The organism is Leifsonia sp. Leaf264 (genome assembly GCF_001422325.1).
In the GTDB taxonomy this organism is placed as follows: Bacteria; Actinomycetota; Actinomycetes; order Actinomycetales; family Microbacteriaceae; genus Orlajensenia.
Window position 1 is genome coordinate 230,193 of record NZ_LMMR01000004.1, and the last position, 57,671, is coordinate 287,863.

General features: G+C 69.1%; 51 protein-coding genes and 1 tRNA gene (2 of these 52 cut by a window edge). 36 read left to right on the plus strand and 16 right to left on the minus strand.

Features of this window, described 5'->3' with window-relative positions; genetic code table 11:
- The 5 genes from ASF30_RS06500 to ASF30_RS06520 all read right to left on the minus strand — a co-directional run.
- Positions 1-128: the 5' portion of a hypothetical protein gene (locus tag ASF30_RS06500; protein WP_055903561.1), read on the minus strand. Its footprint begins 232 nt before the window's first position; only the first 128 of its 360 coding nucleotides appear in the window; the start codon lies at positions 126-128; its stop codon lies beyond the left edge, outside the window.
- Positions 129-168: 40 nt separating this feature from the next.
- On the minus strand, positions 169-1,623 hold the full coding sequence (locus tag ASF30_RS06505) for a dihydrolipoyl dehydrogenase family protein (RefSeq protein WP_055903564.1): 1,455 nt from the start codon (positions 1,621-1,623) through the stop codon (positions 169-171).
- A gap of 51 nt (positions 1,624-1,674) precedes the next feature.
- Positions 1,675-2,508 carry an arginase family protein gene (locus tag ASF30_RS06510; protein ID WP_235480290.1) on the minus strand — a complete coding sequence of 278 codons (834 nt, stop codon included), beginning with the start codon at positions 2,506-2,508 and terminating at the stop codon, positions 1,675-1,677.
- 96 nt (positions 2,509-2,604) lie between these two features.
- Positions 2,605-2,677 (minus strand) — tRNA-Arg (locus tag ASF30_RS06515).
- 102 nt (positions 2,678-2,779) lie between these two features.
- Complete coding sequence (locus tag ASF30_RS06520; protein ID WP_055903569.1) at positions 2,780-3,412, minus strand: hypothetical protein; 633 nt, start codon at positions 3,410-3,412, stop codon at positions 2,780-2,782.
- A gap of 71 nt (positions 3,413-3,483) precedes the next feature.
- Here ASF30_RS06520 and ASF30_RS06525 point away from each other — a divergent pair, with 71 nt between their 5' ends.
- Together ASF30_RS06525 and ASF30_RS06530 are read left to right on the plus strand one after the other, a co-directional pair.
- A complete protein-coding gene (locus tag ASF30_RS06525) occupies positions 3,484-5,157 on the plus strand; it encodes an arginine--tRNA ligase (protein ID WP_055904738.1) in 1,674 nt (557 codons plus the stop codon).
- Between the two features lie 26 nt (positions 5,158-5,183).
- Positions 5,184-5,960 (plus strand): LmeA family phospholipid-binding protein, encoded by a 777-nt coding sequence (locus ASF30_RS06530; protein WP_055903571.1) that lies wholly within the window; start codon positions 5,184-5,186, stop codon positions 5,958-5,960.
- Between the two features lie 28 nt (positions 5,961-5,988).
- Here ASF30_RS06530 and ASF30_RS06535 read toward each other — a convergent pair whose 3' ends face one another.
- Positions 5,989-6,285, minus strand: coding sequence for an excalibur calcium-binding domain-containing protein (locus ASF30_RS06535; RefSeq protein WP_055903574.1), 297 nt, complete (start codon positions 6,283-6,285; stop codon positions 5,989-5,991).
- 352 nt (positions 6,286-6,637) lie between these two features.
- On the opposite strand from ASF30_RS06535, the gene lysA reads away from it, so the two are divergent.
- The 6 genes from lysA (at position 6,638) to prfA (ending at position 14,995) form a co-directional block, all read left to right on the plus strand.
- On the plus strand, positions 6,638-8,062 hold the full coding sequence (gene lysA / locus ASF30_RS06540; RefSeq protein WP_055903577.1) for a diaminopimelate decarboxylase: 1,425 nt from the start codon (positions 6,638-6,640) through the stop codon (positions 8,060-8,062).
- A complete protein-coding gene (locus ASF30_RS06545) occupies positions 8,059-9,378 on the plus strand; it encodes a homoserine dehydrogenase (protein ID WP_055903580.1) in 1,320 nt (439 codons plus the stop codon). Before lysA ends, ASF30_RS06545 begins: the two co-directional genes overlap by 4 nt.
- Positions 9,379-9,384: 6 nt before the next feature.
- Positions 9,385-10,485, plus strand: a complete 1,101-nt coding sequence (thrC, locus tag ASF30_RS06550; RefSeq protein WP_055903583.1) for a threonine synthase — start codon at positions 9,385-9,387, stop codon at positions 10,483-10,485.
- Positions 10,482-11,432, plus strand: coding sequence for a homoserine kinase (thrB, locus tag ASF30_RS06555; RefSeq protein WP_055903586.1), 951 nt, complete (start codon positions 10,482-10,484; stop codon positions 11,430-11,432). The genes thrC and thrB overlap by 4 nt, the downstream gene beginning before the upstream one ends.
- A gap of 241 nt (positions 11,433-11,673) precedes the next feature.
- Entirely contained in the window at positions 11,674-13,809 is a 2,136-nt protein-coding gene (rho, locus tag ASF30_RS06560) for a transcription termination factor Rho (RefSeq protein ID WP_055903588.1), read from the plus strand.
- 106 nt (positions 13,810-13,915) lie between these two features.
- Positions 13,916-14,995 (plus strand): peptide chain release factor 1, encoded by a 1,080-nt coding sequence (gene prfA / locus ASF30_RS06565; RefSeq protein WP_055903591.1) that lies wholly within the window; start codon positions 13,916-13,918, stop codon positions 14,993-14,995.
- Positions 14,996-15,130: 135 nt separating this feature from the next.
- Here the strand turns inward: prfA and epsC are convergent, their stop codons facing one another.
- Complete coding sequence (epsC, locus tag ASF30_RS06570; RefSeq protein WP_055903594.1) at positions 15,131-15,703, minus strand: serine O-acetyltransferase EpsC; 573 nt, start codon at positions 15,701-15,703, stop codon at positions 15,131-15,133.
- Positions 15,704-15,747: 44 nt separating this feature from the next.
- Positions 15,748-16,683: a cysteine synthase A gene (cysK, locus tag ASF30_RS06575; protein ID WP_055903597.1), complete on the minus strand. Its 936-nt coding sequence runs from the start codon at positions 16,681-16,683 to the stop codon at positions 15,748-15,750.
- A 109-nt stretch (positions 16,684-16,792) separates the two neighbouring features.
- Here cysK and prmC point away from each other — a divergent pair, with 109 nt between their 5' ends.
- A complete protein-coding gene (prmC, locus tag ASF30_RS06580; RefSeq protein ID WP_055903600.1) occupies positions 16,793-17,668 on the plus strand; it encodes a peptide chain release factor N(5)-glutamine methyltransferase in 876 nt (291 codons plus the stop codon).
- A 71-nt stretch (positions 17,669-17,739) separates the two neighbouring features.
- Complete coding sequence (locus ASF30_RS23120; RefSeq protein WP_055903603.1) at positions 17,740-18,240, plus strand: hypothetical protein; 501 nt, start codon at positions 17,740-17,742, stop codon at positions 18,238-18,240.
- A gap of 6 nt (positions 18,241-18,246) precedes the next feature.
- Here the strand turns inward: ASF30_RS23120 and helR are convergent, their stop codons facing one another.
- Both helR and ASF30_RS06595 read right to left on the minus strand, forming a co-directional pair.
- Positions 18,247-20,436, minus strand: coding sequence for an RNA polymerase recycling motor ATPase HelR (gene helR / locus ASF30_RS06590; protein WP_055904741.1), 2,190 nt, complete (start codon positions 20,434-20,436; stop codon positions 18,247-18,249).
- A gap of 197 nt (positions 20,437-20,633) precedes the next feature.
- Positions 20,634-21,563 carry a TetR/AcrR family transcriptional regulator gene (locus ASF30_RS06595; RefSeq protein WP_235480291.1) on the minus strand — a complete coding sequence of 310 codons (930 nt, stop codon included), beginning with the start codon at positions 21,561-21,563 and terminating at the stop codon, positions 20,634-20,636.
- Positions 21,564-21,696: 133 nt separating this feature from the next.
- On the opposite strand from ASF30_RS06595, the gene ASF30_RS06600 reads away from it, so the two are divergent.
- Both ASF30_RS06600 and ASF30_RS06605 read left to right on the plus strand, forming a co-directional pair.
- Positions 21,697-22,623 (plus strand): ATP-binding cassette domain-containing protein, encoded by a 927-nt coding sequence (locus tag ASF30_RS06600; RefSeq protein ID WP_055903608.1) that lies wholly within the window; start codon positions 21,697-21,699, stop codon positions 22,621-22,623.
- Positions 22,620-23,450, plus strand: coding sequence for an ABC transporter permease (locus ASF30_RS06605; protein WP_055903613.1), 831 nt, complete (start codon positions 22,620-22,622; stop codon positions 23,448-23,450). Before ASF30_RS06600 ends, ASF30_RS06605 begins: the two co-directional genes overlap by 4 nt.
- 27 nt (positions 23,451-23,477) lie before the next feature.
- Here ASF30_RS06605 and ASF30_RS06610 read toward each other — a convergent pair whose 3' ends face one another.
- Entirely contained in the window at positions 23,478-24,113 is a 636-nt protein-coding gene (locus ASF30_RS06610; RefSeq protein ID WP_055903616.1) for an HAD-IA family hydrolase, read from the minus strand.
- Between the two features lie 81 nt (positions 24,114-24,194).
- Here ASF30_RS06610 and ASF30_RS06615 point away from each other — a divergent pair, with 81 nt between their 5' ends.
- The 13 genes from ASF30_RS06615 to ASF30_RS06675 all read left to right on the plus strand — a co-directional run bounded on the left by ASF30_RS06615 (position 24,195) and on the right by ASF30_RS06675 (position 35,191).
- Entirely contained in the window at positions 24,195-24,917 is a 723-nt protein-coding gene (locus tag ASF30_RS06615; protein ID WP_055903619.1) for an L-threonylcarbamoyladenylate synthase, read from the plus strand.
- A 3-nt stretch (positions 24,918-24,920) separates the two neighbouring features.
- Positions 24,921-26,189, plus strand: coding sequence for an MraY family glycosyltransferase (locus ASF30_RS06620; RefSeq protein WP_055903621.1), 1,269 nt, complete (start codon positions 24,921-24,923; stop codon positions 26,187-26,189).
- A 78-nt stretch (positions 26,190-26,267) separates the two neighbouring features.
- Positions 26,268-26,732 carry a hypothetical protein gene (locus ASF30_RS06625; protein WP_055903623.1) on the plus strand — a complete coding sequence of 155 codons (465 nt, stop codon included), beginning with the start codon at positions 26,268-26,270 and terminating at the stop codon, positions 26,730-26,732.
- 190 nt (positions 26,733-26,922) lie between these two features.
- Entirely contained in the window at positions 26,923-27,720 is a 798-nt protein-coding gene (atpB, locus tag ASF30_RS06630; RefSeq protein ID WP_055903625.1) for a F0F1 ATP synthase subunit A, read from the plus strand.
- A 50-nt stretch (positions 27,721-27,770) separates the two neighbouring features.
- Complete coding sequence (atpE, locus tag ASF30_RS06635) at positions 27,771-28,010, plus strand: F0F1 ATP synthase subunit C (RefSeq protein ID WP_055903633.1); 240 nt, start codon at positions 27,771-27,773, stop codon at positions 28,008-28,010.
- Positions 28,011-28,037: 27 nt separating this feature from the next.
- Positions 28,038-28,598, plus strand: a complete 561-nt coding sequence (locus tag ASF30_RS06640) for a F0F1 ATP synthase subunit B (protein ID WP_055903635.1) — start codon at positions 28,038-28,040, stop codon at positions 28,596-28,598.
- A 4-nt stretch (positions 28,599-28,602) separates the two neighbouring features.
- On the plus strand, positions 28,603-29,400 hold the full coding sequence (locus ASF30_RS06645) for a F0F1 ATP synthase subunit delta (RefSeq protein WP_055903638.1): 798 nt from the start codon (positions 28,603-28,605) through the stop codon (positions 29,398-29,400).
- 98 nt (positions 29,401-29,498) lie between these two features.
- Complete coding sequence (gene atpA / locus ASF30_RS06650; RefSeq protein ID WP_055903640.1) at positions 29,499-31,130, plus strand: F0F1 ATP synthase subunit alpha; 1,632 nt, start codon at positions 29,499-29,501, stop codon at positions 31,128-31,130.
- Between the two features lie 49 nt (positions 31,131-31,179).
- On the plus strand, positions 31,180-32,076 hold the full coding sequence (locus ASF30_RS06655; RefSeq protein ID WP_055903642.1) for a F0F1 ATP synthase subunit gamma: 897 nt from the start codon (positions 31,180-31,182) through the stop codon (positions 32,074-32,076).
- A gap of 48 nt (positions 32,077-32,124) precedes the next feature.
- A complete protein-coding gene (gene atpD / locus ASF30_RS06660) occupies positions 32,125-33,588 on the plus strand; it encodes a F0F1 ATP synthase subunit beta (RefSeq protein ID WP_055903644.1) in 1,464 nt (487 codons plus the stop codon).
- A gap of 2 nt (positions 33,589-33,590) precedes the next feature.
- Positions 33,591-33,851, plus strand: a complete 261-nt coding sequence (locus ASF30_RS06665; RefSeq protein ID WP_055903647.1) for a F0F1 ATP synthase subunit epsilon — start codon at positions 33,591-33,593, stop codon at positions 33,849-33,851.
- Between the two features lie 26 nt (positions 33,852-33,877).
- Positions 33,878-34,435: an AAA family ATPase gene (locus ASF30_RS06670; RefSeq protein WP_235480292.1), complete on the plus strand. Its 558-nt coding sequence runs from the start codon at positions 33,878-33,880 to the stop codon at positions 34,433-34,435.
- A 6-nt stretch (positions 34,436-34,441) separates the two neighbouring features.
- A complete protein-coding gene (locus tag ASF30_RS06675) occupies positions 34,442-35,191 on the plus strand; it encodes a YaaA family protein (protein WP_055903650.1) in 750 nt (249 codons plus the stop codon).
- A 24-nt stretch (positions 35,192-35,215) separates the two neighbouring features.
- Here ASF30_RS06675 and ASF30_RS06680 read toward each other — a convergent pair whose 3' ends face one another.
- On the minus strand, positions 35,216-35,821 hold the full coding sequence (locus ASF30_RS06680; protein ID WP_327063133.1) for a DNA-3-methyladenine glycosylase I: 606 nt from the start codon (positions 35,819-35,821) through the stop codon (positions 35,216-35,218).
- Positions 35,818-36,360, minus strand: coding sequence for a methylated-DNA--[protein]-cysteine S-methyltransferase (locus ASF30_RS06685; RefSeq protein ID WP_055903652.1), 543 nt, complete (start codon positions 36,358-36,360; stop codon positions 35,818-35,820). The genes ASF30_RS06680 and ASF30_RS06685 overlap by 4 nt, the downstream gene beginning before the upstream one ends.
- A 148-nt stretch (positions 36,361-36,508) precedes the next feature.
- Here ASF30_RS06685 and ASF30_RS06690 point away from each other — a divergent pair, with 148 nt between their 5' ends.
- The 6 genes from ASF30_RS06690 to ASF30_RS06715 all read left to right on the plus strand — a co-directional run bounded on the left by ASF30_RS06690 (position 36,509) and on the right by ASF30_RS06715 (position 44,525).
- Entirely contained in the window at positions 36,509-37,336 is an 828-nt protein-coding gene (locus ASF30_RS06690) for an MBL fold metallo-hydrolase (protein WP_055903655.1), read from the plus strand.
- 81 nt (positions 37,337-37,417) lie between these two features.
- Positions 37,418-38,401, plus strand: coding sequence for an aldo/keto reductase (locus ASF30_RS06695; protein WP_055903658.1), 984 nt, complete (start codon positions 37,418-37,420; stop codon positions 38,399-38,401).
- Between the two features lie 189 nt (positions 38,402-38,590).
- Entirely contained in the window at positions 38,591-39,235 is a 645-nt protein-coding gene (locus ASF30_RS23125; protein WP_082467547.1) for a TetR/AcrR family transcriptional regulator, read from the plus strand.
- A gap of 11 nt (positions 39,236-39,246) precedes the next feature.
- Positions 39,247-40,983, plus strand: a complete 1,737-nt coding sequence (locus ASF30_RS06705) for an ABC transporter ATP-binding protein (RefSeq protein WP_055903664.1) — start codon at positions 39,247-39,249, stop codon at positions 40,981-40,983.
- Positions 40,980-43,052: an ABC transporter ATP-binding protein gene (locus ASF30_RS06710; protein WP_082467548.1), complete on the plus strand. Its 2,073-nt coding sequence runs from the start codon at positions 40,980-40,982 to the stop codon at positions 43,050-43,052. The genes ASF30_RS06705 and ASF30_RS06710 overlap by 4 nt, the downstream gene beginning before the upstream one ends.
- Before the next feature lie 228 nt (positions 43,053-43,280).
- Positions 43,281-44,525 (plus strand): DUF4192 domain-containing protein, encoded by a 1,245-nt coding sequence (locus tag ASF30_RS06715; protein WP_162240729.1) that lies wholly within the window; start codon positions 43,281-43,283, stop codon positions 44,523-44,525.
- Here ASF30_RS06715 and ASF30_RS06720 read toward each other — a convergent pair.
- Genes ASF30_RS06720 through ASF30_RS06730 form a run of 3 tightly spaced genes read right to left on the minus strand, consistent with a single transcriptional unit; the run spans position 44,512 to position 47,866 of the window.
- Entirely contained in the window at positions 44,512-45,957 is a 1,446-nt protein-coding gene (locus tag ASF30_RS06720; protein WP_055903670.1) for an NAD(P)/FAD-dependent oxidoreductase, read from the minus strand. The two genes, ASF30_RS06715 and ASF30_RS06720, sit on opposite strands and share 14 nt — an antisense overlap.
- A 5-nt stretch (positions 45,958-45,962) precedes the next feature.
- On the minus strand, positions 45,963-47,387 hold the full coding sequence (locus ASF30_RS06725; protein WP_055903673.1) for an aspartate aminotransferase family protein: 1,425 nt from the start codon (positions 47,385-47,387) through the stop codon (positions 45,963-45,965).
- Positions 47,384-47,866 carry an Lrp/AsnC family transcriptional regulator gene (locus tag ASF30_RS06730; RefSeq protein ID WP_055903676.1) on the minus strand — a complete coding sequence of 161 codons (483 nt, stop codon included), beginning with the start codon at positions 47,864-47,866 and terminating at the stop codon, positions 47,384-47,386. Before ASF30_RS06730 ends, ASF30_RS06725 begins: the two co-directional genes overlap by 4 nt.
- 179 nt (positions 47,867-48,045) lie before the next feature.
- Here ASF30_RS06730 and ASF30_RS06735 point away from each other — a divergent pair, with 179 nt between their 5' ends.
- From ASF30_RS06735 to ASF30_RS06755, 5 genes are all read left to right on the plus strand, one after another.
- Positions 48,046-49,227, plus strand: a complete 1,182-nt coding sequence (locus ASF30_RS06735; RefSeq protein WP_055903680.1) for an FHA domain-containing protein — start codon at positions 48,046-48,048, stop codon at positions 49,225-49,227.
- Positions 49,224-50,036 carry a PP2C family protein-serine/threonine phosphatase gene (locus tag ASF30_RS06740; RefSeq protein WP_082467550.1) on the plus strand — a complete coding sequence of 271 codons (813 nt, stop codon included), beginning with the start codon at positions 49,224-49,226 and terminating at the stop codon, positions 50,034-50,036. Before ASF30_RS06735 ends, ASF30_RS06740 begins: the two co-directional genes overlap by 4 nt.
- Before the next feature lie 141 nt (positions 50,037-50,177).
- Positions 50,178-51,611 carry a serine/threonine-protein kinase gene (locus tag ASF30_RS06745; RefSeq protein WP_055903683.1) on the plus strand — a complete coding sequence of 478 codons (1,434 nt, stop codon included), beginning with the start codon at positions 50,178-50,180 and terminating at the stop codon, positions 51,609-51,611.
- A complete protein-coding gene (locus ASF30_RS06750; protein WP_157497052.1) occupies positions 51,611-57,508 on the plus strand; it encodes an Ig-like domain-containing protein in 5,898 nt (1,965 codons plus the stop codon). The genes ASF30_RS06745 and ASF30_RS06750 overlap by 1 nt, the downstream gene beginning before the upstream one ends.
- A gap of 23 nt (positions 57,509-57,531) precedes the next feature.
- On the plus strand, positions 57,532-57,671 hold the start of the coding sequence (locus ASF30_RS06755; RefSeq protein WP_055903689.1) for an AAA family ATPase. 832 nt of this gene lie beyond the right edge of the window; 140 of the gene's 972 nt are visible here — the first part of the coding sequence; its start codon is at positions 57,532-57,534; its stop codon lies beyond the right edge, outside the window.

A 57,671-nucleotide genomic window follows, 5' to 3' on the forward strand; every position in this document is an offset into this window, starting at 1 on the left:
AACACCCACAGCCCGGCCCGCTTCTCGACCCGGCCGGTGCTCCAGATGAAGCCCCAGACGAAGCCGACGGTGGTGCCGTAGAGATAGCCCCACCGGCTGAACCTGGAGTCGAAGAGGATGCGCTTCATGGCATCAGCCTAGGTCGCCGCCGATGCGCATCCCTCGGGCTCAATCCTCCGCCGTCGGACGACCGTAGGCCTCGAGCAGCCGCAGCCAGACCTCGCTCATCGTCGGGAACGCGGGGACGGCGTGCCAGAGACGCGGGATGGGCACCTCACCGACGATCGCGATGGTCGCGGCATGCAGCATCTCAGCGACATCGGGGCCGAGCAGGGTCATGCCGACGATGGTCTCGTGGTCGAGATCGACGATGGCGCGCACCTGTCCGGTGTAGTCATCGGCGTGCAGGCCGGCTCCCGAGACTGTGCCGAGGTCGTAGTCGAGCACCTTCACCCGCAGGCCGGCCTTCTCGGCGGCATCCGCCGTGAGTCCGACGCTCGCGACCTCCGGCTCGGAGAACACCACCGACGGCACGGCCCGATGGTCGGCCGTGGCGGCGTGCACTCCCCACGTTCCGCCATCCTGGGCCAGGCCCTTCGCGCGCGCGACGATGACGTCGCCGGCCGCGCGCGCCTGGTACTTCCCCTGGTGCGTCAGCAGCACGCGGTGGTTGACGTCGCCGACGGCGTAGAGCCAGCCGCCGTCGAGTTGCGGATTGCCGTGCGCGAGCACCCGCAGGGTCTCGTCGACCTCGAGCCAGCCGCCGACCTGCAACCCGATGGTCTCGAGTCCGAGGTCCTCGCTGCGCGGGGTGCGACCCGTGGCGACCAGGATCTCATCGGCGACGAGCGCGGTTCCGTCGTCGAGGACGTACTCGACCTCACCGGATCCGTTGCGGCTCGCCGACGCGATGGAACGGCCGAGGTGCACGGATGCCTCACCCTCACGCAGCGCGGCCACGACGGCCTCGCCTGCGAAGGGGTCCAGCCCGCCGAGCAGGCCGCTGCGGGCGATCACGGTGACCTCGGTGCCGAACGACACGTAGGCCGTCGCCATCTCGGCCGCGACGACGCCGCCGCCGAGGATCGCCAGGCGCTTCGGGACCGTCTGCACGCCCGTCGCCTCGCGGCTGGTCCACGGCTCGATCTCGGCGAGTCCCGGGATGTCGGGGATGAGCGCCGCCGAGCCCGTGCTCACGACGACGGCGTGCCGGGCGGTGAGCGCCGTGACCGAGCCGTCGGGCCCCGTCACCGAGACCGCGCGCGGGCCGGTGATGCGGCCGTGGCCGCGCACCAGGTCGACGCCGATGCCCTGCAACCACTCGACCTGGCCGGAGTCGTCCCAGTCGCTCACCCAGTAGTCGCGGCGCTTCAGCACGGCGGCGACGTCGATGGATCCGGTCACGGCCGCCGACGCCCCGCCGACTCGCCGGGCCGCGGTGATCGCCGCGCCGGGGCGCAGGATGGCCTTCGAGGGGATGCAGGCCCAGTACGAGCACTCCCCGCCGATGAGCTCGGCCTCGACGATGACGACGGACAGTCCGCCGGATGCCGCCCTGTCCGCCACGTTCTCGCCCACGGGGCCGGCACCGATGATGATGAGGTCGTACTCACGCGTCGTCATGGCGGCAGCCTAACCGGCCCTCCGGAGGGCCGGGAGTGCTTGACAGCGCGTTCAGCCGCGGGTGAGTGCGCCGATGATCCGCAGGATGGCGGGCAGGTCGTCCGCGGCATCCGCCGGTGTCGCCGGAGCGAATCCGGCGATCGTCGCCCCGGCCAGTGTCGCCTCGGACCTCACCGCGGCGATCAGCGTCGTGAGAGTCTCGACGGAGAGACCGAAGGGCTCGGGATAGTCGAGCCCGGTGATCGCAGCCGGGTCGAGCACATCAAGGTCGATGTGCACGTACACCCGTCTCGCACCGGTGGCCCTCAGCGCGGCGATGAGCGCATCCGGAGTCGACAATGCGTCGACGTCGAGTGAACTGATGCCGTTCCCGGCGATGTACAGCTCCTCGCCCAGGTCCACGTCACGGACGCCGGCGAGGACGAGCCTGTCCGTACGCACGCGTGAGCCCTCCGGGGGCACGAGGTCGGGAGCACCGTCGCCGAGAAGCGTGCGCAGCACCATGCCGCCGAAGCCGCCGGACGGGCTCGACTCGGGGGTGTTGAGGTCGGGATGCGCGTCGAACCAGATCACGGCGAGGTCGTCGCCGGATGCCGCAGCGTGCTCGACGGCCGCGAGCGAGACTGCGCAGTCCCCGCCGATCACGACCGTCGTCCCGCTGGCCTCGGCGAGGGTCTCACGCAGCCGGTCGCGCACGCGCAGCACGGAGGAGTAGCGGGCGATGCCGGTCTCGAGGGACTCACCGGCGCCGATCGGTACCTCGACCGAGCGGGTCGCGGCAGACGGCAGGTCGCCGCGGATGGCATCCGCTCCGTCGATGAGTCGCATCGCGCGGGCCGATACCGACCCCTGCCACTGGGGAACCACTATGAACGTCGCCGGCACGATCCCAGTATGGCCCTTCGGCGCGAGTACAGGTCGGAGCACTGCGCCCCCAACGAGAGAACGCCCGATCCATGACGGATCGGGCGTTCGTCTCAGTGCCCCCGGAGGGATTCGAACCCCCGACCTTCGGTACCGGAAACCGGCGCTCTATCCCCTGAGCTACGGAGGCGCACTCGAACGAGAATACCCCATGGGCGAGGCCGCGGATGCCGCTGCCGGGCGACCGCCGGAAGCCGTCGCCGGCGCGGCCCTAGCCCGGTCCGACGGCCCGCTACTGCAGGTGCTGCAGGGCGGGCTCGATGAGCTTGCCGGCGTCGCCGGGCTCGAAGAACGCCGACGACCGTGCCACCAGCCAGTAGCCACCCTCGGTGAACACCTGCACGGTTCCGACGTCCTGGGCCTGTGAGAAGAATCCGTCGACGGCCGGGGGAGTGCCGTAGGTGGGCACGGCGCTCATCGTGGCGGCCGCCGACTGCTTCAGGGTCTCCAGCTGGGTCGCGTCGGGGTGGGCGACGGCGACCTCGATGAGCTCGCCGCTGGTCTGGTTCGTCCAGCCGCAGGCGATCCCACTCGCAGCAGCGGCCTCGGCGATGACGGTGTCGGGGGTCGGCGAGTAGTCGGGGGCAGTGCCCACGTTCGGGTTGTACTGGTAGATGTCATCGGGAGTGAGCAACTGGTCGCAGCTCAGCGTGACGGGCGTCGGCGTCGGCGTGGGCGTCGCCGTGGGGGTGCTCGACGGGTCGGTTGACGGGTCGGTCGACGGCGTGCTGGTGGCCGTCTCGGAGGGTGCCGATGTCGACGGAGTCGCTCCGCCGCCGTCCGACGCGCAGCCCGCGAGAAGCCCGGCGACCAGCACGGCGGGCAGGAGGGCGACGAGGCGGGCGCTGTGCAGACGGCTGGGCATGGGCAGAACCATATCAATGCCGACAGCCGCCGAAGCTGAGCGAACCGCGCCCGACGGTAAGATCGATGTTCGTGACTCCGCTCGAACTCTCCCAGGCCCTCTTCGACCAGGTGAACTCCCTGCTCGAACGACGACGCGCGGCGGGCTCCGACGCCGACGTGACGGTCGAACCCGGCGATGTCACGCTGGAGCGCCCGAAGAACCGCGACCACGGTGACTGGGCGTCCAACATCGCCATGAGGCTCGCGAAGCGGCTCGGCATGAACCCGCGCGAGTTCGCCGCCGAGCTCGCCGAGAGCATCCGCGACGTCGACGGGATCGCCTCCGTCGAGGTGGCCGGGCCCGGCTTCATCAACATCCGCCTGGATGCCGCAGCCGCCGGAGCGCTGGCGAAGACCATCGTCGAGGCCGGCGCCGAGTACGGCCACAGCAGCACGCTCTCCGGCTCCGTCATCAACCTCGAATTCGTGTCGGCGAACCCCACGGGACCACTGCACATCGGCCACACCCGTTGGGCCGCCCTCGGCGACTCGATCAGCCGGGTGCTGCGCGCCGCCGGGGCCGACGTCGCCAACGAGTACTACATCAACGACGCCGGCAACCAGATGGACAACTTCGGCCTGTCGATCCTGGCCGCCATCAAGGGCGAGCCGACGCCGGAGGGCGGCTATCCGGGCAGCTACATCGCCGACCTCGCCACCCGCGTGATCGAGCGCGAGCCGAACCTGCTGGAGCTCGGTGACGCCGAGGCGCTCCACGTGGCCCGCGAGATCGCCTACGAACTGCAGCTCGGCGAGATCCAGGCCTCGCTCGAACGCTTCAACGTGCACTTCGACGTCTTCACGAGCGAACGCCGCCTGCACGCGCCTGACGACAACGGCGTGAGCGCCATCGACACCGCCGTGGAGCGCCTGCGCGCCCAGGGCCACGTCTTCGACGAAGACGACGCCGTGTGGGTGCGTACGACAGACTTCGGCGACGACAAGGACCGCGTCATCCGTCGTGGGAACGGCGTCTACACCTACTTCGCCGCCGACGCTGCGTACTACCTCGACAAGGGCGACCGGGGCTTCGGCCACAAGATCTACCTGCTCGGCGCCGACCACCACGGCTACGTCCACCGGCTCAAGGCACTCGCCGGCGCCGCGGGCGACGACCCCGAGACCGACATCGAGGTGCTGATCGGCCAGCTGGTCAGCATCAACGGCGCGAAGCTGTCCAAGCGCGCGGGCAACATCATCGAGCTCGACGACCTGCAGGCGTGGCTCGGAACCGATCCGCTGCGCTACACGCTCGCCCGCTACCCGGCCGACTCGCCGCTCACGATCGATCCCGAGATCCTCAAGCGCCGCACCAATGACAACCCCGTCTTCTACGTGCAGTACGCGCACGCCCGCACCGCGGCCGTCGCACGCAACGCCGAGGCCTCCGGGGTCGACCGCGGCGTCTTCGCCCCCGAACTGCTGGAGCACGAGACCGAATCCGCGCTTCTCGGAGCGCTGCAGGAGTTCCCGCGCATCGTGGCCCAGTCGGCCGAACTGCGTGAGCCGCATCGAGTCGCGCGCTACCTCGAGGAGGTGGCCGGGCTGTACCACCGCTGGTACGACAACTGCCGCGTCATCCCCCTCGGCGACGGCGCCGTCGAAGACGTGCACCGCACCCGCCTCTGGCTGAACGACGCCACGGGAACAGTCATCCGCAACGGTCTCGACCTCCTCGGAGTCTCGGCACCGGAACGCATGTAGCGCACGTCACGACCGGGGGAGACGCCATGACGACTGTCGATGCACCGAAGACCAGGAAACGCTGGCCCATCGTGCTGGCCGTCGTGCTCGTGGTGGTGATCGGTGCGCTCTTCGGCGCCTTCTTCATCGCCGACGCCGTCGCCCGCGACACCGGCGAACGCCTCGTCGCGCAGAAGTTCGCCGAGAAGCTGAACGCGCAGGACGGCGCCGACGTGGATGCCGACGACATCGACGTCACCATCGGCGGCGCCAGTGTCATCGCGCAGTACCTCAGTGGAACGTTCGAGTCCGTGCAGGTCGACGCCGACGACATCGCCCTCGACGGCGCACCCCTCAACGTCTCGATCCAGGCCAACGGCGTCCCGACCGACCTGAGCAAGCCCGTCCAGACCGTGAGCGGCGCCGTGGCCTTCGACCAGGCCGGGCTCGACGCGCTGCTGGCGAAGAACGGCACGGATGCCGACATCACCCTCGGCGATGGAACCGTCAGCTACACGGCGTCGCAGACCTTCATCGGCATTCCGCTGAGCTTCACCCTGACGGCGGTGCCGTCGACCACCGAGGACTCCCTCGTCTTCACCCCGCAGTCCGGGGAGCTCGCCGCCGGTTCCACCTCGATCGACATCTCGGGGCTGATCGACACGGTCCTGGCCGACAACACCGTCTCGTTCTGCATCGCCGACCAGATTCCGGCCGGGGTGACCCTCACCGGCGCGGCGGTCTCATCGGACTCGGTCACCGTCGGATTCGCGGCGAAGGACCTGGTCATCGCCGACCTTGCCCAGACGGGAACCTGCTCCTAGAGGCTCGATCCGCGCGCAGTGATCGCGGTCAGCGCTTCTCGCAGGCGATGCCGTCCTTGTCGCGGTCCGACTTCGTGTTCTTGGCGTAGACGGCCGCGCTCTTCGTGAAGGTCGTGACGGGCTTGCTCGTCCCCGTCACCTTGTCCTTCGCGCCGGGCTTGCCGACTCCGTGCTTGTAGACCTTGTTCAGCTCGGTGCAGTTCTTGTAGGACTTCGCTGCGACGGCGGGCACCGACGCGGGCGCGCTCGCCTGAGCTGCCTGCAACGGCAGCACCGTGAGTACTGCGGCGACGGCGAGGGTGGCGAGGAACTTCGGGGTCTGCATGCTGCGCGCTCCAGGGCTGACTGCGCCGGTCCGGGTGCACGGCGTCGCACGACCCTAGCGCGGTGCCGGCTGAGCGTTCGCCGCATTTCGGGCGTCTCGCCCCGAACTGGGGTCGGACATGGCTGTGGGCGGATGCCGCGGGTGTCGTCGCGCATGCGCTGCAGGATGTCCCGCCGTAACGATTGCGGCAGACGGCCGTCATCGATTCGTAGGCCGGGAAGGCGACTCGATAGACTCCTCAGGTATTCCGCCCTGACGATCGGGCGACTGCCGTCACGGCTTCAGGGACCAATCCGGGTTCGCTCGCCGCGCAGTGTCATCCGTCTTTCATCCCCACTGCGAGGATCCTTTAGTGGCCACCCGTCCCTCCGCCCCTGCGTGGCTCGATGTCCCCGTAGACGCGAACGCGCTGGCCGACGGCGTCTGGCCCGACTCGGCCGCCCGCGACGACGACGGACGCCTCGTCATCGCCGGCGTCGACGCCGTGGAGCTCGCCGCACGGTTCGGCACCCCGCTCTACGTCACCGACGAGGCGCAGGTGCGCGCCCGCGCCGTCAGAGTGCTCGACGCCTTCGGCACCGCCTTCGCCGGGATCGGGGCATCCGTCGCCGTCTACTACGCGGGCAAGGCCTTCCTCTCGACCGAGGTCGCCCGCTGGGTCGCCGACGCCGGGCTCAACATCGACGTCTGCTCGGGAGGCGAGCTCGCCGTCGCCCTCGCCGCCGGCATCGATCCGGCACGCCTCGGGTTCCACGGCAACAACAAGTCCATCGCTGAGATCGAGCGCGCCGTCTCCGTCGGCGTCGGCACCATCGTCATCGACAGCAGGGTCGAGATCGACCGGGTGGCGGATGCCGCAGCCAGAACCGGTCGCGTGCAGGCCGTGAGGCTCCGCGTCAACAGCGGGGTGCACGCGCACACCCACGAGTTCCTCGCCACCGCTCACGAGGACCAGAAGTTCGGCGTGCCGCTGGACGACGCCCCCGAGCTCGTCGCGGCCATCCGCGATCGTGGCGGACTGCGCTTCCTCGGCCTGCACTGCCACATCGGCTCGCAGATCTTCGACGCCGGCGGATTCGCCGAATCCGCGGCCAGGCTCATCGCCGTTCACGCGGAACTCCTCACCGGCGGCGACGTGCCCGAGCTCAACCTCGGCGGCGGCTTCGGCATCGCGTACACCTCCGCCGACGAGCCCACGCCCATCGAGCGGATCGCCGCCGGCATGGCCGAGGCCGTCGGCGCCGCCTGCTCGAGCCGCGGCATCCCCGTTCCCCGCATCGCCATCGAGCCCGGCCGCTACATCGTCGGCTCCGCCGGCATCACCCTCTACGAGGTCGGAACGGTCAAGCCCGTCGAGGTCGACGGCGGCGTGCGCACCTACGTGAGCGTCGACGGCGGCATGAGCGACAACGCCAGGCCCGCGCTCTACGGCGCCGACTACTCGGCACGGATCGCGAGCCGGGTGACGGATGCCGCCCCAGCCCTCGTGCGTGTGGCCGGCAAGCACTGCGAGTCTGGCGACATCGTCGTCGACGCCGACTACCTGCCCGGCGACGTGCGACCCGGCGACCTGCTCGCCGTCGCCGCGACGGGTGCCTACTGCTGGTCGCTGGCCAGCAACTACAACTATCTCGGTCGCCCGTCCGTCGTCGCCGTGCGCGACGGCGCCGCGCGCATCATCGTGCGCGGTGAGACCGAGGCCGATCTCCTCTCGCGCGACGCCGGCATCCCGCTGCCGACGACGGCCGGGACGGACGCACTCGAGGGAGCCCGATGATCGCCTACCGTTCACTGCGCGTCGCCCTGCTCGGCGGAGGATCCGTCGGAGCCCAGGTCGCACGCTCGCTCCTCGAGGATCGCGAGGAGCTGGCGCACCGCATCGGTGCCGGCCTCGACCTCATCGGCATCGCCGTCCGCGATGTCGACGCGAAGCGCAGCGTCGACCTGCCCCGCGAGTTGCTGACGACAGACGCCGAGAGGCTCATCCTCGGCGCCGACGTCGTGATCGAGCTCATGGGCGGCATCGAGCCCGCCCGCAGCTACATTCTGCAGGCCCTGAACTCCGGAGCCGACGTCGTGACCGGCAACAAGGCGCTGATCGCGACGCACGGCCCTGAGTTGTTCGCCGCCGCCGAGCAGGTCGGCGCGCAGCTCTACTACGAAGCAGCCGTCGGCGGGGCCATCCCGATCATCCGGCCCCTGCGCGAGAGCCTTGCTGGAGACCGCGTCAACCGCATCCTCGGCATCGTCAACGGCACGACCAACTACATCCTCGACCGCATGGACCTGCAGGGCGACAGCCTCGAGGACGCCCTCGCCACGGCCCAGGAGCTCGGCCTGGCCGAGGCGAACCCGAGTGCCGACGTCGACGGCTACGACGCCGCTCAGAAGGCCGCCATCCTCGCCAGCCTCGCCTTCCACACCGAGGTATCGGTCGATGACGTGCACCGGGAGGGCATCACCGCCGTCACGGCGGCGCAGATCGCCTCAGCCGCGCACTCGGGCCACGTCGTGAAGCTCCTCGCGATCTGCGAGCGCCTGATCGACCCCGACACCGGAGCCGAGGGCGTCTCGGTGCGGGTGTACCCGGCCATGGTGCCGCGCAGCCACCCCCTCGCTGCCGTGCACGGTGCGAACAACGCCGTGTTCGTCGAGGCCGAGGCGGCCGGCGCCCTCATGTTCTACGGTGCTGGCGCCGGGGGAGTGGAGACCTCCTCCGCCGTCCTCGGCGACCTCGTCTCGCTCGCCCGCCGTCACGTCCTCGGCGGCCCCGGGCTCACCGAGTCGAAGCACGCCGGCCTGCCTGTGCTCGAGATCGGCAAGGCCACGACCCGCTACGCCGTCACCCTCGACGTCATCGACGAGCCCGGAGTACTCGCAGCCATCGCCGGCATCTTCGCCGAGCACGGCGTCTCGGTCGAGACCGTCGAACAGTCCGTCGCCACGGCATCCTCCGGCGGGGAGTCCACCGCCATCCTCGTCATCGGCACCCACGGAGCCCGGGAGGCCGCGCTCGCCGCGACCGTCGCGGACCTGGCCGCCAACCGCGTCGTCGCCCGCGTCGCATCCGTCCTCCGAGTTGAAGGAGCGTAACCCCTCATGAGCACCACCCCGCAGATCCGCGAGTCCCGCCAGTGGCGCGGTGTCATCCGCGAGTACGCCGACCGTCTCGACGTGACCGACGCCACTCCCATCGTCACGCTGGGAGAGGGCGGAACGCCGCTCCTGCCGGCTCCGGCGCTCTCAGCGCGCACCGGCGCGAACGTCTGGGTCAAGTTCGAGGGCATGAACCCCACGGGCTCCTTCAAGGACCGCGGCATGACCATGGCCGTCACGAAGGGCGTCGAGGCCGGCGCCAAGGCGATCATCTGCGCCTCGACGGGCAACACGTCAGCCTCGGCAGCGGCGTACGCCGCCCACGCCGGCATCACGGCCGCCGTGCTGGTGCCCGAGGGCAAGATCGCGATGGGCAAGCTCAGCCAGGCCATCGCCCACAACGGCCGCCTGCTGCAGGTGCGCGGCAACTTCGACGACTGCCTCGAGATCGCCCGCGAGCTCGCGGACAACTACCCGGTGCACCTCGTCAACTCGGTGAACAACGACCGCATCGAGGGCCAGAAGACCGCGGCCTTCGAGGTCGTCGAAGTGCTGCGCGACGCGCCGGACTTCCACATCGTGCCCGTCGGCAACGCCGGGAACTACACCGCGTACCACCGCGGCTACAGCGAGGAGCTGCAGCGCGGGGCCACCACCAGGATGCCGCGCATGTTCGGCTTCCAGGCCGCGGGCAGCGCCCCCATCGTGCTCGGCCACGTGGTGAAGGACCCCGACACCATCGCCAGCGCCATCCGCATCGGCAACCCGGCATCGTGGGAGCTCGCCATCGCAGCGCGCGAGAACAGTGACGGCTTCTTCGGCGCCATCGACGATGCCCGCATCCTCGAGGCCCAGCGCATCCTCTCCGCCGAGGTCGGCATCTTCGTCGAGCCGGCATCGGCCATCAGCGTCGCCGGACTCCTCGAGCAGGCTGAGGCCGGCGTCATCGGCAAGGGCGCCACTGTCGTGCTCACTGTCACGGGCCACGGCCTGAAGGACCCGCAGTGGGCGCTGCGCACCTCCGACGGCTCGGACATCCAGCCCGAGAGCGTCGCCGTCGACACCGCCGAGATCGCCGACGTGCTCGGCCTGGCGAAGGCATGACCGCCGCAGTGAGCCTGAATTCCCTCCCCGAGAGCCTCGCCGGTCGGCGCGTCTCGGTCCAGGTGCCGGCCACCAGCGCGAACCTCGGTCCGGGCTTCGACACCCTCGGCCTCGCGCTCGCCCTCTACGACGTACTCGTCGTCGAGATCCTGCCCGATGCCGGAGTCGAGATCCACGTCGAGGGCGTCGGAGCCGGCGAGGTGCCGACAGACGAGTCGCACCTCGTGGTGCGCTCCATCGCCCACGTGCTGGCCCACTACGGCTACGAGCGTCCGGGCCTGCGCCTCGAGGCGCGCAACTCCATCCCGCACGGCCGCGGACTCGGCTCGTCCGGTGCGGCCATAGTCTCGGGAGTGATGGCGGCCAAGGGCATCCTCGAGGGTCTCGTCGAGATCTCCGACAACGATGCCCTGGCCCTCGCGACCGAGTTGGAGGGCCACCCCGACAACGTCGCGCCCGCCCTCTTCGGCGGCCTGACCATCGCGTGGACCATGCCCGAGGGCCCGCAGCACAAGAAGCTCATGGTTCACCGCGGGGTCTCGCCCGTGGTCTTCGTTCCCGAGCACGTGATGTCGACGGCGCTCGCGCGCAGCCTCCAGCCGGAGTCGGTTCCGCACGAGGACGCGGTCTTCAACGTCTCGCGCTCGGCCCTGCTCGTGGCTGCCCTCATCCAGAGCCCCGAACTGCTGCTCGCGGCGACGGAGGACAAGCTGCACCAGAACTACCGGGCCGCCGCGATGCCGGAGACCAATGCCCTCATCGTCGCGCTCCGCGCCGCCGGCTATCCCGCCGTCGTGTCCGGAGCCGGTCCGTCGATCCTCGTCCTCGCGAGCGATCCCGGGCAGCGTCTGGGTGCGGCCGACCTCGTCGCCTCGGTCTCGGAGACGCCGTGGCAGGCCCTGCACCTGGCCGTCGACTTCACGGGCTCGATGCAGGCGCCGGCCTGAGCATCCGCTGATGACCCGCGTTCGCGTGTCAGGGCATCCGCCGGCACAGTGTTAGACTGAGCCCGTACCCGTCAGGTTCCGCACAGCAAAGCGAACCGATTGGACCGGTGCAATTCCCCGCAATTCATTTGCTCTCATCGCGCCACCCGCCTGTCGCGTTTCCATGTCGAAATCGCGACACGCAGCTCGGTGACCAGCTCCCCTGGACGGATTCCCGCCAGGCGAAAGGACCAGACCCCTCGTGACTGATGTCAACGCCACCCAGACCGTGGCAACCCGCACCCAGCTGAACACGCTGCGCGTCGCCGAGCTCCAGGCTCTCGCGACCCAGCTCAGCATCCCCGGTGCCTCCAAGCTCCGCAAGGGCGAGCTCGTCGACGCCATCGTCGACGCCCAGCCCGCCGGCGACGGCGCAGCTCCTGCTGTCGCCGAGACCGCCGCACCGCAGCAGGAGGCCCCGTCGACGGCGACGGATGCCGCTGCAGCTCCGACCGAGGCCCCTGTTGCCGAGGCACCCGTTGCCGAGGCTCCGGCTTCCGACGCATCGGCCTCCGACGCCGAGGCTCCGGCCCAGGCCGCGGCGCTGACCGTGACCGGTGCCCCCGCCGTGACCCGCGGTCGTGGCTCGCGCCGTGCCACCACGGCTTCGACCGCCGCCGGTGCCCACGTGAACACTGCAGGCGGAACCGGCCTCGACAGCCTCGTTCCGGCGCTCGACGCCGTGGCCGCCCGCAACAACAACCCCGAGAACGCCCAGGACGGCGACGGCCAGCGCGGCCAGCGCCGCAAGCAGGTCAAGGTCGCCCCGCAGGCCGCCGAGACCGCCGAGGGCGCTGAGGCTCCGACGGCCGAGTCCACCGACGGCGCCGAGTCGACCGACGAGAAGCCGCAGGGCGAGCGTCAGGGCCGCAACCGCAACCGCAACCGTGGCGGCCGTGGCGAGAACGCCCAGAACAACAACCAGAACAACGCCCAGAACGGCAACGACCGTGGCGGCAACCAGAACGGCCAGAACCAGCAGAAGCAGGGCAACCAGCCCGCCGAGCAGGGCCAGAAGGATGCCGACGAGCGTCAGAACGGCAACGGCCAGAACAACCAGCGCGACAACCAGCGCCAGGCCGTCGAGGGCGACGCCCGCTCCGGCCGCAGCCGCTACCGCGACCGCAAGCGTCGCGGCGGTGCCGCCGGCGACGAGTTCGAGCCGGAGCTGAACGACGACGACGTGCTCATCCCCGTCGCCGGAATCCTCGACGTCCTCGACAACTACGCCTTCGTGCGCACCAGCGGCTACCTGCCGGGCCCGAGCGACGTCTACGTCTCGCTCGGCCAGGTCAAGAAGTACAACCTGCGCAAGGGAGACGCCGTCGTCGGCGCCATCCGCCAGCCGCACGAGGGCGACGGCAACGGCCGCCAGAAGTACAACGCCATCGTCAAGGTCGACTCGATCAACGGCCAGTCCGTCGACGAGGCGGCGGCGCGCGTCGACTTCCAGAAGCTCACGCCGCTCTACCCGCAGGAGCGCCTGCGCCTCGAGACCGAGCCCACCAAGCTCACGCAGCGCATCATCGACCTGGTGTCGCCGATCGGCAAGGGCCAGCGTGGCCTGATCGTCGCTCCGCCGAAGGCCGGTAAGACCATCGTGCTGCAGCAGATCGCCAACGCGATCGCCATCAACAACCCCGAGGTCCACCTCATGGTCGTGCTCGTCGACGAGCGGCCCGAAGAGGTCACCGACATGCAGCGCACGGTGAAGGGCGAGGTCATCGCCTCCACCTTCGACCGTCCGGCCGAGGACCACACCACCGTCGCCGAGCTCGCCATCGAGCGTGCCAAGCGCCTCGTCGAGCTGGGCCACGACGTCGTCGTGCTGCTCGACTCGATCACCCGCCTCGGACGCGCCTACAACCTGGCCGCTCCGGCGTCAGGCCGCATCCTCTCCGGTGGTGTCGATGCCTCGGCGCTGTACCCGCCGAAGCGCTTCTTCGGAGCCGCCCGCAACATCGAGAACGGTGGATCGCTCACGATCCTCGCGACGGCACTCATCGAGACCGGTTCCAAGATGGACGAGGTCATCTTCGAGGAGTTCAAGGGCACCGGCAACTCGGAGCTGCGCCTCTCGCGCCAGCTCGCCGACAAGCGCATCTTCCCGGCCGTCGACGTGAACGCCTCCGGCACCCGCCGCGAGGAGATGCTCATGAGCGCCGACGAGGTCAAGATCACCTGGAAGCTGCGTCGCGCCCTCGCCGGTCTCGACCAGCAGCAGGCCCTAGAAGCCGTTCTGGGTCGCCTCAAGGAGACCCAGTCCAACGTCGAGTTCCTCATGCAGGTCGGCAAGACCATGCCGAACGGCACCAACGGGCACGCGGGCGACCACTAGCTCTTCAGAAGGTCCTGCGCATCGGAACGAGAGTGGCCGACGCGCAGGACCTTCGGCTTTCCCCCGACCTCTGCCACTCGCGCTACAGACGTACAGGAGTTCCGAGATGTTCGAATCGGTGAAGGTGCTGCTCGACGAGCACGCGGACCTGCAGGAGCAGCTGGCCGACCCGGCCCTGCACGCCGACGCGGCCCGTGCCAAGAAGGTCAACCGTCGCTACGCCGAGCTCTCCAAGATCGCTGCGGCCAACACGGCGTGGATCCAGGCCGGCGAGGACCTCGCCGCCGCCCGTGAGCTCGCCCGCGAGGACGAGGCCTTCGCCGAGGAGATCCCGGCGCTCGAGGAGGAGCTCGCGACGAACCAGGAGAAGCTGCGCCGCCTGCTGATCCCGCGCGACCCCGACGACGGCCGCGACGTGATCATGGAGATCAAGGGTGGCGAGGGCGGGGCCGAGAGCGCCCTGTTCGCCGCCGACCTGCTGCGGATGTACATGCACTACGCCGAGTCGAAGGGCTGGAAGACCGAGCTCCTCGAGCGCACCGAGAGCGACCTCGGCGGCTACAAGGACGTGCAGGTCGCCATCAAGTCGAACGCCACGGACCCGTCGCAGGGTGTCTGGGCCCACCTCAAGTACGAGGGCGGCGTGCACAGGGTGCAGCGCGTTCCGGCGACCGAGTCGCAGGGCCGCATCCACACCTCGACCACGGGCGTGCTCGTCTTCCCCGAGGTGGACGCCCCGGAAGAGGTCGACATCAACCAGAACGACCTGAAGATCGACGTCTACAGGTCGAGCGGCCCCGGTGGCCAGTCGGTCAACACGACCGACTCCGCCGTGCGCATCACGCACCTCCCGACGGGCATCGTCGTGGCGATGCAGAACGAGAAGAGCCAGTTGCAGAACCGCGAGGCCGGCATGCGCGTGCTGCGCGCCCGGATCCTCGCGCGCCGTCAGGAGGAGCAGGCCGAGCTCGACAGCGCCGCCCGCAAGACCCAGATCCGCACGATGGACCGCTCAGAGCGCATCCGCACCTACAACTTCCCCGAGAACCGCATCGCCGATCACCGCACGGGCTACAAGGCCTACAACCTCGACTCGGTCATGAACGGGGCCCTCGAGCCCATCATCGAGTCGGCCATCCAGGCCGACGAGGAGGCCAGGCTCGCCGATATCGGCGACCAGGCCTGACCCCGCCACCGTGTGAAGGCACCTCGCCCGCGTTGTGAAGGCACCGCGGCGTGATCGCGCGGAATGGCGCAGGTCAGCGGCAGGCGATGCCTTCACATGGTGGTAGCCGACCGGGGCTGAGGCGCCGGGGGAGGTTCAGACGTCGTAGACCACGCCGCGGGCCGACTCCGTCGCGTCGGGGTCCGCGGGTCTGATCGTCGCAGGGATGCCCATGAGGAGCGAGTTCGGCGGAGCGTCCTTCGTCACGACGGCGTTGGCGCCGACGGTCGACCACGCCCCGAGGGTGATGTCGCCGAGCACCTTGGCCCCGGCGCCGACCGTCACGCCGTCCTCGAGGGTCGGATGCCGCTTCTCGTCTCGGCGGTGGTGTCGGCTCTTCCCGCCCAGCGTCACCCCGTGGTACAGCATCACATCGTCGCCGAGCACAGCCGTGGCTCCGATGACGACGCCCATGCCGTGGTCGATGAACAGGCGACGCCCGATGGTGGCGGCCGGGTGGATCTCGACCCCGGTCAGGAACCGCAGGAACTGCGACAGCAGGCGGGCGGGGAGGCGGAAGCCGGCCACCCAGATGATGTGGGCCAGTCTGTAGCCCCACACGGCGTGCAACCCGGAGTAGGCGAGGAACACCTCGATGCTGCTGCGCGCTGCCGGGTCGTGCGAGCGAGCCGTCGCGACATCCTCACGAAGCGCGGCGAAGAATCCCATGACCCCAGCCTACGGCCGTCGAAGGATGTCCGATCGCGGCCAGCTCAGTCGACGAGGCCCTCGAAGAGAACTGTCGACAGGTAGCGCTCCCCGTAGCTGGCGACGATCACGACGATGGTCTTGCCGGCGTTCTCGGGGCGCTTCGCCAGTTCGAGGGCGGCGTACACCGTCGCTCCCGAGCTGATTCCGGCGAGGATGCCCTCCTCGACGGCGAGGCGACGTGCCACCTCGACGGACTGCGCGATGTTCACGTCGATGATCTCGTCGTAGACGTCGCGATCGAGGATCTCGGGCACGAAGTTCGCCCCGATGCCCTGGATCTTGTGCGGGCCGGGGGCTCCGCCGTTCAGGATCGCCGACTCCTCGGGCTCGACGCCGACGATCTGCACCGAGGGCTTGCGCTCCTTGAGCACCTGGCCGGTGCCGGTGATGGTGCCGCCGGTGCCGATGCCGGAGACGAAGATGTCGACCTCGCCGTCGGTGTCGTCCCAGATCTCGACGGCGGTGGTACGGCGGTGGATCTCGGGGTTCGCCTCGTTCGCGAACTGACGCGCCAGCACGGCGCCGGGCGTCTCCGCAGCGATCTGCTCCGCCTTCACCACGGCTCCGCGCATGCCCTCGGAGCCCGGCGTCAGCACCAGTTCGGCACCGTAGGCGCGCAGCAGTGCGCGGCGCTCCTTGCTCATGGTCTCGGGCATCGTGAGGATCACGCGGTACCCGCGCGCTGCACCGACCATCGCGAGGGCGATGCCGGTGTTGCCGCTGGTGCCCTCCACGATGGTGCCGCCGGCCGCGAGCTCACCCGACGCCTCTGCGGCATCGACGATGGCGACCCCGAGCCGGTCCTTCACGCTGGCGGACGGGTTGTAGAACTCGAGCTTGGCCAGGACCGTGGCGCCGGCGCCCTCGGTCACGCGGTTGAGGCGCACCAGCGGGGTGCGTCCGACGACATCGGTGATGCTCGAGTAGATCTGCGACATTGGGTGACCTTTCACTGGCGGCACGGATGACGCGAACGAAGCGCGGCTTCGTTCAGACTACGACCGCCGGTCGCGCTCAGGCGAGTGCGTTACATTCCTGTACGTGAATATGACGAAAAGCGACGAGGGGCTTCCGCTGGCGGAGCTGCTCGACGAATCGACGGCCGTGCTCGCCGCCGCCGGTGTCGCCTCACCAGAGATCGATGCCCAGCTGTTGGCCGGCCATGTGCTCGGACTCAGCCGCGGCGGTCTCCAGGCCCGCCTCGTCATCGGGGGCACGGTCGGGGCGACGGATGCCGACGGCATCCGCTCGCTCACAGCTCGGCGGGCCACCCGGGAACCGTTGCAGCACATCACCGGGCTCGCGCCGTTCCGAGCGCTCGAACTGCACGTCGGACCCGGCGTCTTCATCCCACGCCCCGAGACCGAGATGGTCGCGCAGCTGGCCATCGACGCCCTGCGCGCCGACGCGGCTCCGGAGCCGATCGCCGTCGACCTCGGAACCGGGAGCGGCGCCATAGCCCTCGCCATGGCCACCGAGGTGCCGAACGCCCGGGTCTACGCCGTCGAGCGTTCGGCCGAGGCTCGAGTCTGGGCCGAGCGCAACATCAGTGCCTTCGGCGGCGGGAACACCACTCTCGTGGCCGGCGACCTGGCCGACGCGCTCCCCGAGCTCGACGGCATGGCGAGCGTCGTGGCCTCGAACCCGCCCTACGTCCCCGAGAGCCTGCGCCCTGTCGACCCCGAGGTGGCGCTGCACGACCCCGACGAGGCGCTCTACGGTGGAGACGACGGCCTGTCCGTCATCCCGGCGCTGTCGCTGACGGCGCGCCGCCTGCTCCGTGCCGGCGGAGTGCTGGTGATCGAGCACGCCGAGCACCAGTCGGCCGCCATCGCCGACATCCTGCGCGCCGACGGCTGGCGCTCCATCGCGCACCATCGCGACCTCACCTTCCGCGACCGCGCGACGACGGCGTTGCGCTAGCCGTCCGAGCGCCTCCCGTCGCCGCATCCCGTCGCCGTGCCGTGGCCTCTGGCCGTTGCTACTGTCGATCCATGCCTGCACCCTCCGACTGGATCGAGCACCGACGCGGCGACGCCGAGCTTCTCGGCTGGATGCGCCCGGAGGGCGACGGCTTCGTCGTCATCGACCTGCTCGGCCGGTCGATGACGGATGCCGTCGACTGGCTCTCGGCCGAGGAGACCCTCGAGGCGACAGGACTGGGCTACCTGGCCGAGCCGTTCGAGCTGCTGCTCGACGCCGACGCCGACGCCGCCGTCGATGCCGATGCCGACGCCGACGACGCCGCCGACGCCGACGCCGGCACCGATACAGGGGTCGCTCCCACCGGGCTCGACGTCGCAGCCACCCGCGACGACGGTGGCGGCCGCTGGCTGCGCGTGCGCATCGTCGAGGTGTCGACGGAGCGGGTACGGGTGAAGAAGGAGGACTGGGGCGACGTCACGGTTCCCGGCGTCTACTACGAGGCCCCTTTCCCCGTCGCCGACAGGCTCCGGCCGCTGCGGGGCGATTCCCACCTCATCCCGCGGGCGTAGTTCCCGTCAGCCGGCACCTGCGCCGTTCCGCTCCGCGTCGCTCGTCACGATGACGAGGCGTTGCGTCGCCCGCGTCATCGCCACGTACCGGTCGACCGCCCCCTCGATGCCCGCCCCGAACCTCGCGGGGTCCACGAGCACGACGAGGTCGAACTCGAGTCCCTTCGCCAGTTCCGGGGTCAGCGAACGGATGCGGGGAGCCGGGCGGAAGCGCGCTCCGTCGACGACGCGTGAGATCACGCACGCGGTGCCGTCGTTGTGCTCGGCGAGCCAGGCGTCGAGGGTGGCCTGCAACTCGGCCACGTCAGCGTGCACCACCGGGATGCCGGAGCTCCGCACCGAGGTGGGCACGTTGGCGTCGGCGATCACAGCCCGGATGACGGGCTCGGCTTCGGCCATGACCTCCTCCGGGGTGCGGTAGTTGATGCTGAGGGAGGCCAGCTCGATCCGATCGAGGCCGATGCGCTCGAGCCGCTGCTGCCAGGACTGCGTGAACCCGTGCCTGGCCTGGGCCCTGTCGCCGACGATGGTGAAGCTGCGCGAGGGGCACCGGGCCAGCAGCATCTGCCAGTCGGCGTCGGTCAGCTCCTGCGCCTCGTCGACGACGATGTGGGCGAACGGACCGGCGAGCAGGTCGGCATCCGTGCCGGGCAGCACCGATTCGTCGACCAGGCTGTTCTGGGCGTCCTGCTCGCGCAGCATCATCATGAGCTTCAACTCGGAGTCGTCGGCGGCGATCAGGTCGTCGATGACCCTGTCGCGATACTCGCGCTCGGCCTCGAGGGCGATGGCGCGCCGGTGCTCCCTCCGTGATGCATCCGGATCCCCGATGCGCTGCCTCGCCGCGTCGAGGAACGGGAGGTCGGATGCCGTCCACGCGCGGGCCTCCACCCGCTGCAAGGCCCGCACCTCGTCCGCGGAGAGCCATGGTGCGCACGCGCGCAGGTACGCCCGGACCGACCACAGGTCGCCGACGACGCCGACAGGGTCGAGCAACGGCCAGGCCCTGTTGAACGCTGCGCGCAACCCGCTGTTCTGCTCGAGGGCGCGGCGTACGAGGTGGGGTGCGACGTCGTCGTCGTCATGACCGGCGGTCAGGATGGCGAGCAGTTCCTCCCAGACCACGTCGCGGGAGTCGTTGTGCGTGCTGCCGGCCTCCGGCGCCGCGAAGGCCTCGGCCCAGTCCTCCGGCGTGAGGACGATGTCGGCCCAGGGCGTCTCGACGACCATGGCCCGCGCCGGAGACCGTTCGTAGTGCGCCACGGCAGCGTCGATCGATCCCACGAGCCTCGCCGACGACTTGAGCCGCACCACCTCCGCATCGGTCTCGATCGTCGCCGTCGCCCCTTCCGGCACCAGGCTGCGCAGGGTGCAGGTCTCGACGCCGTCCTCGCCGAGCCCGGGCAGGATGTCGGCGACGTAGTCCAGGTAGGGCGTGCTCGGCCCGACGACGAGCACGCCGCCGTGGTGGCGGGCCAACCGCGGGTCCGAGTACAGCAGGTAGGCGGCGCGGTGCAGGGCGACGACGGTCTTGCCGGTGCCCGGGCCACCGTCGACGACCAGCGCGCCGTGGGAGCCGGCTCGGATGATGGCGTCCTGATCGGCCTGGATGGTGCTCAGAACGTCGCGCATCCGTGGCGACCTGCTGCTGCCGAGGCTCGCTATGAACGCCGACTGGTCGTCGAGCGCAGCACGGCCACTGAGCCCGTCCGTCGTGAAGACCTCGTCCCAGTAGTCGCTGATCCTGCCGCGGGTCCACCGGTAGCGGCGCCGGCTCGCCAGCCCCATCGGGTCACCATGCGTGGCGCCGAAGAACGGCTCGGCCGCCGGTGACCTCCAGTCGACGAGCAGGCGCCGGCCCGTGGCATCCGTCAGTCCGAGTCGACCGATGTAGACGGGCTCCGGATGCTGGGAGCCGACGATGTGGCCGAGGCACAGGTCCAGCCCGAAGCGCTGCAGCGTGCGCAGCCGTGCGCTGATCCGATGGATCTCCAGGTCGCGTTCCAGAGCGCCCTCGCCGCTGCCGCCCGGCCGCCTGCGGGTCTCGTCGAGCCGGGCCGAGAGCTCGGCGATCGACTGCTCGAGCGTGCTCGCGATGGCGGCGAAGTGCTTCTCGTCGGCGGCGACCAGCGCCGGATCCGACTTGGGGGAGAGGTGGTCGGGAAGGTCGAAGACCCTCCGGGTGGTGATGCTCAGGGTCGCTCCAGGTTCGGGTGGGCTCGCGTTCGGTCGACCAGTATGCGCCGCGGAGGGGCCCTTGCGGCAAGGCCCCCTGGCCCGTATATCCTGAAAGTGGAGAGCAGATCGGTCTGCTCTCCATCGTCGTCTCCGGGGCCGGCAGGAATTCGGCCCGATGCGGAGGGCGGACGGATGCCGCACCCCGGCACCCCCGCCTAGAGCCTGGCGGCGCGCTCCCTGGCCCGCTTGATCTCGTCGCGCTCGCGCTTCTTCGCCTCGCGCAGCTTCGCCTCGATCTCGCGGCGCGCCTTCGCGGCCTCGCGCACGGCCTTGTCGCGCGGGATCTCGAGCGCGTCGGATGCCGGCGACGGCTGCGCACCTGCTGCGCTGTCCGCGCCCGCCGCGTCATCGATGTTCCCGACGTGGAACTCGATGCCGTCGAGGATGCGCTCCAGGCCGAAGGTGAAGTCGTCTGCGACGCCGGGCACCGGCGCCCCCGTGTACCCGCCGTCGGCGACGATGCGGCTGAGGTCGGGGAAGCGCTCCGGTGTGACCAGGGCCGCGAGGGCGGCCTGCATCCCGTCGGTCTCGGTCAGGCCCGCAGCCGTGGCCGCGACGAGGTCGCCCTCGAGGGCCGCTGTCGCCCTGACGTAGCTGGTGAGCAGCAGGAGGCTCGACATCTTCTCGGCATCGTCCAACGGGAGGGGACGCAGCTCCCGCAGCAGCCAGTCCGCGGCGAGCAGGGAGTTCGGGGTCATCGGGGCGCCGTTGATCGGGACCTTGGCGATCCACGGATGATCGCGGTAGACGCCGCGCACCGCCAGCACCCAGCGCCGCACGCCGTCGCGCCAGGGCAGTGTGTCGGTCTCGGCCGGGATCGGCATCTCCGACGCCGTGTCCTCCATGAGCACCAGCAGGTCGTCCTTGCTCGTCACGTAGCGGTACAGCGACATCGTGGTGAACCCGAGCGAGGTCGCGACCCGGCTCATGGAGACGGCACCGAGCCCTTCGGCATCCGCGATCTCGATGGCGGTCTCGACGATGCGCTCGATCGACAGTTCGCGCTTGGGACCGCGCTGCGGGTTCTCGGCCACGCCCCAGGTCAGCGCGATCCCCCGGGGGAGCGCTTCTTCGACATCGGCCACGGTGCGCCGCCTTTCGACTCGAGGGTTGACACTCATCCTAGAACTGTGTATCTATTAAACCAGCGTATGTGACATACACACAAACGTAAGTCGTACACGACGTTCTATCCGATACACAGAAAGGTTGTGGACAGTGACTGCACCAGCCATCCAGGTGCGTGGCCTGCGCAAGATCTACGGCGACGCGACAGTGCTCGACGGGGTCGACCTGAGCATCGAGACGGGGAGCATCTTCGCCCTGCTCGGGCCCAACGGCGCCGGCAAGACCACCCTCATCACCATCCTCGCGACGCTGACCGGCGCCGACTCGGGCACCGCCATGGTGGCCGGGATCGACCTCGCCGCGGATCCGGAGGGCGTCCGCGAGGCCATCAGCCTCACGGGCCAGTACGCGGCCGTCGACCAGGTGCTCACCGGAGAGGAGAACCTGCGCATGCTCGCCAGGCTCTCCGGCTTCACCTCCGCCGGCGCTCGGGACCGTGCGAGCGAACTGCTCGAGCGATTCGAGCTGACGGATGCCGCCGGCAAGCGGGTCGGCAGCTACTCGGGCGGCATGCGCCGCAGACTCGACCTGGCCCTCGGCCTCGTCGCCGAACCGCCGGTGGTGTTCCTCGACGAGCCGACGACAGGGCTCGACACCCGCAGCCGCCAGGCGCTCTGGCGCACCATCCGCGAGCTGGCGGCTCACGGCACCACGATCCTGCTCACGACGCAGTACCTCGAGGAGGCCGATGCCCTCGCCGACAGGATCGCCGTGCTCGACGGCGGCAGGATCGTCGCCGAGGGGACGCCGGCCGAGCTCAAGGCCCGCATCGGGGGAGAGGTGGTGGAGCTGCGGTCCGCCGACGACGCTCTGCTGCGCGAGATCCCCACCGACGGCTCTGTGGCCGGACTGCAGGAGGCCATGGACCTGATCGCCGCAGATCCCGGAAGGGCCGGGCTGCGGGTGAGCGTCCGCAAGCCCAGCCTGGACGACGTCTTCCTCGCGCTGACCGGACACCGGACCGCGTCGAGCCACGGCGATGAAGCAACGACCGAGCGAGAGGAGCTGGCAGCATGACCAGCGCGACCCTGACCCAGAACCCCCACCGGACCGCTGCGCCGTCCCCGGTCCGAGCCGCGCGTCGGCCGACGGCATCCGTCACGACGACGACGATGATCGCGCGGAGCCTGCGCCACACCATGCGCAACATCGACGCGCTGATCATGGCGATCGTGCTCCCGACGATGCTGATGCTGCTCTTCACCTTCGTCTTCGGCAACGCGATCGAACCCGACGGTGGCTACGTGGACTACGTCGTGCCCGGCATCATCCTGCTGTGCGCTGGCTTCGGCGCCTCGTCGACGGCCGTCGACGTGGCCAACGACATGACGAACGGCATCATCGACCGCTTCCGGGCCATGCCGCTGCGGGCCATCAGTGTGCTGACGGGACACGTCGTTGCCAGTCTCGCGCGCAATCTGCTCGCCACGGCCGTCGTCATCGGCGTCGCCCTGGCTCTCGGGTTCAGGCCGACCGCGAACGTGATCGAATGGGTGGCCGCCGTCGGCGTCATCGCCCTGTTCATCCTCGCGATCACCTGGCTGTACGCGGCGATCGGACTGGCGGCGGGCAACGTCGAGGCCGCCAGCGGCTACGGCTTCGCCCTGTTGTTCGTTCCCTACCTGTCGAGCGCCTTCGTGCCGACGGACACGATGCCGGAGTGGCTGCAGTGGATCGCCGAGAACCAGCCGATCACGCCGATCATCGAGACCATCCGCGGACTGCTGATGGGAACCGAACTCGGCACGGAGCCCTGGTGGGCACTCGGATGGTGCATCCTCATCATCGCGGGATCGTACGTGTGGGGCACCTGGCTGTTCACCCGACGGGCGCGCAGGCACTGAGGACCGGCAGCGGCACCTGAGGACGAGCTAGCGGTCGCGCTCCGAGAACTCTCGGATCGCGGCCGCCAGCTCGTCGGTGTTGTGCCCGCTCCGAGTGGGGACGAGCTGGAACGCCGTCATCCCGGCCTCGCGTGCTCCGGCGACGTTCGCCGCCGAGTCGTCGACGAAGAAGGCATGCTCCGGCAGCACTCCGAGCCTGCCCATGGCCCTGGTGTAGATCCGTCGTTCGGGCTTGCGGGCGCCGAGGACTGCAGACACGAGGTCGTTCGAGCCCACGACCTCGGCGACATCCGCGGCGAGGACACCCAGGGAGTCCTTGAAGATGATCGGGTTGTTCGACAGCAGCGAGGCCGTCCCGAGCTCGGCCGCGAGGCGCAGGGCGTCGAGGGATCCGTCGATGCGCGTCATCGCCGCCGCCCTGGCCTCCTGCCACTGCCCGAGGCTGAGGTCGGCGCCTGTCACCTCGGCGAAAGCGGCGAGGTACTCCTCGGTCGTCGTGATCTCGCCGCGTTCTGCGGCCTCCTCGAAGCCTCCGGCCCACCAGCTGTCCGCCAGGTGGTACTGGCTCACGCCGGTCAGGTCGGCCAGGCACGGCAGTCGGCGCCTGAAGTCGTAGTCGTAGAGCGTCTTGTCGCAATCGAAGAAGTAGACGTCGCGAACCATTCCTCCAGTATGGGCGGGTATGGGCGCGAGGGGAGCGTCAGTCCCGCGCCCCACAGCGTCACGTCCTAGAATCAGTGCCAAATGCCTGAACGTGTCTTCGACTGCTCGGTCGACTCAGAACTCCTCACCGGAATGCGGCTCGCGCGCGCCGCCATCGGACGCGGCGGCCTCGTCGTCATCCCCACCGACACCGTCTACGGCATCGCGGCCGACGCCTTCGATCCGGCCGCCGTGCAGAAACTCCTCGACGCCAAGGGGCGCGACCGCACTTCGCCGCCGCCGGTCCTCATCCCCGGAATCCCCACCCTCGACGCCCTCGCCGCCGACGTCCCCGAGGAGGTCCGTGCGCTCGTCGAGGCGTTCTGGCCCGGCGGCCTCACCGTCATCCTCACGGCGCAGCCGTCCCTGAACTGGGACCTCGGCGAGACCAGGGGCACCGTCGCGCTCAGGATGCCGGCCAACACCATCGCGCTGGAACTGCTCAGCGAGACCGGCCCTCTCGCGGTCTCCTCGGCCAACCGCACCGGCGAGCCGTCAGCGCTCGACGCCGCCACGGCATCCGCCGCGCTCGGCGACTCCATCGACGTCTACCTCGACGGTGGTGCTGCCGGCACGGCGTATGGAACCGAGGGGGTCGCGACAGCCGCAGCGGGTTCGACGATCGTCGACGCCACCGGACTGCAGCGCGGCGGCAAGCTGCACATAGTGCGCGAGGGCGTCATCTCGCGGATGGCGATCCGGTCCATCGTCGGCGATGCTCTCGCCGACGCGCTGGACGACGCGCTCGACGAGCCGGCGGAGTAGCCCGTGACCCTGTTCATCGTGCTGTCGCTGGTCGCGGCAATAGTCACCTTCGCCCTCTCGATCGTCGTGTACAGGCTGAGCCACCGATACCGGCTGTACCCGAAGATCCGCGAGCGCGACGTTCACACCAGGCCGACCCCGCGGCTCGGGGGAGTGGCGATGTTCCTCGGCATCCTCGTCGCCTTCGGCGCGGCCTGGCTCGTGTCGGCCCGATTCCCCCTGCTCAGCATCGTGTTCGGCAACCCCGAGCAGATCCTCGCGATCCTCGGTGCGGCACTGCTCATCGTGCTGATCGGCGTCGCCGACGACATCTGGGACCTCGACTGGATGACGAAGCTGGCCGGCCAGTTCATCGCGGCCGGGCTCGTGGCCTGGAAGGGCGTGCAGATCTACTCGCTGCCGATCGGCGGTGGGATCACCGTCGGGTCCAGCTGGATGAGCGTGATCATCACGATCTTCGCGATCGTGCTGGTGATGAACGCCATCAACTTCATCGACGGCCTCGACGGCCTCGTCGCCGGCGTGGCCCTGATCGCCAACGGCGTGTTCTTCCTGTACTCGTACCTGCTGGTGCAGCAGACATCGCCGCTGAACTACTTCAACCTGGCCTCGCTCATAGCCGTGCTCGTCGTCGGGGTGTGCGCCGGCTTCCTGCCGCTCAACTGGCATCCGGCCAAGCTCTTCATGGGCGATGCCGGGGCCCTGCTCGTCGGCCTGCTGATGGCCACGTCGGCCGTCGCCGTCACCGGGCAGATCGATCCGGCCTCCCTCGGCAGCGCGCAGCTGCTCCCGGCCTTCATCCCGATCATCCTGCCCTTCGCCGTGCTCATCATCCCGCTGCTCGACTTCGGCCTCGCCGTCATCAGGCGGCTGAGGGCCGGCAAGTCCCCGTTCAGCGCAGACCGCAAGCACCTGCACCACAGGTTGCTCGACATGGGCCACTCCCACCTGCACGCCGTGCTGATCTTCTACAGCTGGACCGCCGTCGCCTCGATCAGCTGCCTGCTGTACTTCGTGCTTCCGACCTTCTTCGGGCTCTCCACGCTGTGGGCGACGATGTTCCTGATCATCGGCTTCTTCGCCTGCACCCTGTTCACTCTCGCCCCGCTCAGTCGCCGGAAGGCCATCGAGGCCGCGAGCCAGTCGGCCGAGGCCGACACCCCCGAGGCCGAGATCCTCGCGCCGCAGGACCCCCTCGACGAGGCTGCAGACACCGTGGACCCGGATGCCGCCGACGGCGTGGCCGTCAGTTCGTCGAGCGCGCAGTCCTGAGCAGCCCGCCGCCGCCCGGTCGGCGCTCAGGCGGCCGCCGGTACACTGGAGCGACTTTTCGATCTTCCCGAGGATGCAATGAGTGAATCGACCCCCGCGCCCGCCTTCGTCTCGCCGACCCCGAACTCCGTGCTCCGTCGCGCGCTGGTCTGGGGTGTGGCGGTCGCAGCGACGGTCGCCGTGGTCGGTGCCATCATCTCCGGCCTGATCTTCGGTGCGATCGGGGTGTGGAGTGCGCTGCTCGGCGGCGCCCTCGCCCTCGTGCTCATGGGGATCACCATCGTGACGATCCTGATCGCCAACCGCTACGCATCCGCCCCGGATCTCATCGGCCTGTACTTCGGAATCGTCATGGGCGGCTGGCTGCTGAAGTTCGTCGTGTTCCTCGTGCTGGTGTACGCGCTGCGCTCCCAGCCGTGGCTGGAGCCGATCACCCTGGCCTTCTGCCTCATCGCCGGAGTCCTCGGCTCGCTGATCGTCGATGTGGTCGTGTTCGTCCGGGGTCGCGTCCCCTACGTCGGGGAAGCGGAACTGCGGCGCTGATCCGCGCCTTCAGCGGCCTTCGCGGTTCGAGGGATCGCCGAAGTATTGCTAGAGTAGAGAACGGTTCCGCTTCTCTTCGCTCCTTTCGCCTGCATGGCACCGGGGTCAGCCGGAATCGCCCCCATCATTCGTCGTCGCGAGAGCCGAGCTCCACGCCCCGAAACAGGAGATAGCGCTGCTAGTTACCGCTGTGAACCTGCTGGTTCCGTCAGCCACCGACGATGGTGGATTCCACGGTCCGTCATTGGACGAGTTCTTCCCGCCCGGTTTCCTGTTCGTCGGGACTCCATTCGAGATCAACCGGATCATGGCGATCCGCATTCTCGTCACCATCGTGATCCTGGTGCTCTTCTGGCTCGGAACGCGCAAGATGACCGTCGTCCCGCGGCGCGGCCAGAGCATCGTGGAGATGCTCCTGGGCTTCATCAGGGTCAACATCGCCGAAGACCTCCTGGGCAAGAAGGACGGCACCCGCTTCCTGCCGATCCTGACGGCCATGTTCATCATGATCCTGTCGATGAACTTCACGGGAATCGTCCCCGGCCTCAACATGGCCGGCACCGCCGTCATCGGCCTGCCCCTGCTGCTGGCTCTCGTCGCCTATGTCGCGTTCATCTACGCCGGCGTGAAGAAGCACCCGGGCGCGTTCTTCAAGAACGCCCTCTTCCCGCCCGGAGTGCCGTGGCCGATCTACGTCGTGGTGACCCCGATCGAGTTCATCTCGACCTTCATCCTGCGGCCCGTCACGCTGGCCCTCCGACTCCTGATGAACATGATCGCCGGGCACATGCTGCTCGTGCTGTGCTTCTCGGCGACGTCGTTCTTCCTCTTCACCGCCGGCGGCTGGTACAGCCTGTTCAGTGTCGGCACCTTCGCCTTCGGGCTCGCCTTCACGGTCTTCGAACTCTTCGTCGGAGTCCTGCAGGCCTACGTCTTCACGCTTCTCACCGCCGTCTACATCCAGCTCGCGCTGGCTGAAGAGCACTAACCGAAGCCGACATCCGTCGACTTTCTCCCATCACGGAAGGAACACCACACATGGACCCCGTATCCATCCTCGCCGACGTCAACGGCAGCATCGCCCCGATCGCCTTCGGCCTCGCTTCCATCGGATCCGCCATCGGTGTGGGTCTCGTCGTCGGCAAGACGATCGAGTCCGTCGCGCGCCAGCCTGAACTGCAGGGTCGCCTCAGCACCCTCATGTTCCTCGGCATCGCGTTCACCGAGGCACTCGCGTTCATCGCCATCGCTGTCGCGTTCATTCCGTTCCCGGCGTAATCCCTCTCAATCGAAACGGAGTCAGGAATGCACTCGCTGCTCCTGCGCGCTGCTGAAGAAGGCGAAACGGTCAACCCGTTCATCCCCGAGCTGTACGACCTCGTCTGGTCTGCGGTCTGCTTCGCGATCATCCTGGTGTTCTTCTGGGTGAAGATCCTCCCCACCGTCAAGAAGCTCCTCGACGAGCGCGGCGAGGCGATCGAGGGGAACATCGCCAAGGCCGATGAGGCTCAGCGCGAGGCCGAGGCTGCTCTCGAGCAGTACACGGCCCAGCTCGCCGACGCCCGCGCCGAGGCCGGCAAGATCCGCGAGTCCGCTCGCGAGGACGGCAAGAAGATCGTCGCAGAGGCGAAGGACTCGGCCACGTCCGAGGCCGCTCGCATCACCGCGACGGCTCAGGCCCAGATCGAGGCCGAGCGTCAGGCCGCCGTCGTGTCGCTGCGCACCGAGGTGGGCACGCTCGCCATCGACCTCGCGTCCGGCGTCATCGGCGAGAGCCTGGCCGACGACAAGAAGGCCAGCGCCGTCGTCGACCGCTTCCTCGCTGACCTCGAGTCCAGCGAGTCCGCCTCGGCAGGGAAGAAGTAGTCCAATGGGATCAGCGACCAGAGAGGCCCTCGTCTCGGCGAGGGCTGCCCTGACCGCTCAGGGCGGAACAGCCGACCTGGCGACGGGTGAGGCGCTGCTCGCGGCCGCCCGCGTCATCGGCTCGTCGCCGCAGCTGCTCACAGCTCTCTCCGACAACGGAGCAGAGCCAGAAGCGAAGAAGGCGCTCGTCTCGGGCGTCTTCGGTTCGACGGTGACGCCGGCAGCCCTCGCCCTCTTGGGCGAGGTTGCCGCCGCGCGCTGGTCGGACGCCGACGACGTGCTCGAGGGCATCGAAGACCTCGGTCTGCGCGTCGTCGCCGCTTCGACCCCCTCCGGAACCGATGTCGACGCCGAGCTGTTCTCGTTCGGCCGTTCGGTCTCCCAGAGCGCCGATCTCGAGCTGGCACTCAGCTCGAAGCTCGGCTCCAACGAGGCCAAGGCGGCTCTCGTCGACACCCTGCTCTCCGGCAAGGCGTCGAAGCAGGCCGTCGTGATCCTCTCCCACCTCGTGCAGCAGCCGCGCGGTCGACGCATCGGCGAACTCGTCCGCTACGCGGCATCCGTCGTCGCAGCCGAAGCCGGCTACGGAGTGGCGACAGTCACCTCGGCGACGGCCATCAGCGACGCGCAGGTCGAGCGGCTCGCCGCCGGCCTGTCGGCGAAGTACGGACGGAACCTGCGCATCAACCAGGTCGTCGACCCGGGTGTCATCGGAGGCCTGCGCGTGCAGGTCGGCGACGACATCATCGACGGCAGCGTCGCCAAGCGTCTCGACGACGTGCGACTCCAGCTTGCCGGCTAGCCCTCGGGCCTGTCGGAGTACAACAGAACAACGGCGCTCTCCTGCGAGAACGTCGAACAGTCAAGAACCTGTACGCCTCGTGCAGAAAAGGGAAGATCATGGCAGAACTCACCATCAGCCCCGATGAGATCCGTGACGCGCTCAAGGACTTCGTCAAGGCCTACGAGCCCGGCGCTGCTGCAGCGACCGAGGTCGGCCACGTGACGGATGCCGCAGACGGCATCGCGCACGTCGAGGGCCTTCCGAGCGTCATGGCCAACGAGCTCATCCGCTTCGCGGACGGCACGCTCGGCCTCGCGCTCAACCTCGACGAAGACGAGATCGGCGTCGTCGTGCTCGGCGAGTTCTCCGGCATCGAGGAGGGCATGGAGGTCACCCGCACGGGTGAGGTCCTCTCCGCCCCCGTCGGCGACAACTTCCTGGGCCGCGTGGTCGACCCTCTCGGCAACCCGATCGACGGTCTCGGCGACATCGAGGCCGAGGGCCGTCGTGCCCTCGAGCTGCAGGCGCCCGGCGTCATGCAGCGCAAGAGCGTGCACGAGCCGCTGCAGACCGGCATCAAGGCGATCGACGCCATGATCCCCGTCGGCCGCGGCCAGCGCCAGCTCATCATCGGCGACCGCCAGACCGGCAAGACGGCCATCGCGATCGACACGATCATCAACCAGAAGGCCAACTGGGAGTCCGGCGACGTCAACAAGCAGGTTCGCTGCATCTACGTCGCCATCGGCCAGAAGGGCTCGACCATCGCCTCGGTGAAGGGCGCCCTCGAGGACGCCGGAGCCATGGAGTACACCACGATCGTGGCCGCTCCGGCATCCGACCCCGCCGGCTTCAAGTACCTCGCCCCCTACACCGGCTCGGCCATCGGCCAGCACTGGATGTACGGCGGCAAGCACGTCCTCATCATCTTCGACGACCTGTCGAAGCAGGCTGAGGCCTACCGCGCCGTCTCCCTGCTCCTCCGTCGTCCGCCGGGACGCGAGGCCTACCCGGGTGACGTGTTCTACCTGCACTCGCGTCTGCTCGAGCGTTGCGCCAAGCTCTCCGACGAGCTCGGTGCCGGATCGATGACCGGCCTGCCGATCATCGAGACCAAGGCGAACGACGTCTCGGCCTACATCCCGACCAACGTGATCTCGATCACCGACGGCCAGATCTTCCTCCAGTCCGACCTGTTCAACGCCAACCAGCGTCCCGCTGTCGACGTCGGAATCTCGGTCTCGCGAGTCGGTGGCGACGCCCAGGTGAAGTCCATCAAGAAGGTCTCCGGAACGCTCAAGCTCGAGCTGGCGCAGTACCGCTCGCTCGAGGCATTCGCGATGTTCGCGTCCGACCTCGACGCGACCAGCCGCCGTCAGCTCGCGCGTGGCGCTCGCCTCACCGAGCTTCTCAAGCAGCCGCAGTACTCGCCGTACCCCGTCGAGGACCAGGTCGTGTCGATCTGGGCCGGCACCAACGGCAAGCTCGACGAGGTCCCGGTCGAGGACATCCTGCGCTTCGAGCGCGAGCTGCTCGACTACCTCGGACGCAACACCGAGGTGCTCTCGACGCTGCGCGACACCAACGTGCTGTCCGACGACACCGCCGCGGCGCTCGAGTCGGCCGTCGACGCGTTCAAGCTCGAGTTCCAGACCGGTGAGGGCAAGCCGCTCGCCTCGGTCGCGAAGGTGGAGCCCATCGCTGAGGAAGACGTCAACCAGGAGAAGATCGTGAAGGCGAAGCGGTAACGCTTCCCCCCATCCGACCGACTGACGAACCCTAGGAACCAGGAGAGACATGGGAGCGCAACTTCGGGTCTACCGGCAGAAGATCAAGTCTGCCCAGACGACCAAGAAGATCACCCGTGCGATGGAGCTGATCAGCGCATCACGCATCCAGAAGGCACAGGCGCGCGTCGCCGCATCGACGCCGTACTCGCGAGCGATCACGCGCGCGGTCTCAGCCGTGGCGGCCCACTCGAACGTCGCCCACGTGCTGACGACGGAGCCCGAGAAGATCGAGCGCGCCGCGATCGTCATCTTCTCGAGCGACCGCGGCCTCGCCGGCGCGTTCAACTCGCAGGTGCTCCGTGAGGCCGAGGCGCTGTCCGAGCTGCTGCGCAGCCAGGGCAAGGAGGTCTCGTACTTCCTCGTCGGACGCAAGGCCGTCGGTTACTTCGCCTTCCGCCGCCGCTCCTTCGAGCAGCAGTGGATCGGCGGGACCGACAGCCCCGAGGTCGAGGTCGCCCAGGAGATCGGCGAGGCCCTGCTCGAGGCGTTCCTGCGCGACGCCGAGGACGGCGGAGTCGACGAGATCCACGTGGTCTACAACCGGTTCGTCAGCATGATCAGCCAGGTGCCGCAGGTCGTGCGCCTGCTGCCGCTCGAGATCGTCGAGGGTGTGGAGGAGCCGGAGGACGGCATCGTCCTGCCGCTGTACGAGTTCGAGCCCGACGCCGCGACAGTGCTCGACGCCCTCCTCCCGGTCTACATCGAGAGCCGCATCTTCAACGCGATGCTGCAGTCGTCGGCCGCGAAGCACGCTGCGACGCAGAAGGCGATGAAGGCCGCCAGTGACAACGCCGACTCCCTCATCCGCGACTACACCCGCCTCGCCAACGAGGCACGTCAGTCCGAGATCACCCAGCAGATCGCCGAAATCGTGGGTGGAGCCGACGCGCTCTCCTCGAAGTAACGCATCCCACACGAGCTTTCAGAACACGTACCCAGAAGGAAGAGAACAATGACTGACACCGCTACCGCGCCAGTCCAGGCCGAGGCCACGGGCGGCGCCGTCGGGCGCATCGCCCGCGTCACCGGCCCCGTGGTCGACATCGAGTTCCCGCACGACTCGATCCCCTCGGTCTACAACGCTCTGCAGACCACGATCACCCTCGATGGCGAGACCACCGTCCTGACGCTCGAGGTCGCCCAGCACCTCGGCGACGACGTCGTGCGCGCCATCGCCCTGAAGCCGACGGACGGCCTCGTCCGCGGCCAGGAGGTCACCGACACCGGAGCAGCCATCTCGGTGCCCGTCGGCGACGTCACCAAGGGCAAGGTCTTCAACGTCATCGGCGAGGTGCTCAACGGCGAGCCCGGCGAGACCATCGAGATCACGGAGCGCTGGCCCATCCACCGCAAGCCCCCGCGCTTCGACCAGCTGGAGTCGAAGACCCAGCTCTTCGAGACCGGCATCAAGGTCATCGACCTCCTCACCCCGTACGTGCAGGGTGGAAAGATCGGACTCTTCGGTGGTGCCGGTGTCGGCAAGACCGTCCTCATCCAGGAGATGATCCAGCGCGTCGCGCAGGACCACGGTGGTGTGTCGGTGTTCGCCGGTGTCGGTGAGCGCACCCGTGAGGGCAACGACCTCATCCACGAGATGGAGGAGGCCGGCGTCTTCGACAAGACAGCGTTGGTCTTCGGCCAGATGGACGAGCCGCCGGGAACGCGTCTGCGCGTCGCCCTCTCCGCCCTGACGATGGCGGAGTACTTCCGCGACGTGCAGAAGCAGGACGTGCTGCTCTTCATCGACAACATCTTCCGCTTCACGCAGGCCGGTTCCGAGGTCTCGACGCTGCTCGGCCGCATGCCCTCCGCCGTGGGCTACCAGCCGAACCTCGCCGACGAGATGGGCGTGCTCCAGGAGCGCATCACCTCGACGCGCGGACACTCGATCACCTCGCTGCAGGCGATCTACGTTCCCGCCGACGACTACACCGACCCGGCTCCGGCGACCACGTTCGCCCACCTCGACGCCACGACGGAGCTCTCCCGCGCCATCGCGTCGAAGGGCCTCTACCCGGCCGTCGACCCGCTGACCTCGACCTCGCGCATCCTCGACCCCCGTTACCTGGGCGAGGACCACTACCGCGTGGCCACCACGGTCAAGCAGATCCTGCAGAAGAACAAGGAACTCCAGGAGATCATCGCCATCCTCGGTGTCGACGAGCTCTCCGAAGAGGACAAGATCACCGTGTCGCGCGCACGCCGCATCGAGCAGTTCCTCTCGCAGAACACCTACATGGCGAAGAAGTTCACCGGTGTCGAGGGTTCGACGGTTCCGCTCAAGGACACGATCGAGTCGTTCGACGCTATCGCCAAGGGCGAGTTCGACCACGTGGCCGAGCAGGCGTTCTTCAACGTCGGTTCGATCAGCGACGTCGAAGAGAAGTGGGCTCAGATCCAGAAGGACAACGGCTGATCATGGCCGTTCTCAACGTCAGTCTCGTCTCGGCGGACCAGGAAGTCTGGTCCGGCGAGGCGAGCATGGTCGTCGCCAAGACGGTCGAGGGCGAGATCGGAATCCTGCCGGGTCACGAGCCGCTGCTCGCGATCCTCTCCCACGGCGAGGTGCGTCTCACGCTCCCCGGCGGCGAGAAGATCGTGGCTGACGCCTCCGATGGATTCCTCTCCGTCGAGGCGAACTCGGTCCAGATCGTCGCGCGCCGCGCTGCGCTCGTCTAGTCCGCAGAACTCCAGGGGGAGAGACGGTGTCAGACCGCCAGTTCGGTGACCTCAGCGTCGCGCAACTCGTCGTCATGGCCGGGCTTCCGGGCTCAGGCAAGTCCACGATCGCCGAGATCATCGGCGCTCGCATCGGTGCGACGGTGGTGTCCGTCGACCCGATCGAGTCGGCCATCCTCTCCGCGGGAATCGACGCCGACCAGCCGACGGGCCTGGCGGCCTACCTGGTCGCCGAGGCCATCGCCGAGTCCGTGCTCGTCGCCGGTCGCAGCGTCATCATCGACGCCGTCAACGCCGTCGAGCCGGCGCGGATGCAGTGGCGCGACCTCGCTGCCCGCACCGAGGCCGTCCTGCGCGTCATCGAGGTCGTCTGCTCCGACGAGGAGCTGCACAAGGAGCGCCTCGCCAAGCGCGTGCGCAACCTGCCCCACGTGGAGGAGCTCACTTGGCGCGCCGTGGAGCAGAGCGTCGAGGGCTACGAATCCTGGACCGGCCACAGCGCCGCGATGCCGCGCGTCACAGTCGACAGCATCGAGCCCCTCGGAGCGAACGTCGACGCTGCAGTGGCCTTCATCCACGGCTGACGTCGGGTGCTGATCCTCCTCCCGCCGTCGGAGACCAAGCGCGACGGCGGCACCGGCGCGCCCCTCGACGTCACCTCCCTTGCTTTCCCCAAGCTGGCGCCGCAACGACGGGCTCTCATCCGGGCACTCACCACCCTGGCCCGCGACCGTGAGGCGAGCGTGGCGGCTCTCAAGCTCGGCCGTACCCAGCTGGGGGAGATCGACCGCAACCGTGCCATCAGGACGTCGGCGACGATGCCGGTCATCGACCGCTACACGGGCGTCGTCTACGACGCCCTCGACGCGCGGAGCCTCGACGAGGCAGAACGTTCCTTCGCCCACGAACACGTGCGCGTGCATTCAGCGCTGCTCGGACCCGTCGCTGCGCTGGACTCTGTTCCGGCGTACAGGATGTCGCACGACTCGCGCCTGCCGGAGCTCTCGCTGAAGAAGCACTGGGGCGACGCCATCACCCGCCAACTGAAGCCCGTGGCCGGACTGGTGCTCGACCTGCGCAGCGAGGGCTATGCCAGTCTCGGACCGGCACCAGCACGTGCCGACTCGGTGTACCTGCGAGTGCTGACCGACGGGGAGGATGGCCGTCGCCGCGCCCTCAACCACTTCAACAAGCATGCCAAGGGCGCCTTCACCCGCGCGCTGATCCAGGCCGGGCACGACCTCGGGTCCGTCGCCGAGCTGCGGGAGTGGGCTGCTGCTGCCGGATGGCGGCTCGAACTCATCGATGGCAAGCCGGGCGAGCTCGCTCTCATCGTCTAGGCCGCATCGCCCAGGCCGCATCGTCTAGGCCGCGCGGAAGCATCCCTCGAGGTGGTCGTCGACCATGCCCGTGGACTGCATGAGGGCGTACATCGTCGTCGGTCCGACGAACCTGTAGCCCCGCGCGCGGAGGGCCTTGCTCATGGCCGTCGACTCCGGTGTGACGGCCGGCACGTCCGACCATAGGCGGGGACGTCCCCGCCCCTCGGCGTCGGGAGCGAATCCCCACATCAGCTCAGACAGGCTCTCGTCGAGCGCGAGGGTGGCTCGGGCGTTGCCGATCGTGGCCTCGATCTTGCCGCGGTGGCGGATGATGCCGGCATCCTGCAGCAGGCGTTCGACGTCGGGCTCTCCCATCGCGGCGACCTTCTCGGGGTCGAAGTCGTGGAAGGCGGCGCGGAAGGCCGGTCGCTTGCGGAGGATGGTGATCCACGACAGTCCGGCCTGGAATCCCTCGAGGCAGAGCTTCTCGAACAACCGCTGCTCGTCGTGCAACGGTGTTCCCCACTCCTCGTCGTGGTAGCGCCTGTACTCGGCATCGTTCGCACCCCATGAGCACCGTGCCAGGCCGTCGTCGCCGACGACGACGGTGGGAGGCACCACGGGCACGGGGGAGGAGCCGAAGCTCACGAGGCCACGGGGATGGTCAGGGTGAGGGCTGTGGGGTCGCCCACTGCTGCGTGTCCGATGCTCTCGTGATCGAGCAGCCAGACCTTCGTGGGGATGCCTTCTCCGGCGCTGAACCCCGTGATACGCCGATCGCTGGACAGCACCCTGTGGCAGCCGACGATGATGGGGACCGGATTCGCTCCGACGGCGCCCCCGATGGCGCGGCCGGAACCCGGCCGACCGATGGCGACGCCGATCTCTCCGTACGAGGTGAACTGGCCGAAGTCGAGCTGCTGGAGCTCGGCCCACACGGCCTTCTGGAACGGAGTGCCCTCGAGGCGCACCGGGAGGTCGAACTCGGTGCGCTCGCCCGCGAAGTACTCGCGGAGCTGACGCGCGGCCTCGGCGAGGATCGCTGTCGACGGGGCGTCCTCGAAGTCATGGGGGAGCGCGCCGTCGCGCTCGATCGACAGCGAGGTGATGAGCTCGCCGTCGCTGGTGATCTCGATGCGGCCGATGGGGCTGTCGACGCGCTCGATGTAGAGGGTGTCTGTGGTCATGAGTCGAATCTACCCGCGGCATCCGACGCCATCTCGCGGGAAACGGACATCGCGGAGGAACCTCATCCGGCACCGGCCTGGGGAGGAGGGCCGAGCGAGCTCGCACCGACCTGGCGCGACTGGCGGATCCGGTCCGTAGGATCGAGCCATGCCGCACTGGAACGAGATCGCCGACGGTCTGCTCGTCGCACGCTACGAGCCGCTCGACATCTCCGTGACGGTGGTGCGCGGCAGCAACGGCCTGCTGCTCGTCGACACCCGCTGCAATCCGCGGGAGGCCGCTGAGGTCGCCGCGGACGTTGCGGCGCTCGGCATCGGCGACATCCGTTGGGTGGTCGACACTCACGCGCACTACGACCACACCTTCGGCAACCAGGTGTTCGCCGAGGCCGCGACGATCATCGGCCACAGTGGCATCCCCGCGCACTTCGCCGAGTTCGAGGGTCCGCGTCTCGCGGCCTGGGCGGCTGATCCCGCTGCAGCACCGCAGTACGACTGGACCGACGTCGTGCTCACCCCTCCGCACGTCCTCGTCGTCGACGAGCACCTCCTCGACCTCGGCGACCGCACAGTGCGGATCATCGCGCTCGGTGCCGGTCACACCGACACCGACGTGGTGGTGCACGTTCCCGACGCCTCCGCCTGGATCGTCGGCGACGTCATCGAGGAATCCGGTCCGCCGATGTACGGCTCGGGCTCGTTCCCCCTCCACTGGCCGCAGGTGCTCGCCGACCTGGCGGCTCGCATGGGCGAGCACGACCTCGTCGTGCCGGGGCACGGCGCCGTGGTCGATCCGGCCTTCGTTCACGAGCAGGCGCACCGGCTCGGCGCCATCGCCGACGCCATCACCGTCGGCTTCGCCCACCGCGAACCCGTGGAGTACGTGGCCGAGCGTGCAGCCGGAGCCGCGCGGATGCCGCTCGAGATGGTGGAACCCGCGGTGATTCGCGGGTACACGCAGCTGGCTGCATCCTGAACCCCGCGTCCTGAACCGCGCGTCAGTTTTCCGAACCCGGCGGGCAGGCCCCGACGAGCCCCCGACGCCTAGGCTGGAGACATGGCGTCGATCGAATACCGCACCCTCGGAGACTCCGGCCTCGTCGTGTCGACCGTGGGACTCGGCTGCAACAACTTCGGGCGTTCCGGCACGGCGAGCGAGGGTCAGGCCGGAACATCGGCGGTCATCGACGCCGCCATCGACGCCGGCGTGACCCTCTTCGACACCGCCGACATCTACGGCGCTGAGCGCGGGCTCAGCGAGACCCTCATGGGCCACGCCCTGCGCGGTGGCAAGCGCGAGAGGATCGTGCTCGCCACGAAGTTCGGCATGGACATGGGCGGCCTCAACGGACCGGACTGGAACGCACGGGGTTCGCGCCGGTACATCCGCCTCGCCGTCGAGGCGAGCCTGCGTCGCCTGCAGACCGACTGGATCGACCTCTACCAACTGCACCAGCCCGACCCGAGCACGCCGATCGAGGAGACCCTCTCCACCCTCGACGACCTGGTCACAGAGGGCAAGATCCGCTACATCGGCTCGTCCAACCTCTCGGGCTGGCAGATCGCCGAAGCAGAGTTCACCGCGCGCATCGGCTCGCACCCGCGATTCATCTCGAGCCAGAACGAGTACAGCCTGCTCGAGCGGTCGGCCGAGGCTGAGGTGCTCCCGGCGGTCGAACACTTCGGCCTCGGGTTCCTGCCCTGGTTCCCGCTCTACAACGGCCTCCTGACCGGCAAGTTCACCCGCGAGGGCGGACCGGAGGACAGCCGCATCATGCGCATCCGCAAGCACCTCGCCGACTCGGCACCGTGGGGGACCATGGACCGCTACCAGGAGTTCTGCTCCGAACGCGGCATCACGATGCTGGAGGCCACCTTCGGCTGGATGCTCGCCCGCCCGGCCCTGACCAGTGTGATCGCCGGAGCGACCCGCCCCGAGCAGATCGTCCAGAACGCCGAGGCGGCCACGTCGTGGCAGCCGTCGACCGAGGAACTGGCGCAGATCTCGGCCCTGTTCGATCCGGCGGCGCTGCAGTCCTGAGCACCGGGTGTCCAGCGCCGCCCATCGAGCGCTGAGCGCCGCGATCCGAGCTCCGAGCACCGAGCACCGAGCACGGATGCGCTGACGACGCGCACCGACGGGCATCCTGTCCCGGCATCCGCGGCCCGTTCTCTGCCGGCGAACGGATGAGGCTTCTGAGTGAGCGCTCACTCAGTTAGGATCTCCTGCATGACGGAGAAACCGAGCAGGGCCAAGCCGCTCTCGCGCGACGAGCGGAGGGCCGCCATCATGGACGCCATCCTGCCCCTGCTGCTCGAGCACGGCCGGGCCGTGACGAGCAGGCAGATCGCCGAGGCGGCCGGCGTCGCCGAGGGCACCGTGTACTCGGTCTTCGACGACAAGGAGGCGCTCATCGACGCCGCCGTCGAGCGGCACATGGAGCTCACCTCGATCGTCGAGGCCATCTCGACCATCCCCGGCGACCTCTCGCTCGACTCCACCATCGAGGCGATCGTCGAACTGGTGCAGCACCGGGTGCGTGAGATGTTCACGCTCATGGCGGCCATAGGCTTCGGTCCGCCCGACCGGCACAAGGCCAGGCGGATCGGGCAGCCCGACGAGGATCCCGTGATCCCGCGCGTGGTCGCCCTGCTCGAACCGCACCGCGCCGAGCTGCGCGTGGCGCCCCGTCGGGCCGCGAACCTCATCCGCCTCACCACCCTCTCGATGACGCATCCGATCCTGTCCGAGGGGGAGGTCTTCACGGCGCGCGACATCGCCGATCTCCTCCTGCACGGCATCACGGTCGGCCACAGACCCGAGACGACGGCTCCAGCGGCCGTCGCCACCAGTTCCCCACTCACCACCGCGTAGAAAGCGCCGCCATGCTCCTCCGTCTGCTCTCGCAGTACCTGAAGCCGTACTGGCTCCTCCTGTCGGGCGTCATCGTGTTCCAGTTCCTGCAATCGATGGCCTCGCTCTACCTCCCGACCCTCAACGCCGACATCATCGACCAAGGTGTGGCGACCGGCGACACCGCCTACATCCTGTCGACGGGCGGGTGGATGCTCATCGTCACGCTCGCGCAGGTGGCATGCTCGATCGCCGCGGTCTACTTCGGCGCCAGGGCGGCCATGGCGGTCGGGCGCGACCTGCGCCGCGGCGTGTTCCGCCAGGTCGGCGCGTTCTCGGAACGCGAGGTGTCGAAGTTCGGGGCACCGTCGCTGATCACGCGTTCGACGAACGACGTGCAGCAGGTGCAGATGCTGGTGCTGATGACCTGCACCATGCTGGTCTCAGCCCCCATCCTCGCCATCGGCGGCGTGATCATGGCCATGCGCCAGGACCTCCAGCTCTCCTGGCTCATCGCCATCAGCGTTCCCGTGCTGCTCATCGCTGTCGGCCTGATCGTCACCAGGATGGTTCCGCTGTTCCGGGTGATGCAGAAGCGCATCGACCGGGTGAACCTGGTGCTGCGTGAGCAGCTCACGGGCATCAGGGTCATCCGTGCCTTCGTGCGCGAACCCGTGGAGACCGCTCGATTCGAGACCGCCAACGCCGAGATCACCGACACGGCCACGCGCGCCGGCAGGCTGATGGTGCTGATGTTCCCCATCGTCATGGCCGTGCTCAACGTCTCCAGCGTCGCCGTGCTCTGGTTCGGCGCCTTCCGCGTGGAGGACGGCTCCATGCAGGTCGGCACTCTGATGGCCTTCCTGCAGTACCTCATGCAGATCCTCATGGCCGTCATGATGGCCACCTTCATGGCCGTGATGATCCCGCGGGCCTCGGTCTCGGCCGATCGCATCTCCGAGGTGCTCGACACCGCCTCCAGCGTCGTGGCGTCGCAGCATCCGGTCACCGAACTCTCCGCGCACAGCGCCATCGAGCTCGACGACGTCTCGTTCTCCTATCCCGGCGCCGAGCAGCCCGTGCTGCACGGGCTCACCTTCCTGGTGGAGCCCGGAACCATCACGGCGGTGATCGGCAGCACGGGATCGGGCAAGACCACACTGGTCAACCTGCTGCCCAGGCTCTTCGATGCGACCGAGGGCACCGTGCGCATCGACGGCGTCGACGTGCGCGATCTCGATCCCGACCTGCTGTGGAGCCGCATCGGACTCGTTCCGCAGAAGCCGTACCTGTTCTCGGGCACGGTCGCATCCAACCTGCGCTACGGAAAGCCGGATGCCACCGACGAGGAGCTCTGGCACGCCCTCGAGGTCGCGCAGGCCCGCGGTTTCGTCGAGCGGATGACCGGCGGCCTCGAGGCGGCCATCACCCAGGGCGGCACGAACGTCTCCGGCGGCCAGCGGCAACGACTGGCCATAGCCAGGGCCCTCGTCAAACGGCCGGAGATCTACATCTTCGACGACTCGTTCTCGGCACTCGACGTGGCGACAGACGCCAGGCTGCGACGGGCCCTGCGTGACGACATCGGCGACGCGTCGATGTTCGTGGTCGCCCAGCGCGTGACCAGCATCATCGATGCCGACCAGATCCTGGTGCTGGAGGACGGCGTGATCGTCGACCGCGGCACCCACTCCGAACTTCTCGAGACATCACCCACCTACGAGGAGATCGTGTCGAGCCAGCTCAGCGCCGAGGAGGCAGCAGCATGACCGAGCGCAACGACAGCACCCGCGCGACCGGCCCGTCGGAGGTGGAGCGCATCCCCGTCGACGTGCAGGTCGAGTTCGCCGAGGAGGAATCGGCGGCCCCGGCTGCCGTGACGCCGCCCACCCGCGGGCCCGGCTCCGGGCGCGGACCGTTCGGCGGTGGGGCGGGCATGCCGGCGGAGAAGGCCATGGCCTTCGGCCCGTCGGCCAAGCGCCTGATCGCGCGCCTGGCGCCCGAGCGGGTCCCGGTGATCACGGTCACCATCCTCGCCATCATCGGCGTGATCTTCAGCGTCCTCGGCCCGAAGCTGCTCGGCGAGGGCACGAACATCATCTTCGAGGGCGTGGTGTCCTCGCAGATGCCGGCCGGCGCGACGAAGGCGCAGGTCGTCGACCAGCTGCGGGCATCCGGCAACACCCAGCAGGCCGACATGGTCAGCGCCATGCACCTGGTTCCCGGACAGGGGATCGACTTCTCGGCCCTCGGGATGGTGCTGCTGGGCGTGCTCGTGCTCTACCTCCTGTCGAGCCTGTTCATGTGGCTGCAGGGCTATGTGCTGAACGGCGCCATCCAGCGCACGATCTACCGTCTCCGCGGCGACGTCGAGGACAAGATCAACAGGCTCCCGCTCAAGTACTTCGACGGGATGCAGCGCGGCGAGGTGCTGAGCCGGGTGACGAACGACATGGACAACGTGTCGCAGACCCTGCAGCAGACGCTCAGCCAGATGCTCACCAGCATCCTGACCGTGATCGGCGTCGTGGTGATGATGTTCACCATCTCGCCGCTGCTCGCCCTCGTCGCCCTGGTGACGATCCCGCTCACGGCTCTCATCACAGTCGTGATCGCGCGGCGCTCGCAGAAGCTGTTCGTCGCGCAGTGGAAGCACACGGGCGAACTCAACGCCCGCATCGAGGAGACCTTCACGGGTCACTCGCTGGTGAAGGTCTTCGGTCGCCAGCGCGAGGTCGACGTGCAGTTCGATGCCAAGAACGACGAGCTCTACACCGCCAGCTTCGGCGCCCAGTTCGTCTCCGGCATCATCATGCCGGCGATGATGTTCGTCGGGAACCTCGTCTACGTGGCCATCGCCGTGGTCGGCGGCCTCATGGTCGCCGGCGGCACGATGCGCCTCGGCGACGTGCAGGCTTTCATCCAGTACTCCCGGCAGTTCACCCAGCCGCTCAGCCAACTGGGCTCGATGGCGAACCTGCTGCAGTCGGGCGTCGCGTCGGCCGAGCGCATCTTCACCCTGCTCGACGCCGATGAGCAGGAGCCCGACCCCGTTGATGCCGTGACGACGACGGATGCCGACGACGCCGGCGGAGCGCGCCTGGCCTTCGAGCACGTGTCGTTCCGCTACGTGGAGGACAAGCCCCTCATCGAGGACATGAACTTGGTGGCCGAGCCCGGCTCCACCGTCGCCATCGTCGGTCCGACAGGCGCCGGCAAGACGACGCTGGTGAACCTGATCATGCGCTTCTACGAGCTCGACTCGGGGCGCATCACCCTGAACGGCGTCGACACCGCCCTCATGACGCGCGACGACCTGCGCGGACGGATCGGTATGGTGCTGCAGGACACCTGGCTGTTCGGCGGCACCATTCGGGAGAACATCGCCTACGGACGGCCAGACGCCACGGAGGACGAGATCCTCGCCGCAGCCGTCGCGACGTACGTCGACCGCTTCGTGCACTCCCTGCCCGACGGCTACGACACCGTGCTGGACGACGAGGCCGGCAACATCTCGAGTGGCGAGCGCCAGCTCATCACCATCGCCCGCGCCTTCCTGGCGGCTCCGTCGATCCTCATCCTCGACGAGGCGACGAGCTCGGTCGACACCCGCACCGAGGTGCTCGTGCAGAAGGCCATGTCGGCGCTGCGCAGCAATCGCACCAGCTTCGTGATCGCACACCGGCTGTCGACCATCCGCGATGCCGACGTGATCCTCGTGATGGAGAACGGCTCGATCGTGGAACAGGGCTCGCACGTCGACCTGCTGAAGGCCCAGGGCGCCTACTACAGGCTGTACAACGCGCAGTTCGAGGCGCCGGTGGAGCAGGAGGCCTAGGCACGGGCCCGAGCGCGGAGGTCCACGTTTTGCGTCCAGCGCCCGCCGTGTGAAGGCATCCGGTCATCCGTGTGAAGGCATCGGCGGGGCCTGCCCGGTGATTCCGGGGCAGACCTCCTCCGGATGCCTTCACACGGTGGTTCTGCACAGGGGAGGCGGTGGCATCCGTCGCTCCACAGATCTCGAGAGACCCCGCCGTGCGCGCACTGCCGGGCGCACGCTCGAGGCATGCCAACAGTGATCACGGCCGACGCCGGCCACGACTTCCTCGCCCTCCTGCCGCGGCTCACCGGCTACCAGCCACGCAACAGCGTCGTGATGGTCGCCTTCCGCGGCACGCGCACCTGCGGTGCCATCCGTTTCGACCTTCCCGGTGCAGCTCCACTGGCGGTACTGAGGCGATTCGCGACCTCGATGATCGGCATGCTCTGCAAGATTCCCGAGGTCGACGCCGTCGTTCCCGTCGCCTACACAGACGAGTGCTTCGGTGCGACGGATGCCGTTCCGCAGGCTCTCTTCATGGATGTCCTGGTGCACCGGGCCGAGATCAGCGGCTTCCATGTGCGCGATTCGCTGTGCGTGGCCGCCGACGGGTGGGCCTCCTACCTCGATCCGGAGCTGCCGCCCGGCGGACGTCCGCTCGGCGACATCGAGGGATCGGCCGTCAACGCGCTCGCCGACCGCGAGGGGATGGAGGTGCGCGGCGACGTCGGCGGCGACACCGAGCTGCCCGTCGTCGATCTCGCGCGCTCGGAGGGTGTCGCGCAACGCCTGCGGAGGTTGCGCGACGAGCCGGCGTCCGGCGGTCCTGTGGCAGCCGGCGCCTACGAGCTCGCCGACCTCGCGCTGCCGGAGTTCCTCGAGTACCTGCTGGCGCACCGACCGGACTCGCTCTCTCCCGAGATCATCGCATCAGCGCTGTGGGTGCTGGAGCGACCGGTGTTCCGCGACATCGCGATCCTGCAGTGGGCGTTCGGGCGCGAGATCGGCCTGCAGGCGCTCGACGACCAGTTGCGCTGGACCGGCGCGGCGACGATCGAGGAGACCGGAACCGGACTGCTGCTCTGGGGCGAGGGGCCACGACCGGATCCCGACCGCATCGATGCTGCGATGGCGCTGCTCGGGCAGCTCGCCGCCTGCGCGCCGCTGTCGGCCAGGGTCGCGCCGCTCACCATGCTGGCCTGGCTGTGCTGGGCTCTCGGCCAGAGTTCCCGAGCCGCAGTCTTCATCACGGCCGCCCTCGCCATCGACCCCGACTACGGACTGGCGTCGCTCATCAGGGCCATGATCGACGGCGGACGGTTGCCGGAGTGGGCGTTCGAGGTGCCCATCGTCGACGAGTCGACTGTGCGCCGCGCTGGCGGCGAGCCGTCGAGCGCACGGATCGGCCCCGCGATCGGTCGTTCGACGAGTGGCCGTTCGACGAGTGGCTGTTCGACGACCGACCGCCAGACGAACGTCAGTGGCCGGTGAGCGGGCCGATGAGCTTCGCCGCCAGCGACGGGCGCCGCGTCAGGCGCTGCTCGATGTCGGCGACCTCCATGCCCAGGAGCCCGAGGTTCGCGCCGGCGAAGCGCAGCGGTTCGGGCTCCCAGAGCGGCGAGCGGTGGTTCACCCACGGCAGACTGGTGAGTTCCGTCGTCTCCTCGCGGATGAGGTCGCTGAGGGTGCGGCCGGCCAGGTTCGTGGTCGAGAGCCCGTCGCCGACGTAGCCGCCGGCGAAGGCGACTCCGGTTCTGGCGTTGTAGCTCGCCGTGGCGTGCCAGTCGCGGGGGACTCCGAGCGGGCCACCCCAGCGATGGGTCACCTGTGCCTCCGCGGCCTGCGGGAACAGGTCGACGAGGGTGTCGCGCAGGTGCGTGAAGACCCTGTCGACCCTGTCGTAGTCGGGGCTGATGCGGCTGCCCCAGTGGTAGCGCGCTCCGCGCCCGCCGAAGGCGAAGCGATTGTCGGCCGTGCGCTGACCGTAGACGAGGAGGTGGCGGTAGTCGGTGAAGGTCTGCCCGTGCTCGATGCCGATCTCATCCCATACGGCATCCGACAGCGGCTCGGTCGCGATCATGAGCGAGTACAGCGGGAGCACCCGGCGACCGACCCGCGGCAGCTCCGCCCCATAGCCCTCGACGGCGATGACGACGGTCGGCGCGATCACCGTGCCGTCGAACTGCTCGCCCGCGGCATCCGTCGACGTGAATCGAACGCGATGGGCGGCCCAGTCGTCGACCTCGGTGCCCTCGAAGATGTCGACGCCGAGCTCCTCGACGACGCGAGCCAGGCCACGCACCAGCTTGGCGGGGTGCACGCGGGCGCAGGCGGGATCGAAGGACGCCCCGAACGCACCGGCCTGCCGGGAATCCGGAGCCGCGCGCAGGGCCGTCGCGCCGAAGCGCGCACGCACGGTAGCGGTGCCCCAGTAGGCGAGAGCGTCGACACCGACCTGGCGAGCCTCGGCGACCTCCGCCCGTGCGGCGGCGTCCTGCACGGCGTCGCGGGCGAACGCCACGGTGCCGCCCTTGACGTAGTCGCAGTCGATGCCCTCGGATGCCGCGACCCGGCCGACCTCGTCGACGGTGTCGATCATCGCCCGACGCATCGCCGTGGCGGCGTCGCGGCCGTGAGCACGCTCGAGCGATGCGGCGGAACGCGGGAACAGGGCCGAGCACCAGCCCCCGTTGCGCCCGGAGGCTCCGAAGCCGGCGATGTGCTTCTCGAGCACGGCGATGCGCAGGGCGGGGTCCGCCTTCGCGAGGTAGTAGGCCGTCCACAGTCCGGTGAGCCCGCCACCGACGATGCACACGTCGTAGCGGGCGTCCCGGCGGAGCCCCGGACGCGGCACGAGGGTGTCGGTCCCGGACTCCACGAGGGAATCGAACCAGAAGCTCAGCTCCCGGTGGTCGGCCGGCATCCGGCTCAGAGCCGGGTCCAGGCTTCGCTGAGCACGCCGCGCAGGATGCCGGTGATCTCGGCGAACTCCGCTGGTCCCGTGGTGAGCGGGGGAGCGAGCTGCACGACGGGGTCGCCGCGGTCGTCGGCCCGGCAGTACAGGCCGGCGTCGAAGAGCGCCTTCGAGAGGAAGCCGCGCAGCAGACGCTCGGACTCGTCGTCGTCGAAGGTCTCCTTCGTGGCCTTGTCCTTCACGAGCTCGATTCCGAAGAAGTACCCGTCGCCGCGCACGTCGCCGACGATCGGCAGGTCGAGGAGTGTCTCGAGCTCGGCCCGGAACAGCGGCGAGTTCTCGCGCACCCGCTCGTTGAGCCCCTCCTCCTCGAAGATGTCGAGGTTCGCCAGCGCCACGGCGGCCGACACCGGGTGCCCGCCGAAGGTGTAGCCGTGGTAGAACGCCGTGTCGCCGTGACGGAACGGCTCGTAGATGCGGTCGCTGATGATCGTCGCGCCGATGGGGGAGTATCCGCTCGTCATGCCCTTGGCGCAGGTGATCATGTCGGGTACATAGCCGTACTCGTCGCAGGCGAACATATGGCCGATGCGTCCGAAGGCGCAGATCACCTCGTCGCTGACGAGAAGCACCTCGTACTTGTCGCAGATCTCCCGCACGCGCTGGAAGTATCCGGGAGGCGGGGGGAAGCATCCGCCCGAGTTCTGCACGGGCTCGAGGAAGACCGCAGCGACGGTGTCAGGTCCTTCGAACTGGATCATCTCCTCGATGCGGTTGGCCGCCCAGACGCCGAACTGCTCCTGCGGGTCCACGCCCGAGTCGACGGCGATGAAGCCGGCCTCGTCGGCACGGTAGTAGTTGGTGTTCGGCACGCGGAATCCGCCCGGGGTGAGCGGCTCGAACATCGCCTTCATCGCCGGGATGCCGGTGATGGCCAGGGCGCCCTGCGGCGTGCCGTGGTAGGCGACGGCACGGGAGATCACCTTGTGCTTGGTGGGCTTGCCCTGCAGCTTCCAGTAGTACTTGGCCAGCTTGAAGGCCGTCTCGACGGCCTCGCCGCCGCCGGTGGAGAAGAACACCCGGTTGAGGTCGCCCGGGGCGTAGTCGGCGAGCCTGTCGGCGAGTTCAATGGCCGACGGATGCGCGTACGACCAGATCGGGAAGAACGCCAGCTCCTCGGCCTGCTTGGCGGCGACCTCGGCGAGGCGCTTGCGGCCGTGGCCGGCGTTGACGACGAAGAGACCGGACAGTGCGTCGATGTACTGCTTGCCCTTCGAGTCCCAGATGTGGTGGCCCTGCCCGCGCGTGATGATCGGCACGCCGGACTCCTCGAGGGTCGACTGCCGGGAGAAGTGCATCCAGAGGTGGTCCTTGGCCTTCTGCTGCAGGTCGGCCTCGTCATAGCCGGTCGGTGCTGACGTGGAGGTGTTAAGTGTCATCGTGTTCCCCAGTTGTAGAGCTGTTTGTGGAGTTTGAGATAGACGAAGGTCTCGGTGCTGAGCACCCCTTCGAGACTGCGGATCCTCGAGTTCAGAAGGGATATCAGCTCCTCGTCGTTCTCGCACACCACTTCGACCAGGATGTCGAAGCTCCCCGCGGTGAGAACGACGTAGTCGACCTCGGGAAGCGCGGCCAGTCTGTCTGCCAGGTCACGGGTGTCGCCCGATGCACGGACACCCACCATGGCCTGCCTGTAGAACCCGAGCTGCATCGGGTCGGTGACGGCGACCACCTGCATGACGCCCGAATCCGTGAGTTTCTGCACCCGCTGGCGTACGGCAGCCTCGCTGAGCCCCACGGCCTTGCCGATCTCGGCGTAGGAGCGCCGGCCATCGGTCTGCAGCTGCTCGATGATCGCCTTGGAGACGTCGTCGAGGTGCATGGGCTTCGGCGGCGTCGCACGGGGCTGGGTGCTCATTGCTCGATTCTGGCAGTGCAGTGGGGTAACGGCAAGGGAATCCGTCGATATGCCCGAGAGTTGCTGCGGATTCCATGCTTCAGCGTGGATCCGCCGGGAAACCGACCGCTAGCATGGCCCCATGAGCATGCGCGCGCGGGTGACTGTCGTCGTCGACGACCGTCGGACGGGGCGCTGAGGTGGGGCGAGCCCACGTCGAGCGCACAGGCGCCTCGAGCGAGCTGATCGCGGTCGTCGGCGAGAATTTCGTGGCCGCCCTGCCCGCGGGCAGCGATGCCGCCGTCGTGGCCGCATTGGGCGACAGGGCCAGCCGTTCCGTGAGCGTCGAGGAACTCGTCGGCCTCATCCCGCTGCGCGGAGACGGTGCCGTCGACGGGTTCGCCCTGGTGGTGGCTGCCGGGCCCTCCGATGGCGACGGGGTGACGGTGTCGGGGGTCGTGCGCGGTGCCTTCGTCGTCGACGTCTACTCGGTGGGCGGGTCGCGCCGCTTCAGTGATCGTGGCATCCGTCCGTGGCTGCTCGCCGACTTCCAGGCCGTCACCGCCGTCGTGATCGGGCGGGACGGCGCGCCGGTGCCGCGTCCGGCCGAGATCGGGACCGGCACGGCCGTCGGCCTCGGCACTGTCACGGCGACCAGGCTGGACTGGCTCCCGGCCGAGTCGCAGCATCCGCCTCAGCAGGCCGCCGACTCATCATCGACGGGGAGCCCGGCCGTCCCTGTCGCACCGCCGGCGGTCCCCCCTGTCGGCGACACCGTCCTGCGTCCGCGGCGACTGCCCGACCCCGAGCATGACCACGACACCGTGATCCGTCCGCGCGAGCTCGAATCGGCTCCGGATGCCGGAGCCCAGCCCGGGCCCGCCTCGCAGCCGGGGCAGCAGAGGGAACTCGAACCGCGGTCGGAGCCGGAGTCGCGGCCGGAACCACAGCCGGCACCGGAGCCGGAATGGCAGCCGCCGGCGCCGTCCCGCTACGGCCTGCGCATCGGCAACGGCGAGCTGCGCGAGCTGGACGCCGTCTACCTGATCGGCCGTCGCCCCAGGCTGGGTCGGGTGCCCGCCGTGGGGGAGCGCGTGCACCTGGTCGATGTGCCGTCGCCCGGTCGCGAGGTGTCGGCGACCCACCTCGAGGTGCGTCAGCAGGGCGACGCCGTCGTGGTGACCGACCAGCGCTCCACGAACGGCACCGTCGTCGTTCCGCCGCACGCCGATCGCATCCGCCTGCGACCAGGGCAGTCGATCGTCGTGGCGCCTGGAACGATGGTGCACATCGGGGACGGTACAATCGTGACGATATCCGCGCTGGAGGACTCCCGAGAGCGCTCCACCGACCCCCCGAAGATGAGAAGGCCGACGACGTGACGCAGATCGGTCAGGGCATGCCCGAGTTCACAGCGCAGATCCCGGGCCCCGTCGATGCTGCAGTGACGCTCGCCTGGGCGGCCATCACCGACACCGGGCACCGCCGGGAGGCGAACGAGGACAGCTACATGGCGCAGGCGCCGGTCTTCGCCGTGGCGGACGGCATGGGCGGTCACACCGCCGGCGACTTCGCCAGCGCGGCCGTCGTCACCAGGCTCGCCGAGCACAGCGGACGACCGACGGCCGACACGGCTGGCATCGAGCAGTCGCTGAGACTGGCCGTCGACGACATGGGCCGTGGAGGAGGCGTCACCGACTCCGGCACCGGCACGACCGTCACCGGGGTCGCCCTCACCCAGACGGCGGCGGGCCTCGCCTGGCTGGTCTTCAACATCGGCGACTCCAGGGTCTACCTGCTTTCGCATGGCGTGCTGGAGCAGCTCACGACAGACCACTCCATCGTGCAGGAGCTCGTCGACGCCGGCCACATCTCGCGCGAAGAAGCCGAGACGCATCCGCATTCCAATGTCATCACCCGCGCCGTCGGCTTCCACGAGCCTCCCATCCCCGACTACAGGCTGATCGCGGTCGAGGAGGGTTCGCGCCTCCTCGTCTGCTCCGACGGCCTCACCAAGGAACTGACCCCGTACGGGATGCGTCACTTCCTGATGTCGACCGAGACACCGGCGGATGCCGCCAAGCAGCTGGTCGACGCCGCCCTGGCCAACGGCGGGCGTGACAACGTGACGGTCATCGTGGTCGATGTCCTCGGCGTGACCGGGGCCGCCCCGAACCCGCACGACCACTGATCGTGACACGCGCCATGCGCCCCGTTCGAGGGGGTCTGTCATGACGCATGGGTGCCTACAATTGGGGGGAAGAGGGCTGGAACGCGGTGGGGGTGCCGAGTCAGCTGGCTGCCGACGTGGGCACGGAGGAAGGGGGCCACGATGACGCGACGCCTTCCGTCAACGCCACCGGTCCTCCCGGGGTTCTCCTACGTGCACGTGCTGGGCTCCGGCGGATTCGCCGATGTCTTCCTCTACGAGCAGTCGATGCCGCGTCGGCAGGTTGCCGTGAAGGTGCTGCTGAGCGAGGTCGTGAACGACCAGGTGCGCCAGATGTTCCAGGCCGAGGCGAACCTCATGGCCCAGCTCAGCTCGCATCCGTCGATCCTCACCGTCTACCAGGCCAGTGTCTCCAGCGACGGGCGCCCCTACCTCGTGATGGAGTACTGCTCGGCGACTCTCACCACGCGCTACCGCGCCGACCCGCTTCCCGTGTCCGAGGTGCTCCAGATCGGCGTCAAGATCGCCAGCGCCGTCGAGACCGCGCACCGGGCCGGAGTCCTGCACCGGGACATCAAGCCGTCGAACATCCTGATGACCGCGTACGGGCACCCCGTGCTCTCCGACTTCGGCATCGCGGCGACCCTCGGCGAGGCCGAGACGACCGAGGCCGTCGGCCTGTCGATCCCGTGGTCGGCCCCTGAGGTCCTGCAGGACGACGTGTCGGGAAGCGTCGCGTCCGAGATCTGGTCCCTCGGTGCGACGCTGTACTCGCTGCTGGCCGGCCGGTCGCCCTTCGAGGTTCCCGGGACGGAGAACACGGCCGCCGAGCTGATGGCGCGAATCTCCAAGGCCCGGTACGAGCCCATCCGCCGCGCCGACGTGCCGGAGCGACTCGAGCTGGTGCTCTCGCGGGCGATGTCACGCCGACCGGAGAACCGCCAGCGCAGCGTGCTCGACTTCATCCGCGAGTTGCAGGCCGTCGAGGCCGAACTCGACCTGCCGCAGACGCCGATCGAGGTCGCGATGGACGACTGGGCCATCGCGACGGCCGTCGACCTCGAGGAGCGCACGCGCATCAGCGGTGCGAACGTCGTGAGCGCCGGAACCGGTCGGCGCACCCGCAAGCAGGCCGCCGCGCGCACGATGACGGTGACTCCGTCGTCCTTCGGTCGGAGCGGCAGCACTGGCGGGGCGGATGCCTCGGGCAGGGCGGCGGCCGACAGGCGCAGTCGGCGGCTGGTCTGGGCCATGCTCGCGATCTCCGTGGTCGTGCTCGGCCTTGCCGTCACGGCCACCATCGCGATAGTCCGCTCGACCTCCTCCGACATCCCTACCGTCAGCAACATCGCCGGGCAGGCATCGGACGGCTCCGTCGACTTCTCCTGGGAGGACCCCGGGCTGCGCACCGGCGACAACTACGTGGTCTCGGTGACCGGAGGGGAGTCGAGCATCCAGCACGACACCAGCTTCCGCGCGGATGCCGCTGGCGACGTCGAATCCGTCTGCATCACCGTCACGGTCACCCGCGAGGGCCGGACGGGCACCCCCAGCAGCGAGAAGTGCGTGGCCGTGGAACCGGCAGCATCACCGTGATGCGCGCCTGGCTGAGCACCCACCGCTCCGGCATCGTCGCCATGGTGAGCGGAACGGCCATCACGACGGTCATCGCGACCATCGCCATAGCCTCGGGCGGGTACTCGGCCCAGCGCATCGACCTGGGCGATGGATCGGTCTGGGTCACGAACTCCGCCGAGAACGCGATCGGTCGCGCCAACACGCAGATCCTCCAGCTCGACTCCGTGGTCGCGGCCGGAAGCAAGGACATCGACGTCATCCAGTCCGGCTCGACGGTGCTCGTGGTCGACCAGTCGAAGAGCGCGATCGCGGTGGTCGATGCCGCCACCAGCGAGGTCACGGCGAGCATCCCGCTGCCCTCGAACGATCCGGAGGTGAGCATCGCCGGCGACACCGCCGTGATCGTGGCCGACGGCGACATCTGGACGACTCCTCTCACCTCGCTGGGCGAGTACGACCCGTCGTCCGAGCCCCGGCTGCGCCTCGGACCCGGCACTGTCACGAGCGTCGACCCGGGCGGGCGCATGATCGCCTTCACCCCGGCGACGAGCACGTTGTCGGTGATCGACGTCGGAGCCGGAACCGTCGTGCAGTCGCTGATCCTCTCGGGGATCGCTCCCGACGACGACGTAACGGTCTCGAGCGTCGCCGGGTCCTGGGCGGTCCTCGACCGCACGACGCGGGTGATCAGCCTGCAATCGGGAACCGTCGCCCTCGACGGGCTGATCGCCGACGGGCTCGACGCCCAGCTGCAGCAGGCGAGCGTCGACGGCAGCGATGTCCTCGTCGCCCATCAGGGCGGTCTGGTCAGCGTGCCGATCTCCAGCGGTGCAGCACGGTCGCTGGAGTCAGGTCGGGCCGGAACCCCGAGTGCTCCCGTCGTCGCGGCCGGATGCCGGTACGCGGCCTGGGCCGATGGCAAGGCCTGGAGCGCCTGCGGTTCGAAGCGGGGCGTCACGCGCACCCTCGACGAGGCATCCGGTGGACTCACTCTCACCTTCCGGGAGAACGACGGCATCCTGGTGCTGAACGACACGGCCAGCGGCGATGTCTGGGCCGTACAGGACGACAACCACCGCATCGACAACTGGGCGCAGCTCATCGACCGGCGGCCGGCCGACAAGACGACGGAGAAGAACGACCCCGAAGTGGACCCGGAGTACGAGAAGTCGCAGCTGCCGCCCGTGGCGAAGGACGACGAGTTCGGGGCTCGACCCGGCCGTCCGACGACACTGCCCGTGCTCATCAACGACTTCGACCCGAACGGCGACGTCCTCGTCGTGGAGTCCACCACGCAGCCGGCCGCCGATGCGGGGCGCGTCGACGTCGTCGGCAACGGTCAGCAACTGCAGCTGACCCTTCCGGACTCGGCATCCGGGACCCTCACCTTCCGGTACACGGTCAGCGACGGCCGCGGGCTGAGCGACCAGGCCGAGGTCACGGTCACGGTGCGCACCGAGACCGAGAACTCGCCACCGCAGCAGGTGCGCGACACTCGCGCCGCCGTGCAGGTCGGCGGCCGGGTCACGACCCAGGTGCTCACCGACTGGTACGACCCCGATGGCGACGCGATCTTCCTGTCAGGAGCCGTCGGGGCGTCGGACCAGATCGCCTTCAAGCCCGACGGAACCGTCATCTTCAGTGATGTCGACGGCGGCGGTGAGAACGTCAGGGTCAGCCTCGCCGTCTCAGACGGCCGGGACACGGGATCCGGCGCCCTCGTCGTCAAGGTGAGGCCGGCGGGATCGGTGCCGATCATCGCCGACCCGTTCGTCGTGTCGGCGTACGTCGGCGAGGCCGTCACAGTCACTCCGCTCGCTCACGTCCACGGCGGATCCGGGTCGATCCGGCTCTCGAGCGTGCCCGCGAAGCCCGGGGCGGACATCGTCCCCGACTACGACGCCGGCACGTTCCAGTTCACGGCGAAGGCGCCGGGAACGGTCTACGTCGACTACGGCGTCACCGACGGCGTGGTCCCCGGGTCGGGCGTGGTGCGGATCGACGTGTCGCCGCTGGGCGGATCCATGGTTCCGATCACGGTGCCGCACACGGCCTTCGTGCGTGCACTGAGCGATGCGACCATCGACGTGCTCGCCAGCGACATCGACCCGTCAGGCGGAGTGCTGCTGCTCACCGGAGTCTCCGATGTGCCGCCCGACAGCGGAATGCGGGTGGAGGTGCTCGAGCAGCGGCTGCTGCGCATCACCCTCACCAGGCCGCTCGAGGAGAACACGGCGTTCAGCTACACGGTGAGCAACGGCACCGCCGAGGCTGCGGGGCGGGTGACGGTCATCGAGGTGCCGCAGCCCGCCATTCGGCAGGCCCCCATCGCGAACCCCGACACGGCCTCGGTGCGCGTCGGGGACGCCATCGACATCCCCGTGCTCGCCAACGACGAGCAACCAGACGGCGATCCGCTGACCCTCGATCCCGAGCTGCCCGACCGGCCGGAGGGCAGTGGCCTCGCCTTCGCCTCGGGCCAGACCCTGCGGTACCTGGCTCCGGACAAGCCCGGGAACTACACGGCCGTCTACCGGGTCGACGCGCCGGACGGCCAGTTCGCCAGCGGCGAGGTGAGGATCTCGGTGCGCGAGACCGATCCCACGTCGAACCGGGCACCGGTCCCGCGTCTCGTCACGGCCAGGGTCCTCGCCGGTGACACCGTGCGCATCACCATCCCCCTCGCCGGAATCGACCCCGACGGCGACTCCGTGCAGTTGCTCGGCCAGGAATCCAACCCGGACCTGGGCGCGGTCACCGACTCGGGGTCGGACTGGCTCGAGTACACCTCGGGCGAGTACAGCGAGGGGACGGACTCGTTCACCTACTCCGTCGTCGACGCCCTGGGCAGCCGCGCGACCGGCACCATCCGCGTCGGCATCAGCGCCAGGCTCGACGGGGCACGCAACCCCATCGCCGTCCCCGACGTCGTGGCGGCGCGTCCGGGATCGACCGTGCTGGTGCAGGTGCTGGAGAACGACTCCGATCCCGACGGCGGAGCCCTCGCCGTCACCGGAATCGTGCCGACAGCGGACTCCGGCGCGACGGCGACCATCGAGGACGACGTCGTCACGGTGCAGGTCCCGGATGCGCCCGGGGAGTACGGCTTCGTGTACACGATCCAGAACCCGCGCGGCGGAACCAACTCGACCTTCCTGACCGTGCAGGCCCGCACCGACGCCCCGCTGTCGCATCCGGTCGCCCGGGACACCGTGCTCACCCTCTCCGACGTTCTCGACCGCGACTCGATCGACGTCGACGTCCTGGCCAACGTCTTCTTCGCCGATGGCCCCGCGCAGGAGCTGAAGCTCAGCCTGCTGCCCGACTACGAGACGACGGCCGTCGTGACGGCGTCGAAGCGCGTGCGGGTGACGATCGAGGATTCCAGCCAGATCATCCCGTTCCGCGTGGCCCATCCGGAGGACCCGACCGTCGTCGCCTATGCGCTGATCTGGGTGCCGGGCTTCGATGACGCGCTGCCGCAGCTGCGCCGTTCCGCACCGGCGATCATGGTGGCGAGCGAGGCCGACGTCTCCATCGACATCAACGACTTCATCGTGGCCGTCGGCAACCGGAAGGTGCGGCTGACGGATTCCGGCACTGTGCGGGCGACGCACTCCGACGGTTCGGACCTGGTCGTGGATCGCGACACCCTCCGCTTCCGGAGCGCCCAGGGGTACTTCGGTCCGGCCTCCATCTCCTTCGAGGTCACCGACGCCCCGGCGGGGGACGACGACGGTCGGGTGTCGACCATCGTGCTGCCCATCACGGTGACCCCGCGCGAGAACCAGCCGCCGTCGTTCACCGGCGGCATCATCGAGTTCGAGCCCGGCCAGGAGAAGGACATCCGTCTCACCGGCCTCACGAGCTACCCCTACCCCGATGACATCGACGAGTTGAGCTATTCGATCGTGGACCCGCCCGTCGGGTTCAGCACGACGCTGGACGGCCGCACCCTCACCATCCGTGCCGACGCCGACACGGCGACAGGGAGCGAGAGCGCCGTCACCATCGGCGTGCGCGATGACGTGAACACGGGCAGCTCCGGACGCATCGTGCTGCGCGTCGTGCCGTCCACGCGGCCCATCGCCGTTCCGGCTCCGGACAGTGCCATCGCCCCGCGCGGACAGACCACGACGATCGACGTGCTGAAGAACGACAACGCCACCAACCCGTTCCCCGAGACGCCGCTGCGCGTGCTCACTGTGACGGGGGTCGACTCGGCCGAGCTTCCCGACGGGGTGACGGTCGAGCCGAGCGCCGACAAGTCGATCGTGCGCGTCACGGTCTCCGACAGTGCCGCGCCCGTCGACACCAACCTGCAGTACCAGGTGGCTGACGCCACAGGCGACCCCACGCGATACGCCTGGGGCACCGTGCGCATCTCCGTGCAGGATCGGCCCGATCCCGTGACGGCACTGCGGGTGACGGGCTTCGGCGACGGCTCGCTGAGCGTCGCCTTCAACGCCGCCGGATTCAACAACTCGCCCATCAGCGGATACGACGTCGCCCTCGTCAGCGCCGCCACCGGCGCCGTCGTCTCTTCCACACCCTGCGCGGCGACGACCTGCACCGTGGCCACCCCCGGGAACGGTGAGGCCAATGCCGTCAGGGTGCGCGTCACGGCGACGAACGGGATCGGGGTCTCCGACCCGACCGAGACCCCTGCAGCAGCCTGGTCCGACGTGATTCCACCGGCGCCCACGGGGCTCACGGCGGCTCCTCTCGACGGCGGCCTCAAGCTCGGCTGGGACGCCGTCGGAGTTCCCGGTGGCGGAACCGCCGTGGCGACCTACGTCGTCACGGTCGGGGGAACCGAACTGGGAGAGCTCTCGGCCTCGGCCATCTGCTCGGCCGGACGCTGCAGCATAGACCAGGGCTCGCTCGTGAACGGCAGCACCGTCGCGTTCACGGTGAGCGCACGCAACGGCGCCTACCCGGCACTCTCGAGCTGGAACAGCGCGTCGGGCTCCGGAGTCCCGTTCGGGGCGCCGGTCGCGGCATCCGTCGACGTCGTCGCCGACCCCGGATCGGGAGCCGTCACCGTGCAGTGGGCGCCGTTCGCCGCCAACGGCGACCCCCTGCAGGCCTACTACGTGCAGCGCCTCGCGGACACGGCGCCCGGCGGGGCTCTCCCGGACGTGCCGACCGGGGCCGCCGGCTGCTCCGTGTCGACCCCGGCGCCGGGGACGGTCTCTCCTCCCGGCGGCATCGTGCAGACCCTGCCTACCGATGCCACGACGGCCAGGTTCGACGGACTCACCGGCGACGACACCAGCTACAACTTCGTGGTGTGGGGCTACAACCGGGCCGGCTGCGTCTCCACCGTCGTGGACGGCTCCGTCGTGCGGCCCGGGCCCGGTGCCATCACGGCGGTCGACGCCTCGGTCGAGGCGACGGAGTACGCGCAGGACCTCGTCATCCGTGGGGTGAGCGCCGGTTCCGGCGTCAGCAGCTTCCAGATCCGACTGGTGGACCAGGCGGGCTCACCGCTCACGGCGGCCCAGGACTTCCCGGGCCAGGGGATCCCTCGCCGCATCTTCGGCCGTTCGTACGGGGAGACCCTCAGGTTCCAGGTGCGCGGCTGCACGGCATGGGGCAGCTGCGGGCCCTGGTCCGACGTGCAACCGGGCGATCCGCAACCGTCGCTCACCTGGGAGCTTCCGAGCCGCGTGTACACCCCGTCGGATCCCGAGAACGGCGTCACCGACTCGGTCTGGTCCTGGACCAACGATCCCGGCAACGGACCCGACTACCCGGCGAGCTACACCTGCTACGTCGACGGCAGCGACCCGCTCGTCTCCGTCAGCGTGGAGCCCGGCGGCACCAGCTGCACCATTCCCGATCTCCCGGCCGATGCACCCGTAAGGTTGGGAGTCACGATCAACGGCGTGACGAGGACGTACTCCCGATGACGACGATGGAGCGAGGACCTGCAGTGACGATGACCCCGGATGCCGCGGCCGAGTTCGCCGAGACCTTCGACCGCCTCGTCGCCGGGGTCGAGCGCGTGCTGCTCGGCAAGACCCACGTAATCCGTCTCGCTTTCACGGCGCTCTTCAGCGAGGGTCACCTGCT

Excerpts from the sequence above, each read along its gene's own strand:
- thrB (WP_055903586.1), top strand. The coding sequence starts at position 10,482 with ATGACCGCCGCAGTGAGCCTGAATTCCCTCCCCGAGAGCCTCGCCGGT.
- ASF30_RS06685 (WP_055903652.1), bottom strand. The coding sequence starts at position 36,360 with ATGACCACAGACACCCTCTACATCGAGCGCGTCGACAGCCCCATCGGC.
- thrC (WP_055903583.1), top strand. The coding sequence starts at position 9,385 with ATGAGCACCACCCCGCAGATCCGCGAGTCCCGCCAGTGGCGCGGTGTC.
- atpD (WP_055903644.1), top strand. The coding sequence starts at position 32,125 with ATGACTGACACCGCTACCGCGCCAGTCCAGGCCGAGGCCACGGGCGGC.
- ASF30_RS06690 (WP_055903655.1), top strand. The coding sequence starts at position 36,509 with ATGCCGCACTGGAACGAGATCGCCGACGGTCTGCTCGTCGCACGCTAC.
- ASF30_RS06695 (WP_055903658.1), top strand. The coding sequence starts at position 37,418 with ATGGCGTCGATCGAATACCGCACCCTCGGAGACTCCGGCCTCGTCGTG.
- ASF30_RS06645 (WP_055903638.1), top strand. The coding sequence starts at position 28,603 with ATGGGATCAGCGACCAGAGAGGCCCTCGTCTCGGCGAGGGCTGCCCTG.
- ASF30_RS06665 (WP_055903647.1), top strand. The coding sequence starts at position 33,591 with ATGGCCGTTCTCAACGTCAGTCTCGTCTCGGCGGACCAGGAAGTCTGG.
- ASF30_RS06625 (WP_055903623.1), top strand. The coding sequence starts at position 26,268 with ATGAGTGAATCGACCCCCGCGCCCGCCTTCGTCTCGCCGACCCCGAAC.
- atpA (WP_055903640.1), top strand. The coding sequence starts at position 29,499 with ATGGCAGAACTCACCATCAGCCCCGATGAGATCCGTGACGCGCTCAAG.
- ASF30_RS06750 (WP_157497052.1), top strand. The coding sequence starts at position 51,611 with ATGCGCGCCTGGCTGAGCACCCACCGCTCCGGCATCGTCGCCATGGTG.
- ASF30_RS06705 (WP_055903664.1), top strand. The coding sequence starts at position 39,247 with ATGCTCCTCCGTCTGCTCTCGCAGTACCTGAAGCCGTACTGGCTCCTC.
- ASF30_RS06715 (WP_162240729.1), top strand. The coding sequence starts at position 43,281 with ATGCCAACAGTGATCACGGCCGACGCCGGCCACGACTTCCTCGCCCTC.
- ASF30_RS06615 (WP_055903619.1), top strand. The coding sequence starts at position 24,195 with ATGCCTGAACGTGTCTTCGACTGCTCGGTCGACTCAGAACTCCTCACC.
- ASF30_RS23125 (WP_082467547.1), top strand. The coding sequence starts at position 38,591 with ATGACGGAGAAACCGAGCAGGGCCAAGCCGCTCTCGCGCGACGAGCGG.
- ASF30_RS06710 (WP_082467548.1), top strand. The coding sequence starts at position 40,980 with ATGACCGAGCGCAACGACAGCACCCGCGCGACCGGCCCGTCGGAGGTG.
- ASF30_RS06610 (WP_055903616.1), bottom strand. The coding sequence starts at position 24,113 with ATGGTTCGCGACGTCTACTTCTTCGATTGCGACAAGACGCTCTACGAC.
- ASF30_RS23120 (WP_055903603.1), top strand. The coding sequence starts at position 17,740 with ATGCCTGCACCCTCCGACTGGATCGAGCACCGACGCGGCGACGCCGAG.
- ASF30_RS06640 (WP_055903635.1), top strand. The coding sequence starts at position 28,038 with ATGCACTCGCTGCTCCTGCGCGCTGCTGAAGAAGGCGAAACGGTCAAC.
- ASF30_RS06605 (WP_055903613.1), top strand. The coding sequence starts at position 22,620 with ATGACCAGCGCGACCCTGACCCAGAACCCCCACCGGACCGCTGCGCCG.
- ASF30_RS06505 (WP_055903564.1), bottom strand. The coding sequence starts at position 1,623 with ATGACGACGCGTGAGTACGACCTCATCATCATCGGTGCCGGCCCCGTG.
- ASF30_RS06745 (WP_055903683.1), top strand. The coding sequence starts at position 50,178 with ATGACGCGACGCCTTCCGTCAACGCCACCGGTCCTCCCGGGGTTCTCC.
- ASF30_RS06535 (WP_055903574.1), bottom strand. The coding sequence starts at position 6,285 with ATGCAGACCCCGAAGTTCCTCGCCACCCTCGCCGTCGCCGCAGTACTC.
- ASF30_RS06530 (WP_055903571.1), top strand. The coding sequence starts at position 5,184 with ATGACGACTGTCGATGCACCGAAGACCAGGAAACGCTGGCCCATCGTG.
- cysK (WP_055903597.1), bottom strand. The coding sequence starts at position 16,683 with ATGTCGCAGATCTACTCGAGCATCACCGATGTCGTCGGACGCACCCCG.
- epsC (WP_055903594.1), bottom strand. The coding sequence starts at position 15,703 with ATGGGATTCTTCGCCGCGCTTCGTGAGGATGTCGCGACGGCTCGCTCG.
- ASF30_RS06520 (WP_055903569.1), bottom strand. The coding sequence starts at position 3,412 with ATGCCCAGCCGTCTGCACAGCGCCCGCCTCGTCGCCCTCCTGCCCGCC.
- ASF30_RS06720 (WP_055903670.1), bottom strand. The coding sequence starts at position 45,957 with ATGCCGGCCGACCACCGGGAGCTGAGCTTCTGGTTCGATTCCCTCGTG.
- prmC (WP_055903600.1), top strand. The coding sequence starts at position 16,793 with ATGACGAAAAGCGACGAGGGGCTTCCGCTGGCGGAGCTGCTCGACGAA.
- ASF30_RS06655 (WP_055903642.1), top strand. The coding sequence starts at position 31,180 with ATGGGAGCGCAACTTCGGGTCTACCGGCAGAAGATCAAGTCTGCCCAG.
- ASF30_RS06725 (WP_055903673.1), bottom strand. The coding sequence starts at position 47,387 with ATGACACTTAACACCTCCACGTCAGCACCGACCGGCTATGACGAGGCC.
- ASF30_RS06545 (WP_055903580.1), top strand. The coding sequence starts at position 8,059 with ATGATCGCCTACCGTTCACTGCGCGTCGCCCTGCTCGGCGGAGGATCC.
- prfA (WP_055903591.1), top strand. The coding sequence starts at position 13,916 with ATGTTCGAATCGGTGAAGGTGCTGCTCGACGAGCACGCGGACCTGCAG.
- ASF30_RS06730 (WP_055903676.1), bottom strand. The coding sequence starts at position 47,866 with ATGAGCACCCAGCCCCGTGCGACGCCGCCGAAGCCCATGCACCTCGAC.
- atpE (WP_055903633.1), top strand. The coding sequence starts at position 27,771 with ATGGACCCCGTATCCATCCTCGCCGACGTCAACGGCAGCATCGCCCCG.